The organism is Micromonospora sp. II (genome assembly GCF_001709195.1).
Taxonomy (GTDB): Bacteria; Actinomycetota; Actinomycetes; order Mycobacteriales; family Micromonosporaceae; genus Micromonospora; species Micromonospora chalcea.
The window spans coordinates 1-54010 of sequence record NZ_LYXF01000078.1 but is presented as its reverse complement, the minus strand read 5'-3'; the positions used below and the strand labels follow the sequence as shown (position 1 = coordinate 54010).

Here is a 54010-nt window from a genome sequence, read left to right as displayed (position 1 = left end):
TGCCGCTGCGCGCCGGCGAGCGCGCGTACCACGAATGAGGGGAGGGCCGCCCGGCCCTCCCCTCATCGCCCTGCCGGTCAGCGGGCGGTGGCGCCCGTCGGTGTCAGGTGCATCCGGCTGAGCAGCTGCTGGGCCTGCCCGGCCATCTCCGCGTCCACCGTCACCGCGTACTGGGCGGCCCGCAGCGAACTGGCCGACGTGAAGTCACGCTGACCGCCGCTCATCGCGTGCGCGACAGCGCCGAACACGGCACCCCAGATCGCGCCGATCACCAGGCCGACCAGGATCACCGCGAGCCAGTTGCCGGCGGTGAAGATGCCGAAGAGCAACCCGATGAACAAACCGAACCAGGCGCCGGTGCCGGCCCCGAGCAGGGCCGCGCGGCCCGTGGTGAGCCGTCCCATCACGGTCTCCACGAGCGTGAGGTCCGTACCGACGATCGAGGTACGTTCCACCGGGAACCGGTTGTCGGCCAGATAGTCCACCACCCGCTGGGCGGACGGATAGTCCGGGTACGAGCCGATTGTGACGGTCGCCGAACCGGCCTGCGGTCCGTGCCCGTCCCCGCTCGGCGGCGTCGGGCGACCGCCCGGGCCGGACGGGAGGTTGTCGCTGCCCGGCATGCCGGGTTGCCAGGCCGTGGTCGGAGTCGAGGGTCTGGTCATGAGCATCCTCCTTCGTCAACCCGCCGCGTTCCCGTCGCCGGGCAGCGGTAACGCACCGGCCCGGACCGATGTGGCGAGGCATGCCGACGCCCCGCGCCGGGTAGCCACACCCGTGCCGACCCGACACATCAGCGAGCACGGCTTCCTCGCCGACGGGCGCAGCGCGGCCCTGGTCGACCGCGACGGCTCGGTCGACTGGTGGTGCCCGCCCCGGTTCGACGCGCCGTCGGTGTTCGGCCGCCTGCTCGACGAGGACGCGGGACACTGGAGCATCCGCCCGGAGGGGGAGTCGACGAGCACGCGCTCCTACCTGGACGACGCGCTCGTGCTGCGTACCGTCTTCGCCACCGCGACCGGCACGGTGGCCGTCACCGACGCGCTGGCGCTGGAGCCCGGCGCGCGCGGTCACGACATCGGGATGCGCTCGCCGCGGGTGCTGGCCCGGCTGGTGGAAGGGCTCACCGGCGAGGTGGCGATGCGCGTCGACTACGCGCCCCGCTTCGAGTACGGCCGCGTCGGCGCCTACCTGACCGAACGCGACGGCGTGATCCGCGCCACCGCCGGCGCCTGCCGCCTGGAGTTGCGCGCCGACGTCCCGCTCACCATCGCCGGGGGAGCCGCCACCGGGCGGTTCACCGCCCGCGCCGGCAGCACGCACCGCTTCACCCTCGGGTACGCCCCGACGTACGCCGGCGCCGAACCGGCGCTGCCCGACGCCGCCGAAGTGATCGCCGAGACGGTGGCCGGGTGGCGGTCCTGGTCGGCGCTGCACGACTACCAGGGCGAGTACCGCGACGAGGTGCGGCGCAGCGCGCTCGCGGTGCAGGGCATGACGTACGCGCCCAGCGGCGCCGTCGTCGCGGCGGCCACCACCTCGGTGCCGGAGCGGCTCGGCGGCGACCGCAACTACGACTACCGCTACGTCTGGCTGCGCGACTTCAGCCTCACCCTCCAGGCGCTCTGGCGGGCCGCCTGCCCGGACGAGGCGGACCGGCAGTTCACCTGGGTGGCCCGGGCGATGGGCCGGATCGGTGACGAGCCGGTGCCGATCATGTACGGCGTCGAGGGGGAGCGGGACCTGACCGAGCACGACCTCGACCACCTCGCCGGGTACGCCGGCAGCCGGCCGGTGCTCGTCGGCAACGACGCCTGGCGGCAGCGGCAGAACGACGTGCTGGGCGAGGTGCTGGATGCGGCCTGGCTGATGCGCTACTACCTCGACCCCATGTCACCGGAGGTGCGTGACCTGCTGCGTACGCTCGCCGACCAGGCCGAGCGCGGCTGGCACCGGCCCGACGCCGGGATGTGGGAGGCGCGCGGCCCGCAGCGGCACTACGTCTCCTCCAAGGTGGAGTGCTGGACCGCGCTGGACCGGGCGGTCCGGTTCGGCTCGCGCATCGGCGAGCCGGCCGACGTGGCCCGCTGGGCCGCCGCGCGCGACGAGGTGCGGGCGGCGGTGCTCGCCCGGGGCTGGAACGAGCGGGTCGGCGCGTACACCGGTGCGTTCGGCTCCGACGACCTGGACGCCTCGGTGCTGGTCATGCCGCTGGTCGGCTTCCTGCCGGCGGGCGACCGGCGGATGCGCGCCACGATGGACCTGCTGGAGCGGCGGCTGTCGCGCGACGGGCTGCTGCGCCGCTTCGACGGCGACCCGGCCGGGTTCGTGATCTGCTCGTTCTGGCTGGCCGCCGGCCTGGCCGAGGCGGGGGAACTGAACCGGGCGAGGCGGCTGTTCGAACGGCTCGCCGCCCGCGCGAACGACCTCGGCCTGTACGCCGAGCAGATCGACCCGGACACCGGCGAGCAGATGGGCAACTTCCCGCAGGCGTACTCGCACATCGGCCTGATCACCGCCGCCGGCCGCATCACCGACGCCGCCGCCCGCGCCGCCTCTTCGCGTTGATCATGAAGTTGACGGCGTAGTCGATCTCCCCGAGTGCCGCCAACCTCATGATCGGCGCGGGAAAGAGAGGGGTGGGGGAGGATGAGGGGGTGGAGCTGGTGATCATGGCGGACACGCACGTGCCCAAGCGGGCGCGGGATCTTCCGGGGCCGCTGTGGGCGGCCGTGGAGGCCGCGGATGTCGTGGTGCACGCCGGGGACTGGGTGGACGTGGCGCTGCTGGACGCGCTGGAGGCGCGGTCGCGCCGGCTGGTCGCCGTGTACGGCAACAACGACGGGCCGGAGCTGCGCGCCCGGCTGCCCGAGGTGGCCCGGGTCGAGCTGGACGGCCTGCGCGTCGCCGTGGTGCACGAGACCGGCCCGAAGACCCGCCGCGAGGAGCGCTGCGCCGCCGCGTACGGCGACTGCGACCTGCTCGTCTTCGGGCACTCGCACATCCCCTGGGACAGCGTCGCCCCGGGCGGCCTGCGGCTGCTCAACCCCGGCTCGCCGACCGACCGGCGGGCGCAGCCGCACGCCACGTACCTGACCGCGCGGGTGGCGGCGGGGCGGCTCGACCGGGTCGAGCTGCACCGCCTGCCCCCGCGCTGACCGCTCAGCGGCCCCGGCCGGTCTCCGCCTGCAACTGGTCGATCCGCCGGGACGCCTCGGCCTTGGTCAGGCCCTCCGGCACCGGCTCGCCCGCCTCCTGCGCCAGCGTGTGCAGGTACGACTCCTGGGCGGCGGTGGGCGGCTCGTCGCCGGTGACCCAGTCGTCCGGGTCCTTGACGGCGGCGTCCGGGTTCACGTTCCTGCCGTTGGTGTTGGCGCGGTCGGCCATGCTCATCACCTCTCCTCGAACAGGTGTTCCACTACCCCCGGGCCGCCGGGTTCATGCCGGCCGCCGCCTACGATCACCTGGTGACGACGGACCGGGCGGGCGTGGTGGTGGTCGGCGCGGGCATCGCCGGAGTGGCGTGCGCGACCGAGTTGGCGCGGGCCGGGATCCCGGTACGGCTGCGCGAGCGCGCTCGGGTCACCGGCGGGCGGATGGCCAGCAAGCGTTTCGACGGCCGCCCGGCCGACCTGGGCGCCGCGTACTTCACCGTCGACGACCCGGACTTCGCCGCCGTGGTGGACCGGTGGCGGGCGGCCGGGCTGGCGCGGGAGTGGACCGACACGCTCGCCGCGTACGGGCCGGGCGGACGCGAGCAGGTCACCGGCCCCATGCGGTGGGCCGCCCCACGCGGGCTGCGCTCGCTCGTCGAACACCTGGCCGGCGACCTTCCGGTGACCCACAACCGGCTGGTGATGACAGTCGAGCCGGGCCCCCGGGCCGACGGCGCCGAGGCCGAGGCGGTGGTGCTCGCCATGCCCGGCCCGCAGGCCGCGCTGCTGCTGGACCCGGCGCTGGCCGAGGCGACCCGGGCGGTGGCCGCGCAGCGGTGGTCGTCCGCGTTGACCGGGGTGCTGCACTTCCCGGCCCGCCGCTGGGCGGACTTCCGGGGCGCGTTCGTCAACGACCACCCGGTGCTCAGCCTGGTCTGCGACGACGGCGACCGGCGCGGCGACGGCGCGCCGGTGCTCGTAGCGCACACCACCGCCGGGTTCGCCGCCCGGCACCTGCTCCAGCCCACCGCCGCCCGCGAGGCGATCGAGCAGGCGGTCCGCGACCTGCTCGGGCTGCCCGAGCCGGCGCTGTCGACCCACGTGCACCGCTGGACGTACGCGACCCCGGCCGCGCACGCCGGGGATGCCACGTTCCACCTGGACGACGACGGCATCGGCCTGGCCGGCGACGCGTTCGGCCGCCCGCGCGTGCAGACCGCCTGGCGCTCCGGCCGGGACCTCGGCCGCGCGCTCGCCGCCCGGCTGGGCTGAACCGGGGCGCGCTCAGCCGGTGGCGCCCACCGGCTGCGCCGCCGACCCGGCCCGCGTGTCCTCGCCGGTGCGTTCACCCTCCCGGTCCAGCAACTGCATGACCGGTGTCGCGGCGATCCCGTGCGCCACCACCGAGACCACCACCACGAGACCGACTGTGGCCCAGACCAGCTCCGCCTGCGGGAAGTCGGTCTTGCTGGTGGCGTACGCCAGGTAGTAGAACGAGCCGACGCCGCGGATGCCGAACAGCGAGATCACCCAGTGCTCGGCCGGCTTGCCGGGCGCGCCGCGCAGCGACAGCCACCCGGCCAGCGGCCGGATCACCAGCACCAGGGCCAACCCGGCCAGCGCGGCCGGCCAGGTCAGCGGCGCGAGCAGCCCGCCGATCACCGCGCCGCCGAACAGCAGCAGCAACAGCACGGTGAGCAGCCGCTCCACCTGCTCGGCGAAGTCGTGCAGCACGGAGTGGAACTCGTGGGTGCGCTCGGCGGCCCGGATCGCCCGGGCGGCCACGAACACGGCCAGGAAGCCGTACCCGCCGATCACCTCGACCAGCCCGTACGCGAGGAACGTCGCGGCCAGCGCGAGGAACCCCTCGGAGTGCCGGGCCAGCCGCAGCTTGCTCGGGGCGCGGAAGAACAGCTTGCCGAGCAGCCAGCCGACGAGCAACCCGCCGCCCACCCCGGCGGCGAGCTTGTAGAGCACGTCCACCGCGAACCACTCGCCGAGCCAGCCGGACGGCGCGAGCCCGGTGGTGGCGATCGCGATGGCCGCGTACACGAACGGGAAGGCCAGCCCGTCGTTCAGGCCCGCCTCCGAGGTGAGCGCGAAGCGCACCTCGTCCTCGGAGTCCTCCACGTCGGTCGGTTCGCCCACCTGCACGTCGGAGGCGAGCACCGGGTCGGTGGGCGCGAGCGCCGCGCCGAGCAGCAGCGCCGCGGCCGGCACCAGCCCGGCCCACCACCAGCCGAGCAGCGCCACCGCGGCGATGCACAGCGGCATGGCGATCGCCAGCAGCCGCCACGTCGACGACCAGCGGGCCCAGCTCAACGGACGGTCGATCTTCAGGCCGGCGCCCATCAGCGCGACGATCACGCCGACCTCGGTGAGGTGGGTGGTCAGCTCCGGCCAGCGCAGCGGATCCGGTGTGGGCAGACCGGTGGGCAGCACGAAGACGAGCATGCCGAGCCCGAGGAACGCGATCGGCATCGACAGCGGCCGTCGCTCCAGCACCCGGGGCAGCACCCCGGCCAGCAGCGCACCGACGCCCAGCAGAGCGAACGCGACATCGACCGGTTCCACGGCACCACCCTTCCGACGCCCGGCGGCCGGGCGGTGGAGTCCAGCAGTGCCCCGAAGCGGACCCGGCTAAGCCTGCGCGCGCCCGCCGGTTGACCGCCGCTCAGCCGAGCGAGGCGATGGCGCTGTCGGACAGGGCGTCCAGCAGCGCGGCCGGGTCGTCGTACACCGCGACCGCGCCCGCGCCGGCCAGCTCCGCGCGGCCGGTGCCGCCGCAGGTCAGCCCGATGCAGGGGATGTCGAGCTTGCCGGCGGCGGCGACGTCCCAGACCGAGTCGCCGACGAACACCACCCGCTCGGCGGCCAGCCCCGACTGCTCCAGCGCGGCGACCAGGATGTCCGGCGCCGGCTTGCTCTCCCGCGCGTCGGCCGACGAGGTGACCGAGTCGATCACGTCGTCGGCGTCCAGCGCGGCCCGTAGCGCGGTCACCTCGTGTTCGGCGGCCGAGGTCGCGAGCACCACCCGCAGCCCGCGCTCCGCGCAGGCGCGCAGCAGCTCCCGCGCCCCGGGCAGTGGCGTGAGGCGCTCCCAGTACTCGCCGTAGAGCGCGTCGTGCGCGTCGCGCAGCCGGCCGTCGGCGTCCCGGTCGCGCTCCGCGCCGAGCAGGTGGTCGAGGAGCTTGTCCGAGCCCATGCCGATGGACCTGTGGATCCGCGCCATCGGCACCCGGTGGTCGGCCTGGCGCAGCGCCTCCCACCAGCTCACCGTGTGCAGGTACGTGGTGTCGACCAGGGTGCCGTCCACGTCGAAGAGGACACCGCGGCGCTTGTCGTCGGTCATGTCCGGCTCCTACCCGGCCGGGGCGTCGCCGACGCGCGGTCCGTCCGCCGGGATGAGGATCTCGAACCACACAGTCGATCCGCGTACGGTCGGGTCGGTCCCCCAGGCGTCGCTCAGCTCCTCGATCAGGCCGAGCCCACGGCCCCGGCTGCTGAGCGTGTCGGTCTGGGCGCGGGTCACCTGACCCCGGGTGCCCGAGTCGGCCACCGACACCAGCAGCCGCTCCGCGGACAGGTCGACCTCGACCCGGGCGGCGGTGCCGGCGTGCAGCAGCGCGTTCGTGGTCAGCTCGCTCGTGCACAGCACCGCCGCGCCGATCACCGCCTCGGGCACCTGCCACTCGGTGAGCTGCGCGGTCATCCAGTGCCGGACCCGGCTCGGCGCGGTCGGCTCGGCCGGCACCTCCATGCTCGCCGACCGGCTCGGCCGGACCGCGTACTCCACCGCGAGCACCGCCACGTCGTCCTCGGTGGCGCCCGGCACCGCGGCGGTCGCGACAGCGCACAGCGCGCGCGGGTCCCCGCCGGCCGCTCCGGTCACCGCCGCGCCCAGCCCCGCCATTCCGGCGGCCACGTCCTGCCAGCGGCGCTCCACCACGCCGTCGCTGTAGAGCAGCAGGGTGTCACCGGGGCGGAACGGCACGGTGGCGGTACGCGCCCGCCCGCCCAGGCCCAGCGGAGGAGCGGGCGGCACGTCGACGAACTCGGCCACCGCCGCGTCGGGTCCGGCGCGCCGGATCAGCGGCGCGGGATGTCCGGCGCTGGCCAGCGTGACCAGTTCCCGGTCCGCGTCGATCACGCCGAACACCACTGTGACGAACAGCTCCTGGGTGCCGCCCTCGACGCCGAGGCTGGCGACCAGCCGGTCCAGGCCGTCGAGCACCGCGTCCGGGCGAGGGTCGACCAGGGCGAGCGCGCGCAGCGCGGCGCGCACCTGGCCCATCCGGGCGGCGGCCTGCACGTCGTGCCCCGCCACGTCGCCCAGCACCACCCCGAGCGCGCCGGTGGGCAGCAGGAACGCGTCGTAGAAGTCGCCGCCGGCGGCGTTGCCGTCCACGCCCGGGTCGTACCGGGCGGCGATACGCAGCCGGGGCAGGTCCGGCAGCCGCTCCGGCAGCATGCTGCGTTGCAGCATCTGGGCGGTGCCGTGCTGGGTCTCGAAGCGGCGGGCCCGCTCGGCGGCCTGGCCGACCAGCTCCGCCGACGCGGCGAGCAGCGCCCGTTCCGCGGGGGACCACGGACGCGGCTCCCGGTAACCGATGGTGAGCGAGCCACGGACCACCCTCGTGCGCAGCGGCAGCGCCGCCAGCGCGCGGATCTTCTCGTCGTGCCGGTCCGCCGCGACGCCGCGCAGCGGCTGGCCGTCGGCGGTGAACGAGGCCACGCCGCTGCGCGCGGACACCACCGCCGGCAGCGCCGACTCGGCGGACATCCGCCGCCACAGCGGGGGCAGCCGCTCGTCGGCCTCGTCGAGCAGTTCGCCGCGGATGCGGCGGACCAACCGCCAGGCGCTGCCCTCGTCCACCGCGAACGACACCCGGTCCGCGTCGAAGGAGTGCAGGCAGTAGCGCAGCGTCACCCGGGCCACGTCGTCCAGGGTGAGCGTGCCGGACAGCGCCGCCGCGAAGTCGCTCAGGCTCTGCAACTGCTGGGTCAGCTGGGTGGTCTGCGCCGAGACGGTGAGCACGCCGACGATCCGGCCGGTGGAGTCGCGTACCGCGCAGTGCCCGCGGGTGAACACGGCCGGCTCGGCCGGACCCTGCCGGTCGGCGGGCAGCACCGCCTCCCGCTGCAGGAACGGTTCACCGTGCCGGTAGACGCGCTCCAGCGCCTCGCCGGCGCCGGGATCACGCCACACCTCGGCGAACGCCTCGGCCGCCGGCCGGCCCAGCGCGTGCGGGTGCCGGTCGCCGATCAGCTCGGCGTACCCGTCGTTGTAGAAGACGACGAGGTCGTCGCCGAGGAGCAGCGCCATCGGCACCGGGGAGGCGAGCACCACGTCCATCACGGCGCGTACCGCCGGATCCCAGCCCTGCGGTGCGCCCAGCGGCGTGCCGGCCCACGGATGACCGGTCTGCGCGGGCGGCCCGTGGACGACGGGATCGGCGGGCGCTCCCGGTGCGGGGGCGGGCGGTGTGGGAACCCGACCGACGGTGCCTGGCATGACCGCAGCCTAACCGGAGCGTGGCGGGCTGGTTCCGATCATGCGTTCGTGGCGGGTCCCGGCTTCCGGCGGCGCGGACGTTCGGGCAGGTCACGGCCGGTTCGATCACCCATGTCGGGAAATTGGCCCGGTCCGGCTCGGAGTGCTGCCCAGGTCACCGGGTATGCGGGCGGCGCAGTTCACGCGACAGGAGGGACATCATGCCGAAAACCCTCGCGGTCGGGCAGGTCGACATCGGTGCGGCCTGGACCGACTTCTGGAGGTCGGTGCTGCTCTTCGTACCGCGGGCGATCGCGTTCATCGCGATTCTCGTCGTGGGTTGGCTCATCGCTAGAGCCGTACTCAAAATCGTGGACGCGGCACTGGAACGGGTCGGGTTCGACCGCGCCGTGGAACGGGGCGGTATCAAACGGGCCCTGGAACGCACCAAGTACGACGCCAGCGACATCCTGGCCAAACTGGCCTACTACGCGGTCCTGCTGTTCACCCTGCAGTTCGCCTTCGGGGTGTGGGGGCCGAACGCGATCAGCGACCTGATCCGCGGGGTGGTGTCCTGGCTGCCGAGAGCCTTCGTGGCGATCGTGATCGTGGTGATCGCCGCCGCCATCGCCAACGCCGTCCGGGACCTGGTCTCCGGCGCGCTCGGCGGGCTCTCGTACGGCCGGGTGCTGGCCGACGTGACAGCGATCTTCATCCTGGCGCTCGGCATCATCGCCGCGCTGAACCAGGTGGGTATCGCCACCACGGTGACCACACCGGTGCTCGTGGCCTTCCTCGCCACCGTGGCCGGCATCCTGATCGTCGGTGTCGGTGGTGGTCTGGTCAAGCCGATGCAGGACCGCTGGGACGGCTGGCTGCACCGGGCCGCCGAGGAGTCCCGGGCGATCCGGCAGCAGCGGCAGGCGCAGCAGGCCGGCCGGGGCGACTACGAACGCAAGATGGCCGACCGGGGCGGGCAGCCGACGCCGGCCGCGCCGCAGTCGTCGATGTCGGGCGCGGGTACGTACCGCTCCGGCGAGATGGGCGACGAGACGCAGCAGTTCCGCCGGCCGGGAGGCTGACGGCAACGGGTGACGGGGTGTCCGCGGGATGGTGGCGGGCGCCCCGAAACCGTGTCCGGGTCCGGCCGGCTGCCGGTCAGGCCAGGTGACGCGGGTCGAGTCCGCGGGCCAGCAGGCAGACCGCCAGCAGGCGGGTGAGCACCCAGTCCGGCGCGGACCAGTCCATCGGCTCGGCCGGCGGCGCCCAGCCGTGCTCCGCCGCGGCGTCGCGCAGCCCCTCGGCGTATCCGGCGAGCGCCGCCACGGTGAGCGGGTGGCGGTCGCCGCCGAGGCTGTCGCGTACCCCCGCGGCGTGCTGGTCGACCTCGGCGAGCAGCCCGGGGTTCGCGTGGGCCGCGGCGAGGCCGGCGGTGCCGACGGCGGCGGTCAGCGTGGTGAGGGTCGACCGCGCGGCCACTGCCGCGGAGCGGGTCGCGACCCGGTTGTTCGGCACGCGCATGGTGTCCGAGGCTATCGCCGCCCGGTGCGGGCCGACCTCGGCCGACCGGCGGATTGCGGGGTCGTCCGGGGGAGCGGCCACGTCGTCCGCGGGGATTGAGTCGCCCGTGCGGGGGCAGAAGTCCGGCACGAGGACCACGCAGCAGCCCCACGGAGGGACATCATGGGACACCAGGCCGACGGACCGGACCGGGCGCACCGCCGCCCGGACGGGGTGAGCGACGCCACGGTCGAGGCGCTGGGCAAGCTCAGCGAGGCCCTGGAGTGCGTCGAGCGGGCACGCGGGCACCTCTACGAGCTGCACCAGCTGATCGGCCACGCCGACCTGATGCTCGACGACGCCGTGGAGATGTTCCGCCGCGCCGGGCACCCGGGCCTGGCCGAGCGGATCGACCGGGAGCTGCTCGGGCGCAACGTCATCGCCGGGCGGTGGACGTTCCAGATCGTCGAGGACTTCGACGACGGGTACTACGCGCTCTTCCGGGAGCTGGACCGGCAGGCCCGCGACGAGCTGGTCGAGGGTCGGCGGCACCTCTACGAGGCCGAGATGAAGGAACGCCGCCGCAGCCGGGGGATGCCGGGGCACGAGGCGCGCCCCGGCACACGCTGACTCAGTCGGAGGAGCGGGCGTCGGCCGGACGGCGGCGCGCGCCGTCGTCGGCGATGATCACGGTCGCGACCATCAGCGCCACCACCAGGCTGAACAGCCAGGAGCTGTCCTCGGTGAACCGGGCGGAGACCGGAGCCTGGATCGCGGCGAGCAGGAAGCCCAGCCAGGCGAGCTTGCGCTGACGGTTGGAGAGGAAACCGGAGCCCTGTTGCATTCCGAAAGTCTTGCGCGCGACAGGGGGAGTGCCGTCAGCCGTTCGGCCGATTCTGGATGGGCTGTCCGTTTTCCTGGCTGTCCGTACCGCACTTTTTGTCGTATCGGCCGAGCATGAATCCGGCGGCCACGGGCATCGGCGCGGGTGCCCGCAGCCGTCCGGGGATCACATGCTGTCCGGGCCGGTCCGCCCGATCGTCGACGGCCGGTAGGCCCGGTCCGCATCGGTCATCTCGCGCCGCTCGGCCTCCGGGCCGGCGCCCCGGTCCACCGCCTCCGGGCCGTGCCCGAACGCGGCCTCCTCGCCGGCGTCGTTGGCGGTGACGTCGTCGCCCTGGCCGTCCGTGGCCGACCGGGCGATGGCCTGGTCCAGCTCGTGCAGGGGAGTGCGGTCCTCGTCGCGCCACACGTGGCGGTCGTTGTCGGTCATTCCCCTGCGGTACCCGGACCGGATGATCGCAAACGGCCGGGCACGGCGACAGCCGCGGTCCCGGCTCGTTTCGATCCCGATGCCCGGTGGCCCGGAACGCTTCCCGGGCCACCGGGCATCGGCGATGGCGCTACTTGGCGCCGGTGAGGGCCACCAGGGCGTTGGCGGTGCGGAAGTACGGGTTGCGGCCGAGGTCGCCGACGGTGGTGATGTTGAAGGCGTCCTTGAGCAGCTTGGCGTCGCCGTCGCTGACCCCGGCGAGGGCGGACACCGGGGCGTCGACGATCTCGGTAAGGGTCTTGTCCTGGTAGGCCTTGTCGACCAGCTTGGTGAGGTCGGCGGTGACGGGCATGCACACTCCTTCGACTTCCGGTCGGGCAATCCGACCGGTTGCGGACAAACCTGACGGAATTAGATCATGAAGCGGTACCAGAGATCCACTGTGGATCCCCGGGCTCACTCCTCCTCGTCGCCGCCCTCGTCGTCGCCGAAGGAGTCGAACACCTCGTCGGCGAGCATCCCGCCGGCGAAGCCGAGCGCGGCGCCGCCGACCACGCCCGCGGCGACGGCACCCATGCCCGGGCCGCCGTGCCGCTCGTGGTGCTCCTCCTTGTGGTGGCCGTACGCGGCGTGCCCGTAGCCGGGCGCGCCGTAGGCGGGCTGCCCGTAGCCGTGGCCGGCGTGCATGCTCTGGTAGCCGTCGAGGGCCTGGCGGACCCACGCGTCGACCTGAGCGGCCCAGTCGACCTGGTCGGCGTCGGTGTGCGCGACGTGGTAGCGGCCGAAGGAGTCATGGCCGCCGGAGAACAGGCCACCGCGCTTGTCGAACTCCAGCACCACGTCGACGCCGTACTCGTTCGCGACGAAGGTCAGCTCGACCTCGTTGACGGCGTGGGCGTACTGCGGGGCGGCGTAGTACTCGATCTCCTGGTAGAACGGCAGGCTCTGGCGCAGGCCCGAGATGTGCCCGCGTTCCAGGTCGGCGCCCTTGAACTGGAATCCGAGCCGGCCGAAGCCCTCCAGGATGCGTTCCTGCACCGGCAGCGGGTGCACGTACACCGGGTCGAGGTCGCCCTTGTCCACGGCGCCGCGGATCGCCACCTCGGTGCGCAGTCCCATCGTCATGCCGTGCAGGCGCTGCCCGTACAGGTCGGTCACCGGCGTCTCCCACGGCACGGCCACCTGGAACGGCAGCGACATCTGCTGCCCCTCGGACAGGCGCAGACCGCCGGCGACCTGGACCCGGTGGAACTCCACGAGGGCGTCGTACTCCTGCTCGGCGCCCTCCATCTCCACCCGGGTGACCAGCCCGACGGTGATGTGGTCGATCTCCACGTCGTGGCTGCCGCCGGTCAGGTTCACCTGCCCGCCCAGCATCAGCCCCGGGCGGGTACTCGGATTGGCCAGGACCGTGTCGACAGCGGGGCCGCCCACCCCGAACGCGCCCAGCATCCTCTTGAACACCACGAACATCTCCCTTGACGGCCACCGGACGTGCGGCACCCGGGATCCGGGGAGAGATTCACCTGGAACCCTTGTGCCGCAACGAGATCAACGGCGTCCATAATGGATCACGCCGCGCCGGGAGACTACCAACGCCACCTGAGAGGTAGCTGAAAGCATTCGCTTCGTCACTGTGGGCCATTGGCCGGCGTGGGGCGCCGGAACAGCCGCAGCAGGCGGGCCGCGACCTCGCCGTCGCCCCGGACGACGACGTCGGCGGCATGCAACGGCACGCCACCGAAGATGAGCGAGCGGAAGGTCCCGGCGCCGGCCCGGATCACCAGGTCGGGATCGGCGGCGTCGGCGCGTACCACGTCGACGCGTCCGTCCTCGACGGTGACGAGCAGGCTGTCGCCGTCGAGAAGAAGCTGACACCGTACGGCGAAGTCGCGCGCCGCGGCCGGGTCGAAGGTGGTCTTCATGGCGAGGGCCAGCGCGTCGACGCTCAGCTGCGCCGACGAGGTCAGCGGACCCCGGCTGCCCCACCTGGCCAGCCCCAGCAGGGCGGGTTCGAGGTCCCGCCCCCATTCGGTCAGCTCGTACGCCCGGACGCCCGCCGGTGGCCCGAGACGCCGCCGGCGCACCACTCCCGCCTCCTCCAACTCGGCGAGCCGGGCGGTGAGCATGCTCTGACTGGCGCCGGGCAGGCCGCGCCGCAGGTCGGTGAAGCGCTTCGGTCCGAGCAGCAACTCACGGACGATCAGCAACGCCCATCTGTCGCCGACCAGGTTGAGCGCCCGGGCCAGACCGCAGGGATCGTCGTATGCGCGCGCCATCCGCTGATGGTATCGCTACAGCACTCTCTGGTGCTAAATTCGCACCGTGACGACGTGCATCCTGATCCCGGGAGCCGGCGGCGACGCCTGGTACTGGCACCGCCTGGTTCCCCTGCTGGAGCAGCGCGGCCACGAGGCGATCGCCGTCGACCTGCCGGCCGCGGACGACAGCGCGGGACTGCCGGAGTACGCGGACACAGTGGTCGAGGCGGCCGGTGACCGCGGGGACCTGGTGGTGGTGGCCCAGTCGATGGGCGGCCTGACCGCGCCACTGGTCTGCAGTCGGCTGCCGGTCTCGCGGTTGGTCCTGGTCAACGCGATGATCCCGGCGCCCGGTGAGACCGGCGGCGACTGGTGGACCAACACCGGGCAGGACCAGGCCCGCCGGGAGTGCGACAGGCGCGAGGGCCGCTCTCCCGACGGGCCGTTCGATCCGCTGGTGTACTTCTTCCACGACGTGCCGCAGGACATCACCGACCAGGCCATGGCGGGTGGGTCACCGCAGTCGGGCACGCCGTTCGCGCAGCCCTGGCCGCTTGATGCGTGGCCCGACGTGCCGACCGAGGTCCTGAGCGGCGGCGCGGACAGGTTCTTCCCGGCCGAGTTCCAGACCCGGGTGGCCCAGCAGCGGCTCGGCGTCACGCCCGAGCGCCTGCCCGGCGGGCATCTGCTGGCCCTCAGCCGGCCCGAGGCGCTGGCTGCCGCGTTGGACCGCTGAGGGCGGGGGAGGTTGCCTCAGGGGATGGGCCGGTCGACCGCACCGCGCCAGGCGCCCGTCTCCTGACCGCGTCGCTCGATGAACTGCTTGAACCGCTCCAGGTCGCCCTTGGCGCGCCGGTCGACCACGCCGAGCTTGTCGCCGGCCTGCTCGACCGCGCCGTGCGGCTCGAACTCCATCTGCAGCGTGACCCGGGTGTGGCCCTCGTCGAGGCGGTGGAAGGTCACCACGCCCGCCTGCTGGGTGCCCCCGGTGGAGCGCCAGGCCACCCGCTCGTCCGGCAGCTGCTCGGTGATCTCGGCGTCGAACTCGCGCTTCACGCCCGCGATCTCGACGGTCCAGTGGGTCATCGTGTCGGAGAGCTGCCGCACCTCCTGCACGCCGTCCATGAAGTGGGGGAACTCCTCGAACTGGGTCCACTGGTCGTACGCGGTCCGGATCGGGACGTCCACGTCCACGTGCTCGGTAACGCCACTCATGTCGGGGTTCCTCCTGTTCCGCCGGTGTGTGTCTCGTACGGGCCGTGGGCCGGCCCGCTCACCAGCGCGTCGTCTCGTTCCTGTGCCCGAGTGCGGCCCACACCTCGGAGATCGTCTGGTAGTGGGCGTCCGCGGGCAGGGTCTCCAGGGCGGCGACGATGTCCGTCGGCGCCTCGTTCTCCCGCGCGTTCGCCAGCAGCGCCTCCCGGTCGCCGGGCAGGGCGGTCATCGTGATGAACCGCCCCAGACGGCTGCGCGCCTCGACGTCCTCGGAGCTCATGCCCTGCGGCGTGCCGCTGCGCAGCTCCCCGGCCGGCGCCGTGGTGGCCTCCGGCTGGTCCTCGCCGGCGGGCTCCGGGATCCGGAACTCCTCGGCCCGCGAACCGCCGGTGCCGGCGCTCTGGACGAGACCGCTGACCTCGCTGCTCATCTGGTCGTCGACCCTGGGCGAGTGCTTGCTGCTGCCACGTTCCATGCCTTGGGAGATGCCCCGGGGGACCGCCGGTAAACCGGCGCCGGCCGGGAGAGCCGGTCATCCGGGCGGCAACCGGTCGGCCGGCCGCTGCCCGTCCGCCTTCTCGTCGTCGGCCGGGGCGCGCGGCGGCAGCACCGGGTCGTCCGGCTCCTCGACCCCGGCCTGCATCGCCCGCCCGCGCTGCAGCTCGGCGTTGACCTGCACGCCGAGCATCAACGCGCAGTTGGACAGGTAGAGCCACACCAGGAACGCGATGACCGCGCCGAGACTGCCGTAGGTGACGTCGTACGAGCCGAAGTTGGCCACGTACAGGCCGAAGCCGAAGGACGCGAGCACCCAGGCCACGAGCGCCAGCGCGCCGCCCGGGGTGAGCCAGCGGAACCGCGGCTGCTGCACGTTCGGCGCGATCCAGAACAGCAGCGACAGCAGCGTCATGGCGACCACGGCGAGCAGCGGCCACTTCGCCACCGACCACGTGGTGCGGGCCACCGCGCCGGCGTGCAGCAGGTCACCCACCGCGTCGGTGACCGGGCCGCTGACGATCAACCCGGTGGCCACCACCGCGAGCAGCACGATCGTCACCGCGGCCATGCCGATCTGCAACGGGCGCAGGCGGTAGAACGGCCGGCCCTCCCGCACCCCGTAGATCGCGTTGGAGGCGCGGGTGAACGCGCCGATGAACCCGGACGCGGACCAGAGCGCGCCGAGCAGACCGAAGCTGAGCAGCACCTTCGCCGAGCCCTGCTGCTCGACCACGTTGCGTACCACACCCACGAACGCGTCGTTGCCGACCACCGAGCCGGCGCCGATCTCCCCGGCCAGGTCGATCACGGTGTCGACGGTGCGCGGGCCGTCGGAGACCAGGCCGACCAGCGCCACCACCACGATCGTGGACGGGAACAGCGCCAGCACCCCGTAGTAGGTGAGCGCCGCCGCCCAGTCGGCGCAGTTGTCGGTGACGAAACCCTTGCCGCTGCGCACCAGCACGCCGCGCCAGGTACGCCAGTTGAGCTGGCGGATCCGGCGGGGGAGACGGGACCGCGTCCGGCCGCCGACCGTCTGTGGTGTCGTCACGGTCATGTCCGCCTCCTCCAGGCTCCGCCACCGGGCGTGGCGGGGCGGTACCCCCGGGGGGAAATCGACAAACCGGGGCGCCGGTTTGCCCGCCGGACGGGAGGGAACCACACCAGGCAGCCGATCGAGACTCCAGGAGGAGGACGAGATGCCCGGGCGCGAGGTACTGCCCAGCACGCTGCGGCGCTCCCCGGCGAAGGCGCAGCGGACCTGGGAGAAGACGCACGACTCGGCGGTCGAGACGTACGGCGAGGGGGAGCGGGCGCACCGCACCGCCTTCGCCGCGGTCAAGCACGAGTTCGAGAAGGTGGGCGACCACTGGGAGCCCAAGGGCCGCAAGGGGCCCAGCGACGAGCAGGCCGAAGGCGGCGGCCCGGCCCGGCGCGCGCCGACGGCCGGCGGGGTGGACGCGAACGCCAGCAAGGACCACCTCATGGAGGTGGCGAAGAAACTGGACGTGCGCGGCCGGTCCCGGATGACCAAGCCGGAACTGGTCAAGGCGATCGAGAAGGCCAACAACAACGCGACCCGCAAGGCCCGCGGGGGTCGCTGACCCCTGGGGGTACGCGTCGAGCCCGGGACCGCCTCGGTCCCGGGCTCGTGTCGTGCCGTCTCACCAGTGGCCGCCGCCCGGCGCCTGAAGGTGCACCGCCTTGACGGTGCTGAACTCGTCCAGCAGTTCCGGGCCGTACCCGAAGCCCTGACCGCTGCCCCGGCGCGGCTGGGCCGCGCCCCCCGGTGCCCCGCCGAACACCGAATTGATCTTCACGGTGCCGACCGGCAGTTCCCGCCAGGCGCGCTGGGCGTGGCTCATCGAGCCGGTCAGCACGGTGGCGGCCAGGCCGTACGGGGAGTCGGCCGCGCAGCGCAGCCCCTCGCTGAACGAGTCGACCACCACCACCGCGGCGACCGGCCCGAACGTCTCCTCGCGGACCAGCGCCATGTCGTGCCGGCACCCCTCGACCACTGTCGCCGGGTAGAACGCGCCCGGCCCCTCCGGCAGCACACCGCCGGCGCGTACCCGGGCGCCGTCGGCGAGCGCGGCCGTCACCTGCCCGTGTACGTGGTCCCGGTGCCGCCGGTCCACCAGCGGGCCGAGCTGCGTTTCCGGGTCACGGCCGGGGCCCACGGTGAGCGCCTCGGCGCGCGCCACGAGCGCGTCCAGGAAGCCCTCGGCGACGTCCCGGTGCACGTAGACGCGTTCCACCGCCACGCAGATCTGACCGGCGTTGGCGAAGCACCCGAGCGCCGCCTGCTCGGCCGCCCAGACCGGGTCGACGTCCGCGTCCACCACCAGCGGGTCGCTGCCGCCGTTCTCCAGCAGCACCTTCGCGCCGGTACGGGCGCCCGCGGCGGCGATTGCCCGGCCGGTCGCAGTGGAACCGACGTGGGCGATGACGTCGACGTCCTGCCCGGACAGCGCGGCCCCCACCTCGCCGCCGCCGCTGAGCAGCGACAGCACCCCGGCCGGCAACGCCGAGTCCAGCGCGCGGGCGAGCAGCCAGCCGGTGGCCGGGGTGCGCTCGCTCGGCTTGTGGACCACCACGTTGCCGGTGACCAGGGCCGCGCCGAGCAGGCCGCAGGACACCGCCACCGGGTCGTTCCACGGGGTGATCGCGGCGACCACGCCGCGTGGCTCGGGGGCCATGAAGTCCAGCGCGTCGTGCGCGCCGTGCAGCGTCCGGCCGCCCCGGACCGGCGCCAGTTCGGCGTACTGTCGCAGCGTGCCGATGCCCGCCGCCACCCCGCCCCGCGCGTCCTCCAGGGGCTTGCCCATCTCCGCGGTGGTCGCCTCGGCCAGCTCTCCGGCCGCCGCCTCGACCGCGTCCGCGGCCCGGTGCAGCGCCGCGGCCCGCTCCGCGGTCGGGGTCGCGGCCCATTCCGCCGCCACGCCCCGGGCCGCCTCCACCGCCTTGGCCACCTCGTCGGCGGTCGCCACCGGCGTCCGGGTCACCGGCGACCCGTCCGCCGGATCGTGGACGACAAGCTCGCCGCCCTCGCCGCCGGCACCCCACACTCCACCTATGAGCTGCGCAACCGTGTACATGCGGCCCTGCTTGCCCCGGCCTGGGCTGGGCAAACGCGTTTCGCCCGGTGACCGGCCGGGTAGGCGGATCCGATGACCTCGACCGCCGACGCCGTCGTCATCGGAGCCGGGCACAACGGGCTGGTGGCCGCGAACCTGCTGGTGGACGCCGGCTGGGACGTCACCGTCCTGGAGGCCACCGAGGCGCCCGGTGGGGCCGTCCGCTCCGCGTACGTGACAGCGCCCGGTTACCTCAGCGACCTCTACAGCTCCTTCTACCCGCTCGGGTACGCATCTCCGGTCCTGGACGGGCTGAGCCTGGAACGGCACGGCCTGTCCTGGACGCACGCCCCGGACGTGCTGGCGCACCTGCTTCCGGACGGCCGGGCCGCCGTGGTCAACCGCGACCTGGACACCACAGCGGCCTCGCTGGAGGCGTTCGCGCCCGGCGACGGGGAGCGCTGGCGGCACGCGTACGCCGACTGGCGCCAGGTGGCCGAGCCGATGCTGCAGACCATTACCACCCCGTTCCCGCCGGTACGCGGCGGGCTGGGCCTGCTGCGGCAACTCCGGGTCGGCGGCGCGCTCCGCCTGGCCCGCCGCCTCCTGCTGCCCGTCCGCAAGCTCGGCGCGGAACTGTTTGAGGGCGAGGGCGGCACGGTCCTGCTGGCCGGCTGCGCCCTGCACACCGACCTGTCCCCGGAGGACGCCGGCTCCGGCGTGTACGGCTGGCTGCTCGCCATGCTCGGCCAGCAGGTGGGCTGGCCGGTGCCGGTCGGCGGCGCCCAGCGGATCACCGACGCGCTGGTGGCCCGGCTGGTCGAGCGGGGCGGGCGGATCGAGTACGGCGCCCGGGTCGAGCGGGTGCTCACCGCCCGGGGCCGCGCGATGGGCGTCCGTACCGCCGGGGGAACCGCCTGGCGGGCCCGCCGCGCGGTGCTCGCCGACGTGCCCGCGCCGGCGCTCTTCCTCGACCTGGTCGGCGCCGCGGCGCTGCCGCCCCGGATGGTCGAGGACCTGGCGCACTTCAAGTGGGACGGCTCCACGCTCAAGGTCGACTGGGCGCTGTCCGCGCCGGTGCCGTGGAAGAACCGGGAACTGGCCGGCGCCGGCACCGTGCACCTGGGCGCGGACCTCGACGGGCTCACCACGTACGCGGCCGAACTGGCCCGCGGAGAACTGCCCCGGGACCCGTTCCTGCTGGTCGGGCAGATGTCGGTGGCCGACCCGAGCCACTCGCCGCCGGGCACCGAGTCGCTCTGGTCCTACACACACCTGCCGTTTCGCCGGGACTGGCGGGCCGAGGACGTCGCGGGGCACGTGGAGCGGATGGAGGGGGTTCTCGAGGCGGCGGCGCCCGGCTTCCGGGCGTCGATCGTCGGGCGGCACGTGGCCGGCCCGGCCGACCTGGAGGCCGCCGAGCCGAGCCTGGTGGGCGGCGCGCTCGGCGGTGGCACTGCCGCCGCGTACCAGCAGTTGTTCCTGCGGCCGATCCCCGGCCTGGGCCGCGCCGACACCCCGGTGGACCGGCTCTACCTGGCCAGCGCCTCCGCCCACCCCGGCGGCGGTGTGCACGGCGCGCCGGGGGCGAACGCGGCGCGGGCCGCGCTGGCCCGCGACCGGGCCGTCACCGGCGCGGTGTACGCCCGCACGATCGCCGCCGCCCACCGCGCCGTCTACCGCTGACCGCGTCTGCGCGGCACCACCCTCGCCGCTGCCGTCCTCCGCGCCCTCGCGGGAGTGGGGTCCGGCCCGCGTCAGCGCACCCGCTGCGGCTGACCTCCGCCGACGTCCGCTCGCCCTGGCTGACCTCCGGTCGCACCCATTGCGGCTGACCGCCCGACCCCGCCAACCGCAGGACGCCTGGCACCGGAAGCTCGCCCACCGACAGACGGAGTACCGCTTCCAGCCCTCGTCTCGCCAAGTGAAATCAGCAACCCGCATCCCGGGAACTGGTGTAGATCTTGGTACGAAATGGCCCTCATGGGGGCCCTTTCGTACCAAGATCTGCGGGCCGCGCCTGGCGTGGCCGCGGTCTCGTGCCCGCTGACGTACTGACTGCGGTTGGTGCCTGATCGTCGCGCGGGTGTGTCACGGGAGTGTTCGGCCAGCCCGCTCCTCGCCAGCCGCCACGCCGCACGCCCACGTCCCGCGTGATCTTGCAGTTGGCGCCCGAGGGGTGCCGGTTTTGCCAGGCTTTGCCGGGCACCAAACTGCAAGATCGCGCCTGTGGCGGGGTGGCGGGGTGGCGGGGTGGAGCGGTGAGGCATGCGGGGTTGGTTACGCAGCGTGCTTGATTGCGCCTGGGGTGGGGCCGTGGCGCCGGGAGAGCGCCCCAGGTCAACGCGGTGCTGCGCCGGTGGCGGCAGAGCAAAGGCGCGGGGTGCGGGACATGACGGGGCGAGCGCGCCCTCACGCGCCGTGACAGCGGCGTGAGGGCGCGTTGCGGGCGCGCGGCAGGGCAGGGCGGATCAGGAGTCGAGGTTGCGGTGCCGGCTGCGCAGCTTGAACGGCATCAACGCGCTCTCGATCTTGGTGGCGGTGGTCATCTTCGAGTCGCCGTCGCGGCGCTCCTCGAAGCGGATCGGCACCTCCAGGATGGTGTGGCCCAGCTTGGTGGCGAGGTAGTGCATCTCCACCTGGAAGCTGTAGCCGTTCGACTGGACCCGGTCCAGCCCGATCGCGCGCAGCGCCTCGGCCTGCCAGATCTTGAAGCCGGCGGTCAGGTCACGGATGCGCACGCGCAGCAGCGTGTGCACGTACAGGTTGGCCCAGCCGCTGAGCGCGCGCCGGTACAGCGGCCAGTTCTCGTCCAGCTCACCGCCGGGCACGTACCGCGAGCCGATGACCACCGAAGCCTGCGTGGACAGCAGCGCGCCGAGCATGCCGGGCAGCGCCTCCGGCGGGTGCGACAGGTCGGCGTCCATCTGGGCGACGAAGTCCGCGCCGTCGTCGAGCGCCCGGCCGATGCCGTCCACGTACGCCCGGCCGAGACCCTCCTTGCCCGGGCGGTGCACCACCGTCACCCGGTCCGGGTGCTCGATGGCCAGCTTGTCGGCGACCTCACCGGTGCCGTCCGGGGAGTTGTCGTCCGCGACCAGCACCTTCAGCCCCGGCAGAGGCAGCGCGAGCAGGCGCTCGACCAGCACCGGGAGGTTGCCCGCCTCGTTGTAGGTCGGAACGACGACGGTCAGGCGCGCATCCCCCCACGGGGAGGGTAACTGCACGGGTTCGATCATCACGGACATCCTCGGTCAGCGGACAGGTTCATCTGAGAGGGTATCCAGTGGGCCGTGCGGCGGCCGCACAGACGCCCCGCCGAGGGATCGATCCCGCTCCGGCTTCTGCCGGGTCGCGATGTCGGACAGCCGGGCCAGCGTCTCCCGGTTGCGAAGATGCAGCACCAGGTCGTTGAGCTTGGTCCGGACCCACCGCAGCGGCCCGGCGGCGAAGTCCTCGCCGATGGTCACCCGGGTCCGGCCGTCCTCCAGCGGTTCCAGAGCGAACGCCACTGTCGCCTCGCCGGCCGGCCACAACCCGGCGCGCAGCACGAGCCGGTGCGGCGCCTGGCACTCCAGCACGGTGGACTTGTCCTGCAGCGAGAACGGCCAGGGCCCGGCCCGGTGGTGCAGGTTGCTGCCGACCCGGGGCCACGTGTCGTCCACGTCCCGCACGTGCACGGTGCCCACCACCCAGTCGCTGTACGTCCACCCGTCCGCGAGCACCTCGAAGACCTGCTCCGGAGGCGCGTCGATCACTTTCTCCACAACCGCCATCACCAACCGGTACCCCGCCCCGGGCCGCCGCTAACGGCGATGCGGGTTAGCTTCTCGGGGGCGGCGGGTATCGCCGGACCGGAACGGTCGTGGCAACGTGTGCGCCGGCACCGGCGGGGCGCGCCTGGCGCCGACGTCGACGTTTACTCCTCGGGGGCTCGGGAACCCGCCGCCCGTGCGACGGGACCAGGAGCGGGATCAGTGCAGGTCAGCCCGGGTTGACCCGGGTGCTGACCGGTTCCCGTCCGGCCTCTACGACGCGGTGCTGCTGGACCGGGACGGCACGCTGATCGAGGACGTGCCGTACAACGGCGACCCGGAGAAGGTACGGCCGGTGCCGGGCGCCCGGGAGGCGCTGGACCGGTTGCGGGCGGCCGGGTTGCGGCTCGCCGTGGTGACGAACCAGTCCGGCCTGGCCCGCGGCTGCTTCACCGCGGACGAGCTGAGGCTGGTCAACGCCCGGGTGGAGGAACTGCTCGGGCCCTTCGACCACTGGGCGATCTGCCCGCACGCGGAAGCCGACGGGTGCGCCTGCCGCAAGCCGGCGCCCGGGCTCGTACACGAGGCAGCCCGCGCGCTCGGCACCACGCCGACCCGGTGCGTGCTGATCGGCGACATCGGCGCGGACACGGCCGCCGCCGCGGCGGCCGGCGCTGCCACGATCATGGTGCCCACGCCGGCCACCCGGGCCGCCGAGGTGGCCGCCGCGCCGACCGTCGCCGCCGACCTGCCGGACGCGGTGAGCACAGTGCTGGCCCGGATGCGCCTCACTGCCGCGCCGCAACGCGCGGGCCGTAACCGCCGGGGCACGGTCCTCGTGGTCCGCAGCGACGCCGCCGGTGACGTGCTGGTGACCGGTCCCGGCATCCGCGCGGTGGCGGCCGGCGCGCAGCGGGTGGTGCTGCTGTGCGGGCCACGCGGCCGGGCGGCGGCCGAACTGCTGCCCGGCGTGGACGAGATCATCGAAGCGCCGCTGCCGTGGATCGACGCGCCCGCCCCACCCGTCGACCCGGGCGACATGCGCGCGCTCACCGACCGGCTCGCGGCCGTACGCGCCGACGAAGCCGTCGTCTTCACCTCCTTCCACCAGTCCGCGCTGCCGCTGGCGCTGCTGCTGCGCCTGGCCGGGGTGCCCCGGATCAGCGCGATCAGCGACGACTACCCGGGCAGCCTGCTCGACGTGCGCCACCGCGTCCCGGCCGGCGTACCCGAACCGGAACGTGCCCTGTCCCTCGCCGCCGCCGCCGGATTCGCGCTGCCCGGCCACGACGAACCCGCCCTGCGCATCCGCTCCGACCGGCTTCCGCCGCCCGCGGCCGAGGCCGGGGCGCCCGGCTACGTGGTGCTGCATCCCGGGTCCTCGGTGGAGACCCGCGCCTGCCCGGAGGAACTGGCCACGCGAGTGGTCCGGGTGCTCGGCGCGGCCGGTCACCGGGTGGTGGTCACCGGCGGGCCGGACGAGCGGGAGCTGACCGCCCGGGTCGCGGCGGCGGGCGGCGTCGACCTCGGCGGGCGTACCGGGCTGGCGGAGCTGGCCGCTGTGGTCGCCGGCGCCGGCGCGCTGGTGGTCGGCAACACCGGCCCCGCGCACCTGGCCGCCGCGCTCGGCGTGCCGGTGGTGAGCCTGTTCGCGCCCACTGTGCCGTTCGGGCAGTGGGGGCCCTACCGGGTGCCGACAGTGCGCCTCGGCGACGCGGCGGCGCCCTGCCGGGACACCCGCGCCACCGTCTGCCCGGTCCCCGGGCACCCGTGCCTGTCGGCGGTCGAGCCGGGCCGGGTGCTGGAGGCGTTGCGGCTGCTCGGCGTGCCGGCGCCGGTGGCGGACGGGGTGGTCGGATGAACATCCTGCTGTGGCACGTCCACGGGTCGTGGACGACGTCCTTCGTGCACGGCAAGCACCGCTACCTGGTGCCGGTGACGCCGGACCGGGGCCCGTACGGGCTGGGCCGGGCGCGCACCTACCCGTGGCCGGACAGCGCGGTCGAGGTCACGCCGGAAGACCTGCGCGGCGCCGACGTGGACCTGGTGATCCTGCAGCGCCCGGAGGAACTCGACCTGGCCGCCGAGTGGCTCGGCCGCCGCCCCGGACGCGACGTCCCGGCGATCTACGTCGAGCACAACACGCCGAAAGGCGACGTGCCGAACACCCGCCATCCCATGGCCGACCGCGACGACCTGCTGCTCACCCACGTCACCGCGTTCAACGAGCTGTTCTGGGACAACGGCGGCACCCGCACCACGGTGGTCGACCACGGCGTCGTACCGCCCGCCGTCGAGTGGACCGGCGAACTCGACCGCCTCGCCGTGGTCATCAACGAGCCGGTACGCCGCTGGCGCGTCACCGGCACCGACCTGCTCGCCCGGTTCGCCGCGCTCGCCCCGCTCGACGTCTACGGCATGAAGGTGGCCGGTCTCGCCGCTCACCTCGGACTGCCCGAGGACCGGCTGACCAGCCACGACGACGTACCCCAGCACGCCATGCACGCCGAACTCGCCAAACGGCGCGCCTACCTGCACCTGTGCCGCTGGACCTCACTGGGCCTCAGCCTCGTCGAGGCCATGACCATGGGCATGCCGGTGGTGGCGCTGGCCACCACCGAAGCGGTGGAAGCCGTCCCGCCGGAGGCGGGCGCGCTGTCCACCCGGGTCGACACGCTCGTCGAGGCCGCCCGTGGCCTGCTGGACGACAGGGAGTCCGCCCGCCGGGCGGGCGCCGCGGCGCGGGCCGCCGCCCGGGGCCGCTACGGCCTGGAGCGTTTCCTCGCCGACTGGGACCGGCTGCTGGAGGAGGAAGTATGCGCATCGCGATGATCTCGGAGCACGCCAGCCCGCTCGCCGTCCTCGGCGGGGAGGACGCCGGTGGCCAGAACACGCATGTCGCGGAGCTCTCCGCCGCGCTCGCGGCCGCCGGTCACGACGTACGGGTCTACACCCGGCTCGACGCGGTGGACCTGCCGGTGAGCGTGCGGGCCCCGGACGGGTACGAGGTGGTGCACGTACCGGCCGGGCCGGCCGAGCCGGTGGCCAAGGACGACCTGCTGCCGTACATGCCGGCGTTCGGCAACTGGCTGGCCGACCGGTGGCGCACCGGCGACTGGCAGCCCGAGGTGGTGCACGCGCACTTCTGGATGAGCGGGCTGGCCGGGCTCGCCGCGGCCCGCCGCGCGGGCGTGCCGGTGGTGCAGACCTACCACGCGCTCGGCACCGTCAAGCGCCGCCACCAGGGCGCGCAGGACACCAGCCCGCCGGGCCGGGTCGAGCACGAGCGGAAGCTGGGCCGCTCGGTGGACCGGGTGGTCGCCCAGTGCCAGGACGAGGTCGCCGAGCTGGTCCGGATGGGTGTGCCCCGCTCCCGGATGACAGTCGTGCCGTCGGGGGTGAACCTGTCCACGTTCGCCCCGCTCGGCCCGGTCGCCGACCGTGACGGCGGCCGGGCCCGCATCCTCACCGTCGGCCGGCTGGTCGAGCGCAAGGGCTTCCAGGACGTCATCCGGGCCGTCGCCGAGGTGCCGGACGCCGAGTGCGTGGTGGTCGGCGGCCCGCCGGCCGGACTGCTGGAGACCGACCCGTACGCGCTGCGCCTGCGGACGCTGGCCCGCTCGCTCGGCGTCGCCGACCGGGTGCGGCTGGTCGGCGCGGTCCCCCGGGAGGAGATGGGCCGCTGGTACCGGTCCGCCGACGTGCTCGTCGCCGCACCCTGGTACGAGCCGTTCGGGCTCACCCCGCTGGAGGCGATGGCGTGCGGCGTGCCGGTGGTCGGCACCGCGGTCGGCGGGCTCATCGACACGGTGGTGCCCGGCCGCACCGGCGACCTGGTGCCGGCCCGCGATCCGGCGGCGCTCGGCGCGGCGATCCGGGGCCTGCTCGGTGACCGGATCCGCCGGTTCGCCTACGCCACCGCGGCGCTGGAGCGGGCGCGCACCCGCTACTCGTGGGCCACCACCGCCGACCGCCTCACCGAGTTGTACGGCGAGGTGGCCAGCGTCGGCCGTCCCACCCGGGTGGTCGCCTGATGACGGCGACCCCGCCGGCCGCCGGCGGCACGCTGCTGGAGGACCATCTGGCGCTGCTGGCCGCCGCGCTGCTGCCGCTGCGGGAGTCGGAGCGGATGCTGGCCCGCTGGGGTGAGGAACTGGCGCAGCGGCTCGCCGCCGGCGGGAGGCTGCTGGTGGCCGGCAACGGCGGCAGCGCCGCCGAAGCCCAGCACCTCACCGCCGAACTCGTCGGCAAACTCCGCCACGACCGCCAACCCCTGTCCGCCATCGCCCTCCACGCCGAAACCAGCGCCCTCACCGCCATCGCCAACGACTACGGCTACGACGAAACCTTCGCCCGACAGGTACGCGCCCACGGCCGACCCCACGACATCCTCCTGCTTCTCACCACCAGCGGCACCAGCACCAACCTCCTCACCGCCGCCCACGCCGCCCACCAGACCGGCCTGCGCACCTGGGCCTTCACCGGCCCCGCGCCCAACCCCCTCGCCGACCTCTGCCACGAGCACCTGGCGATCGACTCGCCGGACGGGCAGGTGGTGCAGGAGCTGCATCTGGTGGCCTCGCACGTGCTCTGCGAGTACGTCGAACGGGCGCTGCCGGCGGCGCTCGCCGCCCCGGCGCCGGCCGAACCGGTGCGTACCGGCGTCGAGGTGGTGCTCGGCGACCCGGACCCGGCGGCGCCCGCCGGACCGGGAGGCCGGGCATGAGGGGGCCGGTGGTGGTGCTCGGGGACACGCTGCTGGACCGCGACGTCGAGGGTCTGGTGAACCGGCTCTGCCCGGACTCCCCGGTGCCGGTGCTGGACGAGACCTCCTCCGTCGACCGTCCCGGCGGCGCCGGCCTGGCCGCGGTGTTCGCGGCCGCCCAGGGCGCCGAGGTCGCGCTGGTCACAGCGGTCGCCGACGACGCCGGCGGGGCCCGGCTCGGCACGCTGCTCGCCGCCGCGGGGGTGCGGTTGTACGCGCTGCCGCTGGCCGGCGCCACCCCGGAGAAGGTCCGGCTGCGGGTACGCGGCCGGGTGCTGCTGCGCCACGACCGGGGCGGCGCGGCCGGTGTGCCCGGTCAGCCCAGCGACGCCGTGCTGCGGCTGATCGCCGACGCGTCCGCCGTGCTGGTGAGCGACTACGGCCGGGGCGTGGCCGGGCATCCCGCGCTGCGCGCCGCGCTGGCCGCCACCCGGGCGCCGGTGGTCTGGGACCCGCATCCGCGCGGACCGGCCGCCGTACCCGGGGTGCACCTGGCGACTCCGAACGAGCCGGAGGCCCGCGACCTGGCCAAGACGCCGCCGGGCGGGTCCCGCCTCGCGGCCGCGTCCCGCAGCGCGCAGGCGCTGCGCCGGCGCTGGCAGGCGCGCGCGGTCGCGGTGACGCTCGGCGGGGACGGCGCGTTGCTCTGTCACGCCGGATCCACGCCCCTGGTGGTGCCGGCGCCACCGGCCGAGGGGGACACCTGCGGGGCGGGGGACCGCTTCGCGTCCACCGCGACGCTCGCGCTGGCCCGTGGGGCGCTGGTCTCCGAGGCGGTGCAGGAGGCGGTCGCGCAGGCGTCCGCGTACGTGGCCGGGGGTGGCGTGGCCGCCGCGCTGCCGGCCCCGGTACGGGCGGTGGCCCCGGCGGTGGTCACCGGCGGCGGCGACCGGGTCGGCGCCGGGGCGGCCGGTGAGGTGGTGGCCCGGGTACGCGCGGCCGGCGGCACCGTGGTCGCCACCGGCGGCTGCTTCGACCTGCTGCACGCCGGGCACGTGGCGACGCTCCAGGCGGCCCGGCAACTCGGCGACTGCCTGGTGGTCTGCCTCAACTCCGACGCCAGTGTGGCCGGGCTCAAGGGACCGGAGCGCCCGGTCGTGCCGCAGGGCGACCGGGGCCGGCTGCTCGCCGCGCTCGGCTGCGTCGACGCGGTGCTGATCTTCGACGAGCCGACCCCGGAGGCGGCGCTGTCCTGGCTGCGTCCGGACATCTGGGTCAAGGGCGGCGACTACGCCAGCGGCGGCGGCGCCGAGACGTTGCCCGAGTCGGAGATCCTGGCCCGCTGGGGCGGGCACACGGTGGTGGTGCCGTACCTCGACGGGCGCTCGACCACCGACATGATCGCTGCCGCGCGGGCGGGACGGGGCAGCGGCGGATGGCCGGCCCCGACGCTCGACCCGGCGGAGGCCGTCGCGCAGACGGTGGTCCGGTCCACGGCGAAGGGAGCACGATGAACGAGCGACGCATCCGATCCGGCGCGGTCGCGCGGGCGGCGGCATGAACGCCCCCGCTCCCGGCGCCGGGCCCGCGGTCCTGGTCACCGGCGGGTCGAGCGGGCTCGGCGCGGCGGTGGTCGCCGCGGTGGCCCGCTCCGGTGGACGCCCGCTGGTGCTGGACCGGCAGCGTCCCGCCGACGGTGTGCCCTGGGCCGAGTGCGACCTGGCCGACACCCGAGCCGCCGAGGCCGCCACGCGCGATCTCGCGGAACGCTCCGGCGGGCTGGACGCCGTGGTCACCGCCGCCGGCATGGACGTGCCGGGGAAGCTGGCCGACATCCCGGCGGAGACCTGGGAACGGATCGTCACTGTGGACCTGCTCGCCACGGCCGCGGTGATCCGGGCCGCGCTGCCCTGGCTGGAGGCGTCCCGCGGCAACATCGTCACGGTGGCCTCGACGCTGGGCGTGAAGGCGGTGAGCGACGCGACGGCGTACTGCGCGGCGAAGTTCGGGGTGGTGGGCTTCACCCGGGCGCTCGCCGCCGAGCTGGCCGGCACTGTGGGCGTGACGCTGCTGATCCCGGGCGGGATGCGGACCGCGTTCTTCGACGAGCGGGACGCGCAGTACCGCCCCGGCCCGGACGCGGTGCTCAACGAGCCGTCCGACACCGCCGCCGCGGTCATGTTCGCACTCTCCCAGCCGGCCGGCTGCGCGGTACGCGAGATGGTGGTGTGCGCCGCGCAGGAGTCCTCGTACCCGTGATCCTGGTGCTGCGGGCGCTCGGCGTCGGCGACCTGGTCACCGCCGTGCCGGCGTTGCGTGGCCTGCGCGCCGGCCTGCCGGGCCGGGAACTGGTGCTCGCCGCGCCGGACTGGCTGGCGCCGCTGGCGGAGCTGACCGGGGCGGTCGACCGGGTACTGCCCACCACCGGACCGGACCGGATCGCGTGGACCGGACCGCCGCCGGAGGTGGCGGTCAACCTGCACGGCCGGGGGCCGCAGTCGCACCGGGCGCTGGCCGCCGTACGCCCCGGCCGGCTGCTCGCCCACCGCAACCCGGACGCCGGGCACCCGGACGGCCCGGCCTGGGACGACGACGAGCACGAGGTGCGCCGCTGGTGCCGCCTGCTGCACGCGTACGGCCTGCCGGCCGACCCGGGAGACCTCGCGCTGCGCCGTCCGGCGGCGGGCGGCGTACCGGCCGGGTTGACGCTGCTGCACCCGGGCAGCAAGATCCCGGCGAAGCGCTGGCCGGCGCGGCGGTTCGCCGGGCTGGCCCGGGAGCTGACCGCGCGCGGTCACCGGGTGGCGGTGACCGGATCTGCCGGCGAGCGGGCGCTGGCCGAGCGGGTCGCCCGCGACGGGGGGCTGCCGCCGGAGGCGGTGCTGGCCGGCCGGACCGGGCTGGCCGAGCTGGCCGCGCTCGTCGCGGGCGCGCGGCTGGTGGTCAGCGGGGACACCGGCGTGGCGCACCTGGCCACCGGCTACGGCACCGCCTCGGTGGTGCTGTTCGGGCCGGTGCCGGCGGCGCACTGGGGGCCACCGGCGGACCGGCCTCGCCACCGCGCCCTCGGTGCGATCGAGCCCACGCACGTCAACCCGGATTCGACCGGGTCACGCGGGGTAGGAAGCCACCCGACATTGAATGCCATCGGGATCGACGAGGTGGTGGCCGCGGTGGCCGACGTGGAACGGGTATCCGGTGCGGTTGCGGCGTAGCGATCCGGGCCGGCCGGGGTACGCGCGCCGGCGACGCGGCAAGGGCTGGCTGTTCCTCGACCCGGCCGGCGAGCCGGTGCGCGACGCCGGGGAGCTGGCCCGGCTGCGCGAGCTGGTCATCCCGCCCGCCTGGCAGGACGTGTGGATCTCGCCGTACCCGAACGGTCACATCCAGGCCACCGGCATCGACGCGGCGGGCCGCAAGCAGTACCTCTACCACCCGGGCTGGCGGCGCAAGCGCGACGAGGCGAAGTTCGACCACGTGCTGGAGGTGGCCCACCGGCTGCCCGCGCTACGGGACCGGGTCACGCAGGACCTGGCGCTGCGCGGCCTGCGCCGGGAGCGGGTGCTCGCCACCGTCGCCCGGCTGCTCGACATGGGCGCCTTCCGGGTCGGCAGCGACCAGTACGCCACCGGCGACGACCCGACCTTCGGGGTGGCCACGCTGCGCCCCGAGCACACCCGCTCCCGGGGCGGGTGCGTGGTCTTCGAGTTCCCCGCCAAGGGCGGCATCGAGCAGGTCCGCCGGATCGAAGACGCGGAGCTGTGCCGGGTGCTGCTCAACCTGCGCCGGCGGCGGCGGGCCCAGGAGCGGCTGTTCGGCTACTGGGACGGCCGGTCCTGGCGCGACGTGCGCAGCGACGAGGTGAACGACTACCTGCGCGACGCCAGCGGCGGGGAGATGACCGCGAAGGACTTCCGTACCTGGCACGCCACCGTGCTGGCGGCGGCCGAGCTGGCGACAGTGGGTCCGCAGCGCTCCGCCACCGCCCGCAGGCGGGCGGTGGCCGGGGTGATGCGGTCGGTGGCCGAGTTGCTCGGCAACACCCCGACGGTGGCGCGGGCCTCCTACGTGGACCCGCGGGTGGTCGACCTCTACCACGACGGGGTGCTGGCGCCGGTGCAGCCGGAGATGCCGCGCGAGGCGGTGGAGAAGTCGGTGCTGGCGCTGCTGGAGGAGGAGGCCGGCTGACCGGCCCCGTCGGTCCTGGGGGGAAGCGCGACGGGGCCGGAAACCTCGTCCGGCGCGGATGCGGGGAGACCGCCACCGGGGCGGCCGCCCGCGGCCGGGCCGCCGCGGACGCCACGCCACGGCCCCCCGATACCAGTGGGCCGCCGCTGGGAGCGGTCTCAGCCCTGCGTTCAGTATGTCCGCGCCGAGTTGACTGCGGATGCCGTGGTGTTGACGATCCGTGCCGGTTCCAGATGACGGGCCCGGAATGCCTGCGGTGTCTCCGCGTGCGCGGCCCGGAAGGCGCGGCTGAAGTGTGCCTTGTCCCGGAAGCCCCAGCGGGCGGCGATGAGCTGGATCGAGCGGTCGCTCAGCGCCGGGTCGGCGAGGTCGCGCCGGCACCGGGCCAGCCGCTCGTCCCTGATGTACGCCGCGACGGTGGTCTCCTCGTCCTCGAAGAGCCGGTGCAGCGAGCGCACCGAGATGTGGTGCGCGTCGGCGATCCGGCCCGGGTCCAGCGAGGCGTCCCCGAGGTGCTGTTCCACGTACGAGCGCACCTGGGCGAGCAGGGCGCGCCGCCGGATCTCGGTGGGGACCGCCTCCTCGGAGACCAGGTTGCGGCCGAGCAGCGTGGCGACCAGGTCCAGGCCGATCCCGCCCAGCCGCTCGGCGTCGGCGGCGTGGTACTGCTCGGGGTGCGCGGTGATCCGGACGAGGAAGTCGGCGAGCAGGCCGCCGACGCCCTCGGAGCCGGACATCCGCCCGGCGAACAGGGGAGCGAGACGGCGGCGCGGCAGCGGCAGCGCGTCGTACGGCATCAGGGCCACGATCGAGCGGGCGTACGCGGGCCCGGCCGGGTCGGCGTGGTGGCTGACCTCGTGCGGGCGGGAGCAGTCGTAGAAGGTGAGGTCGCCGGGGCGGCAGCAGGCCCGCTGCCCCGCCTGGTCGGCCTGGCTGGTCCCGGTGAGCGTGAGCGCGAGCAGGTAGTAGTCCGGGTCGGAGCGCTGGATCAGCTTCGAGGTGCGGACGCAGTCCACCGACGGGTAGCGGTAGCGGATGAGCCGCATCCGGCCCAGCTCGACGAACTCGGCCCGCGCGACGAAGTCGTCGGCGTGCGCGGTGTGCACCCGCAGTGGCGTCGGGGTGCTGGCCATCATGTCCAGCCACATGCCGAAGCGCTCGCGTGGTGGCAGATCCTCCGTGTCGAGCACCTGCCGGCGCAGCTTCCCGTCCATCAACCGACCCCCGTGGTTCGTCACACCTGCTAGAACCAGGACGCCCCACGGGGCCGAAAAGCGACACCCGTGGGGCCGTGACGTCCGTCATTGACGGACCGGGGAGCCTTCTGTTAGCAGTCCGTTCAGTCGTTCAGCACCTGGGCCAGCCGGTCCCGGAACCGCCGCTCCGAGTCGGTCACCGTGTCGCCGCCGAGGCCCAGGATGCCGCCGGTGGAGGCCGCGCCCACCACCTGCTCGGCGATGTCCACCAGCCAGTGCCGGTACGCCCCGGCCTGACCCTCGTCCACCCGGGCGGCGAGCAGGGCGGCGGCCTGGCCGGCCCGGGCCAGCACGTCCTCGATCATCGCCTTCGGGTCCTCCGGCGTGAGCACCGGAAGCTCCGCGCCGGTCTCCGGGTCGCCGACCCGGTCGACGATCTCGCCGGCCACCGCCGCGACGAGCGGGCTCGCCGACTCGCGGCCGGCGGCGATGGTCTGCAGCCCGGCGGCGTTCTCGGCCATGGTGCGGCGGGTGCCGTCGGACTCGGCGGCGGCCGCCGCGGTGAGCACCGACTGCGGCAGCCCCACCAGCAGCCCCCACTCCTCGTCGGAGACGCCGAACCGGGTGTACGCCGGCTGCTCGATCACGATCAGGCCCCTTTCGCCGTGGTCGTCGTTCGTCGACGGGCGCCGCCGCGGCGCCCGGGTCAGGCTAGTCGAGTTCCAGCAGTCCCTGTTCGGACACCACGGGCACGGAGAGCGTCTTGTAACCGACCTCGTCGAAGAGCACAGTCATCCGGTCCTCCTCGTAGCTGAGCACCAGGCCGGCGCCCCACTCCGGGTGGCGCACCTGGCTGTGCACGGGGAACGGCCCGACCGCGCCGTCTCCGGCCACGCTGGTGCCGGCGTGGCAGTTGTCGCAGTGCCCGCAGACCTCGTGCATCTGCTCGCCGAAGTACGCCAGCAGGGCCTGGCCCCGGCACCCGGTGGTCTCGGCGAACGCGCGTATCATGTCGGTACGCGACCGGGTCACCGTCTGCTGCCGTTCCGCCTCGGCCAGCGCGGCCCGGCCGGACTCGGCGGCCGCCGGGGCGTACCGGGGCGCGCCGATGCGCTGCCGGGCGCGTGGCTCGGCGGCGCCGACCTGCTCCAGCAGGGACAGGTACTGGCCCAGTTTGCGCGGGCCGAGCCCGGTCAGCTCGCGCAGCTCCTTGCGGTTGCGGGCCTTGCCGCGCAGCACCGCGGCCAGCTCGGTCAGCTCCTTTTCGTCCGGCAGCCCGCCGCTGAAGTAGCGCTGCAGGCCGACGTCCTCGGCGCGCCACAGCAGCAGCACCCGGGCCGGTGAGCCGTCGCGCCCGGCGCGGCCGATCTCCTGGAAGTAGCTGTCCGGCGAGTCGGGCAGCGCCATGTGCACCACCCAGGCGATGTTCGGCTTGTCGATGCCCATGCCGAACGCCGACGTGGCCACCATGATCGGCACCCGGTCGGCGAGGAACGCCTCGTGCAGCTCGTGCCGGGCCGCGGTGGGCATGCCGCCGTGGTAGAACTCGGCCGGGAAACCGGCGCCGGTGAGCCGCTCGGCCAGCTCCTCGGCCGCGCGCCGGGTCGGCACGTAGATGATGCCGGGCCGCTCGTCGTCGCGCAGCAGCGCGATCAGCCGCCGCCACCGGTAGTCGTCGGTGGGGCAGTGGGCCACCTCGAGGAAGAGGTTGGGCCGGTCCAGCCCGGAGACCACCACCTCGGGCTCGCGCAGCCGCAGCCGGGCGATGATGTCGTCGCGTACCGGCGGGGAGGCGGTGGCGGTGAGCGCCACCACCGGCGGGCGGCCCAGGCCGTCGATCAGGTGGCCCAGCGCCAGGTAGTCCGGGCGGAAGTCGTGGCCCCACGCCGAGATGCAGTGCGCCTCGTCGATCGCCACCAGCGCCGGCTTCAGCTCCCGGACCTCGGCGAGCCGGTCCGGGTTGCTCAGCGCCTCCGGCGTGATGAACAGGAACTCCGCCCGCCCGGCCCGGATGTCCTCGATCGCCTCGGCCTGCTGGGCGGCGCTCTCGTCCGAACTGATCCGCACCGCGCGCAGCTCCGGACGCTGCCGTTCGTTGAGCGCGGCGATCTGGTCCTGCTGCAACGCCAGCAGCGGGGAGATCACCACCGTGGGGCCGGGGATCAGGCTGGCCGGGATCTGGTAGATCGCCGACTTGCCGGCGCCGGTGGGCAGCACCACCAGCGCGTCGCGGCGCTTCATCACGGCGCGCATGGCGGCGAGCTGGTTGGGCCGCAGCGCGGTCCAGCCGAACAGGTTCCGTGCCGCCCGGCGCAGGCTGGAGGAGTGAGTGGTCAGTTTCATCAAGCGCCTCAGCTACCCCCGGCGATCCCGCGCGAAACCGCCTGCGCCGCTCACCCGCCCGGTGCGGATCAGCGGCGGAACATGGCGCGGATGGCGATCAGCAGGAACAGGCCGCCGACGATCAGGCCGAGCAGCCGTACGCCGGGGATGTCGGCGGCGCTGGTGGCGTCGGCGAGCGGCAGGGCGGACATGTGGGAACTCTCCCACGGGAGGTCGCGGGACGCCACCGCCTAACAGTAAGGATTGTTGACTATTTAGCTGCGCGGTGTGACCATGTCAGCACCCGCCGGCCCCGGCGGGTCCGTGGGGGAGACGGGGGTACGACAGCACATGAGCGAGCGGACCGAGGGATCGACCGGAGATCTGGCGGCGCTCGCCGCCGCCGTCCTGCAACCGGGGTTCGTCGGCACCACGCCGCCGCCGTGGGTGTGCCGCTGGCTCGGCGAAGGGCTCGGCTCGGTCGTCCTGTTCGCCCGCAACGTCGTCGACCACGAGCAGGTCGCCACGCTCACCGCGAACCTGCGGGCCGAGCGGCCGGACGTCATCGTGGCGATCGACGAGGAGGCCGGCGACGTCACCCGGATCGAGTCCGCCCGGGGCAGCTCCCGGCCCGGCAACTACGCGCTCGGCGCGATCGACGACCCGGCGCTGACCGAGGAGGTCGCCCGCGACCTCGGCGCCGAACTGGCAGCCGTCGGCGTCACTCTGGACTACGCCCCGGACGCCGACGTCAACTCCAACCCGGCCAACCCGGTGATCGGGGTGCGCGCGTTCGGCGCCGACCCGGACCTGGTCGCCCGGCACACCGCCGCCTGGGTACGCGGCCTGCAGTCCGGCGGCGTCGCCGCCTGCGCCAAGCACTTCCCCGGACACGGCGACACCCGGGTCGACTCGCACCACGACCTGCCCCGCATCGGCGGCGACCGGGCCCGCCTCGACGCGGTCGAGCTGGCCCCGTTCCGGGCCGCCGTGGCCGCCGGGGCGCAGGCGGTGATGACCGGCCACCTGCTGGTGCCGGCGCTGGACCCGGAGCTGCCCGCCACGCTCAGCCCGCGCGTGCTGGGCGGGCTGCTGCGCGAGGAGATGGGCTTCGGCGGCGTGGTGGTCACCGACGCGGTGGAGATGCGGGCGGTGGCCGACCGGTACGGCTTCACCGGCGCCGCGGTACGCGCGCTCGTGGCCGGCGCGGACGCGATCTGCGTGGGCGGGGAACGGGCCACCGAGGCCGACGCCCGCGAGCTGCGCGACGCGATCGTCGCCGCGGTGATCAGCGGCCAGCTGCCCGAGGAGCGGCTCGCCGAGGCGGCCAAGCGCGTCGGTCAGCTCGCCGCCTGGAGCGTCGCCGCCCGCGCCCGCCGGGTCGCCGGCACGCCACCGGCCGACGGCTCACCGATCGGGCTGGCCGCCGCCCGCCGGGCGGTCCGGGTCAGCGGCGATGCCGCGCTGCTGCCGCTGGCCGGGCCGGCGCACGTGGTGGAGTTCGCGCCGCCGCGCAACATCGCCATCGGCGAGGAGACGCCGTGGGGGATCGCCGCGCCCCTGGCCAGCCTGGCGCCGGGCACCACGACCGCCCGCTACGCCGCCGACGCCGTACCGGCCGACCCGGGCGACCTGCCGGCCGGACGGCCGCTCGTGCTGGTGGTGCGGGACCTGCACCGGCACGACTGGATGCGGGACGCGGTGCGCCGGGCGCTCGCCGCGCGCCCGGACGCGGTGGTGGTCGAACTGGGCGTGCCCGAGCTGGTCACCGGCGCGGTGCACCTGGCCACCCACGGCGCCACCGCCGCCGCGGCCCGCGCCGCCGCCGAGGTGCTCAGCGGCGCCCGCTGACTCCCGGGCCGGCCGGGCGGGGAGGTCCCCCGGCCGGCCCGGGCCTCACGCCGGGTCGGCCACCAGGTCGGCGTACTCGGGGTGACGCTTGACGAACGCGGCCACGAACGGGCAGCTCGGCACGATCCGGCCGCCCCGGGCGCGGACCTCGTCCAGCGCGCCCCGGACCAGCGCCGCGCCGACGCCCTGACCCTGGAACCGGTCGTCGACCTCGGTGTGCGTGAAGACCAGCACCCCGTCGCCGGGGGTGTACGCGGCGAACCCGGCCAGCGCGTCGTCCACCAGGATCTCGAAGCGACGCTTGGCGGGGTTGTCCTCGACCTGAAAGCTCACCGGGCCATTCTCCCTCCGGGGCCGGCCAGCCGGTCCAGTTCGGTCAGCAGCCGGTCCACCTCCTCGACCGTGTTGTAGTGGTAGACGCTGGCCCGGACCGCGCCGCCGTCGGCGCGCAGGCCCATCGTGCGGAAGTACTCGTAGGCGTAGTAGTCGCCGTGCGACAGGCACAGCCCCGCCTCGCCCAGCGCCGCCGCCGTCTGCTCCGGGGCCAGGCCGGCCACCCGGAACGACACCGTCGGGCAGCGCCGGGCCGGTGCGCCGTAGACGGTCACGAACGACCGGCCGGTCAGCCCGGCGAGCAGCCGCTCGAAGACCGCCTCCTCGTGCGCCTGCGCGGCGGCCAGCCCGGCGCGTACCCGCTCCCGCCGGTCGCCGGTCGCGGCCGGATCCAGGCCGGCCAGGTGGTCCACCGCGGCGGTGACCCCGGCCAGCAGCGGGAAGCTCGGCGTGCCGTACTCGAACCGGTCCGGCACCGAATCGGCGGAGGGAAGCAGCTTCGCCGGGCGCAGCGCCTCCCAGCGCGCCGGGTCGGCCACCATCGCCGCGAGGTGCGGCCCGGACCACTTGTACGCGCTGGTCACCAGGAAGTCCGCGCCGAGCGAGGCCAGATCGGTCGGGCCGTGCGGCACCGAGTGCACGCCGTCCACGCACACCAGCGCGCCGGCCGCGTGCGCGGTCTTGGCGATCGCCGCCACGTCCGGCACGGTGCCGATCGCGTTGCTGCCGGCGGTCACCGCGACCAGCCGGGTCCGCTCGGTGACCAGGTCGGCGTACTGGCCGGCGGGCAGCTCGCCGCTCACCGGGTCGAACTCGGTCCAGCGCACGGTGGCGCCGGCCGCCTGCGCGGCCTGCACCCAGGGCCGGACGTTCGCGTCGTGGTCCAGCCGGGACACCACCACCTCGTCGCCCGGCCGCCAGCCGGCGCCGAGCGTGCGGGCCAGGGTGTACGTCAGCGCGGTCGCGCTCGGACCGAGCACCACGCCCGACGGCTGCGCGCCGAGCAGGTCGGCGACCGCCGCCCGCGCCCCGGCGACCAGCTCCAGCGCCCGGCGGCCGGGTACGAAAGCGGCGCTGCGGTTGCCGGTGGCGGCGCGCATGGCGCCGGTCACCGCCTCGATCACGCCGGCCGCGGTCTGGGTGCCCCCGGCGCCGTCGAAGTGGGCGAATCCCTCGGCCAGGGCGGGGTAGGCGGCCCGGACCCGGGCGACGTCGAAAGCCATTCCGGCACCCTAGCGCGCACCCCGGACGCCCCGCCCGGCGTGCCGTCGCGGGCCCCGGGCGCGACGGCGCGCTGGCGCAGTCCGCCTATCCTTGGGCGGGTGACGATCCGACGCGCCACCTCCGCCCCCGCCCGCCGTGCCGCCGGTCTGCTCGCCGGTCTCGCCCTCGGCGCCGCGCTGCTCGCCGGATGCAGCTCCGAAGGCGCCGAGACCGACTGCGGCCTCGACGCCTGCACGATCACCTTCGACCGCGGCGTGGAGGCCAGCGCCCGGATCCTCGGCGTCGAGGCGAAGCTGGTCGGCGCCCAGGGCGACCAGGTCACCGTCGAGGTGGCCGGGGAACAGCTCTCCCTGACCGTGGGCCAGCAGGCCACCGAGGTCGCCGGCTTCCAGGTCAGCCTGGACAGCGTCACCGAGCAGCAGGTGGTGCTGCGGGTCGCCCGCGACCTCGCCGGCTGATCCGTTTCGGCCGCTCCCGGCGGGCGCGGACGTTTGGAAAATCGCCCGCCGGGAGATTGAGGGCTCATGTCTCTCACCCGGAATGCCGGAGCCACCGCCGCCCAGGCTCGAAACAGCCGGTGGCTCGAACTGTTGACCCGTGGCGGCTTCATCGGATACGGAATCGTGCACCTTCTCCTCGCCTGGCTGGCGCTGCAGATCGCCTTCGGCAAGTCCGGCGAGGAGGGGAACCAGAACGGCGCGCTGCGCACCCTCGGTGAACAGCCGCTCGGGAAGTTCCTCCTGATCGCGATGGCGGTCGGCCTGTTCGCCATGGCGATCTGGCAGGCCTTCGAGGCGATCTCCGGCCACGTCTCCCGGACCGGCAAGGAACGCACGTTCGAACGGATCGCCTCGGCGGTCCGGGTCGTCGTGTTCGTCTGGCTGGGCTGGACCGCGATCAAGGTCTTCCAGGACGCCAGCGCCAACGCCTCGGACCAGCAGCAGCAGTTCTCCGAGAAGCTGATGGCCTCCGACGGCGGCCGGTGGCTGGTCGGGCTGGCCGGACTTGCGCTCGCCGCGCTCGGCGTCGGCATGGTGATCTACGGCCTGAAGAAGAAGTTCGAGCGCAACCTCAAGACCGGCGAGATGAGCCCGAAGACCCGCCAGCTCACCCGCCGTCTCGGCATGGCCGGGTACGCCTCCCGGGGCACCGTGTTCGCCATCGCCGGCGTGCTGGTCGTGGTCGCCGCGGTCAACTACGACCCGGAGAAGGCGCGTGGCCTGGACGCCGCGCTGCGGACGCTGCGCGACCAGTCGTACGGGCCGTGGCTGCTGGCGCTCATGGCGCTGGGCATCGCCGCGTTCGGCGTCTACTGCTTCTTCCAGTCCCGGTACCGCAAGGTCTGATCCTGGTCGATACCCGGGCCGCCGGGCACCATTGGGCCTTTGCGCCCGATTCCGCCCGGTCGGAGGGAGAGAGAGTTCGTGCAGAGTTACGTCGTGACCATCGCCGCCGCGCTCGCCGCGGCGGCGATCGCGTTGGTGCTGGCCCAGGTGGTGCACCGGGTCACCCGCCGGCTGGGCCGCCGCTCGCTGCTGATGACCGAGCTGACCGAGCACGCGCACCGCGCGTTCCAGGTGGCCGCCACAGTGGTCGCGGTGCAGATCGCGGTGCGGTTCACCACCCTGTACGCGGTCGGCAGCCCGTGGCGGCAGTTCGTCCTGCACACGCTCGTGCTGGCGATGATCGCCGCCACCGCCTGGCTGGTGGCCTCGCTGCTGGTGGTGGCGGAGGACACCGCGCTGGCCCGGTTCCGGGTGGACGTGCCGAACAACCGGCACGCCCGCCGGGTGCGTACCCAGGTGGTGCTGCTGCGCCGGCTGACCATCGCGGTGATCGTGATCCTCACCGTCGGCGTCATGCTGATGACGTTCCCGGCCGTACGCGGCGTCGGCGCGGGTGTGCTGACCTCCGCCGGTGTGATCGCCGCGGTCGCCGCGCTGGCCGCGCAGAGCCTGCTCGGCAACGTCTTCGCCGGTCTCCAGCTCGCGTTCAGCGACGCGGTGCGGCTCGACGACGTGGTGGTGGTCGAGGGCGAGTGGGGCCGGATCGAGGAGCTGACGCTCAGCTACGTGGTGGTGCAGGTCTGGGACGACCGCCGCCTGATCCTGCCCACCTCGTACTTCACCAGCCGGCCGTTCCAGAACTGGACCCGGACCGAGGCGGCGGTGCTCGGCACCGCCGAGTTCGACCTGGACTGGGCCATCCCGGTGCAGGCGATGCGGGAGGAGCTGCGCCGCCTGTGCGAGGGCACCGAGCTGTGGGACGGGCGGGTCTGCGTGCTCCAGGTGACCGACGCGACCGGCGGCATGGTCAAGGTCCGCGCGCTGGTCAGCGCCGCCGACGCGGGCAGCCTGTGGGACCTGCGCTGCCTGGTCCGTGAGCACCTGGTGACCTGGGTACGCGACCAGCGCCCCACCGCCCTGCCCCGGCTGCGCGCCGAGGTGGGCGACGCCACCGGCCCCCTGCCCTGGCAGGCGGCGCAGCCGCGCCGCCCGGTCCGCCGCCCGGCCGGCACCGAGGCGCCCGACGACGCGCGGGTCTTCGGCGGCAGCGACGACGGCGAGGCGCGCAGCGAGGTGTTCGTGGGCCGCGAGGACCACGCCGAGGCGCGTCGCTGACCCCGTACCCCCGATCGGGGACCCCGGCTGCCCACGGCGCCGGGGGTTCCCGCGTTCGGGCGGCTTTCCGGCCGGACGGGTTTGGCCGGACGGTTGCGGGGGACGTGGTGCGCACGCCCCGGATCCGGCGCTCACGGCGCCGGGTTCCGGCGGCGCGCGGCCGGGCGGACCGGCCGCGCCGCGCAGGATTGACGGGCGGCGACTCCGGGCATACAGCGCGGTGATGACGAAAGGAGGACAGCATGGCTGACGTCGCGAGTCGCAGCACGTCCCGGACCGGGAACGAGCCGTCCACCGCGGAACTGGTCCAGCGCGCCACCGAGCAGGTCACCCGTCTGGTACGGGACGAGCTGGCGCTGGCCCGGGCGGAACTGACCCAGAAGGGCAAGCACGCCGGGATCGGGATCGGTCTGTTCGGCGGCGGCGGGGTGATGGCGCTCTACGGCGCCGGCGCCCTGGTCGCCACCGTGATCCTGCTGCTGGCGCTGGTCATGCCGGCGTGGCTGGCGGCCCTGATCGTGGCGGTGGCGTTGTTCCTGCTCGCCGGGATCCTGGCGCTCGTGGGCAAGAAGCAGGTCAGCCGTGCCGTCCCGCCGGTGCCCGAGGCGGCCGTCCGTAGCGTGCGGGCGGACGTCGACACGGTCACCGCCGCGGTGAAGGACGGGAGACGGGCATGACCGGCAACGGAACCGGGGACGTGGCGGCGCTCCGGGAGGAGATCCGCCGGACCCGGGTGGAACTCGGTGAGACGATGGAGCTGCTCGCGGCCAGGGCCGACCCGAAGGCGTTGGTGCGGCACTCCGCCGAGGCGGCGAAGGCGCGGATGCGCGAGCAGGCGTCGCTGACCGCGGCCCGGGTGCGCGGGCGGGCGGCGGAGCGGGCCCGGCTGGTCCGGGCGCAGGCGTACGAGAAGGGTGAGGCGGTCGGGCGTAACCCGTTGCCGTGGGCGGCCGTCGCGGCCGGGGCCCTGGTGACGGTGGTGGTGCTGGCGATCGTCCGAGGGAGGCGCAGGTGAGCGGGAAGATCGGCAAGGCGGCGTACAAACCGGTGGGGGTGCTGCTCGGCCTGGCCGCCGGTACCGTCGCCGGCGTGATCTTCCGCCAGGTCTGGAAGTTGACAGCGGGCGACGGCGAGGCGCCGAGCGCCACCGACGAGGACCGCCGCTGGGGCGAGGTGCTCGCCGCCGCGGCGCTGCAGGGCGCCATCTTCTCGGTGGTGCGGGCCGCCGTCGACCGAGGTGGAGCGGTGGGCGTGCGCCGGTTGACCGGTCGCTGGCCGGACTGACGAAAGGCCGGAAAGGCCCCTTTCCCGAGCGCGGGAAAGGGGCCTTTCGCATGGCTCCGGCGGGGCCGCGCAGCGGCGTCGGCGCGACCTTCAGGTCACATGTCGGAGAATTTCGTCCGCTAGGCTGTGCGAAGTTTTTGCGTACGTGGTTTGCTGTCTCACGCTGTTGAGAGACGCGTGGGTTGAGAGAAGTCTCCGGTACTGGGGGCCGCCTCAGGCGCCGCTGCTCGAAAACGGCCAATCGGCCGCACGGCGTGCTCGGCCGCCAGTTTTAGAAGGAGATACACATGGCGCAGGGAACCGTGAAGTGGTTCAACGCTGACAAGGGCTTCGGCTTCATCACCGTCGACGGCGGGGGTGCTGACGTGTTCGTCCACTTCTCGGCCATCCAGACCAGCGGCTACCGCACGCTGGAGGAGAACCAGCGGGTGGAGTTCGAGATCGCCCAGGGTCAGAAGGGTCCGCAGGCCGAGCAGGTCCGCCCCATCTGAGCTGACCGCACCGGCCGCGCCGGCCGGTGCCGGAAGCCCCGCATCCCGTACGGGAGGCGGGGCTTCGCCTTGCCCGGCGCCTCAGCGGCGGGCACGCATGCCCCACCACAGCCCGACGAGTCCGATCAGGATCAGCACCGCGCCCACGTACGCCCAGAGCCGCTCGTCGCTCAGCGCGCTGCCCTCGACATACCCGAGCCCGAGCACCGTCCACAGCGCACCCAGCACCACGGCGAGCAGCCCCACTGTGAGCCGGAACCAGCCCCTCATCGTTCCCCCTCCGACGACGACAGTTCCGCTCCAGCATGCCCGGCGGCGCGGGCGGCCGGCGACGCCGCGCCGACCGGCCGGCTCACCACCGGTCGTGCACCTGCGGGCGGATCAGCTCGTCGTAGGCGGCCCGCACCGCGGCCAGCTCCACGTCGGTCAGTGCCGGCTGGCCGGCTGCCTCCGCGTTGCGCCGCGCCTGCTCGGGGGAGCGGGCGCCGGGGATCACCACCGTCACGCCCGGCTGGTCGAGGATCCAGCGCAGCGCGAACTGCGCCATCGTGCGGTCGTCGCCGACCAGCGGGGCGAGCCGGCGCACCGCGGCCAGGCCCAGGTCGTAGTCGACGCCGGAGAACGTCTCGCCGACGTCGAACGACTCACCGTGCCGGTTGAACGTGCGGTGGTCGTCCGCCGGGAACGTGGTGTTCTCGTCGTAGCGGCCGGAGAGCAGGCCGCTGGCCAGCGGCACCCGGGCGATGATCCCGACCCCGGCGGCAGCGGCGGCGGGCAGCACCTGCTCCAGCGGCTTGTGCCGGACCGCGTTGAGGATGATCTGCACGCTCGCCACCCCGGGCCGGGCGATGGCGGTGAGCGCCTGGTCGCAGGTCTCCACGCTGACGCCGTACCCGGCCACGCGCCCCTCGGCGACGAGCGTGTCGAGGGCGTCGAAGACCCGGTCGTCGGCGAAGACGGCGGTGGGCGGGCAGTGCAACTGCACCAGGTCGAGCGTGTCGACGCCGAGGTTGGCGCGGGACCTGTCGGTCCAGGCCCGGAAGTTGTCGAGTGTGTACGCCTCCGGCGTCTGCTCCACCCGTCGGCCCATCTTGGTGGCCACGGTGAGCCCGTGTCCGGGGCGGGAGCGCAGGAACCGGCCGATCAGCGCCTCGCTGCGGCCGTCGCCGTACACGTCGGCGGTGTCCAGGAAGGTGACGCCCGCGTCGACGGCCGCGGCGAGCACGGCGAGCGCCGCGTCCTCGCTGACCTCGCCCCAGTCCGCGCCGAGCTGCCACGCGCCGAGTCCGATGATGCCGACGTGCCGGCCGAGCCGGTCGAAGCTGCGCTGTTCCACCCGGTCGAGCCTAGTGAGCCGCTTGCCGTGGCGCGCGGCGGGCCGTACGGTCTAACAAGACGTACGTACGGTTTGGAGGCTGTCATGTGGGATCCGCGCACCTACCTGCGCTACGGCGACGAGCGCTCCCGGCCGTTCCACGACCTGCTGGCCCGGGTCGGCGCCGAGTACCCGCGTGCCGTGGTCGACCTCGGCTGCGGCCCCGGCACGCTCACCGCCACGCTCGCCGGCCGCTGGCCCGGCAGCCGGGTCACCGGCCTGGACTCCTCCCCGGAGATGATCGCCCGGGCGAGCGCCGAGAGTGGACCGGTCGGCTACGCCGTCGGCGACGTCCGCGACTGGCGGCCCGAGCCCGACGTCGACGTGCTGGTCGGCAACGCCGTGCTCCAGTGGGTGCCGGAGCACCGCGACCTGCTCCGCCGCTGGGCGCACGCACTGCCGGCGGGCGCCTGGATGGCGTTCCAGGTGCCGGGCAACTTCGACGCGCCGTCGCACCGGCTGCTGCGCTCCGTCGCCGCGCGGGAACCGTGGCGCGACGCGCTCGCCGGCAAGCTGCGCGAGGCGCCGGTCGACGAACCCGTCGGCTACGCCACGCTGCTGACCGGCGCGGGCTGCGCGGTCGACGCCTGGGAGACTACGTACGTGCATCTGCTGCCCGCCACCGGCGCCGACCACCCGGTGCTGGCCTGGATGGAGGGCACGGCGCTGCGCCCGGTCCGCGCCGCGCTGGACGCCGCCGGCTGGGCCGCCTTCCGCGCCGAGCTGGGGGTACGGCTCGCGCAGGCGTACCCGGTGCGGCAGGGTCAGGTGTACTTCCCGTTCCGCCGGATCTTCATGGTGGCCCGCACCGGCGCCCGCGCAGAGGAGAACTCGTGACCGACCTGCCCACCTTCATCGCCGGACTACCAAAGGTGGAGCTGCACGTGCACCACGTCGGCTCCGCCTCGCCCCGGATCGTCGCCGAGCTGGCCGCCCGGCACGAGGGGCGCAGCCCGGTGCCGGCCGACCCGGAGGCGCTCGCCGACTACTTCGCGTTCCGCGACTTCGCCCACTTCATCGAGGTCTACCTCAGCGTGGTGGACCTGATCCGCGACGCCGACGACGTCTGGCTGCTCACCCACGAGGTCGCCCGGGAACTGGCCCGCCAGCAGGTCCGGTACGCCGAGCTGACCGTCACGCCGTACTCGCACGTGAACCGGGGCATCCCGGCGCCGGCGTTCTGCGAGGCCATCGAGGACGCCCGCAAACGCGCCGAGGCCGACTTCGGCATCGCGCTGCGCTGGTGCTTCGACATCCCCGGCGAGGCCGGCCTGCCCGCCGCCGAGCAGACGCTGCGGATCGCGCTCGACGAACGACCCGACGGGCTGATCAGCTTCGGCCTCGGCGGCCCCGAGATCGGCGTGCCCCGGCCGCAGTTCAAGCCGTACTTCGACCAGGCGCGGGCGGCGGGGCTGCGCTCGGTGCCGCACGCCGGCGAGACCACCGGCCCGGAGACGATCTGGGACGCGCTGCGCGAACTGGGCGCCGAGCGGATCGGCCACGGCATCTCCGCCGTGCAGGACCCGGCGCTGCTGACCTACCTGGCCGAGCGGCGGATCTCGCTGGAGATCTCCCCGACCTCCAACGTGCGTACCCGGGCCGTGCCGAGCATCGACGCGCACCCGCTGCCCCGGATCGTCGAGGCCGGCGTGCCGGTCAGCATCAACTCCGACGACCCGCCGATGTTCGGCACCACGCTCAACGACGAGTACGCGGTGGCCGCCCGGCTGCTGCGACTCGGTCCGGACGGCGTCGCCGCGCTGGCCCGCGACGCGGTCGCCGCTGCGTTCCTGCCCCCGGCCGAGCAGGCCCGGATCAGCGCCGAGATCGACGCGTACCGGGCGAGCGCGGCACGCTGAGCGGCCGTACCGGCGTCGGCCGCCGCGAACCCCGGGGTGGCCGGCGCCGCGCGGTCAGCATCACCCCGGCCAGGGCCAGCGCGGACAGCGCGGCGGCCGGACCTGACGCGACAGCCGCCGGCCGGACCGGGCCGTGGGCGAGCACCGGGTCCTGCCAGAAGGCGAGCGTGAGGGCGATGCCCAGGCCGATCACGGCGGCCCAGCGGAGCAGACGGCCGACGGTCGGCGTCATGACGGTCACCTCGCCCGGAACGACGGGAGAGCGCGCGACGGGAGCGAGGTGTGGGGGGACCGAACTCCCGCCGCGCGCACCGATCCGTCGGCCGAAAGGTGTTACGGGGCGTCCCGGCCGACGGAACTGATGGGTTCTGTCGGTAATCCTGGCAGTTCACGGCGGTTTCCCGGCCGTCGTTAAACCACCTTTAAGGAGAACTTGCGCCGGCCCACAGTCAAGGCGTCAGCGCGGACGCGGCCAGCGCCGCCCGGCACGCGGCTCGCGGGCGTCCCGGGCCATCCGTCCGACCAGCCCGAACCGGTTCACCGGCCGGGGCGCCGCGTCCGGGTCGGCCAGCAACATGACCACGCTGGCCCCGCCCAGCCGGGCCCGGTCGATGCTCACCGAACCGTTGGCCTGCAACGCGACCCGCTTGGCGATGTCCAGCCCGAGCCCGGTGGAGCCCTGGTCGCTCTCGCCCCGGCGCAGCGCCCGGTCCGGGTTCGGGATGCCCGGCCCGGCGTCGTCGATCCGGATCGCCACCCAGCCGTCCCGGCGGCTCACCGCCACCTCGAACGCGGTGCCCTGCGGCGTGTACCGGAACACGTTGCCGATCACCGCGTCCAGCGCGGCGGCCAGCTCGGCGCGCGGCACCGGCGCCGGGATGCGCAACTGCGCTCCGACCACCCGGTGCGGGCGGTTCTGGTCTCCGGCCAGCGCCGACCAGAACACCATCCGGTCCCGCACCACCTCGCTGACGTCGCACGACGCCGGCGCCGACTCCTGGCTCACCGCCTTGCGGGTCGTCTTGATCAGCTGGTCGACCTCGCCCTCCAGCGTGACGATCGCCTGCCGGATACGCCGGATGCCACGCCGCCGGTCCAGCTCCGCCTCACTGAACGTGCCGATGCTCGTGTCGTCGGACTCCAGCGCCTCGGCGTCCAGCCGCAGCGCGGTCAACGGCGTCCGCAGCCGGTGCGACAGGTCGGCGACCAGCTCGTGCTCGTCGGCACGCAACGCGACCAGCCGTTCCGTCATCCGGTTGAACGCGTGCCCGGCCTCGGCCAGCTCGCGCGGTCCGGTCGGCTCGACCCGTACCCCCAGCTCGCCGTCACCCACCGCGAGCGCCGCCTTGACCAGGTCGCCGGTGGCGTCCACGGCCCGGGCCGCCACCCGGTCGACCACCACCACCGCCGCGCCGACCAGCGCCAGCGCAATCCCGAGCAGCAGCAGCCAGCGGCCCCCGCCCTCGTCGAGCGCCTCGTCGGGGACGAAGACCTCCACCACGGCGACCCGCTCGCCGAGCACCACCGGGTCCAGCCGCAGCACCCCGCCGTCCACCTCGGTCACCACCGAACGCCGCTGCGCGGCGGCGTCGGCGAGAGCTGCCGCGTCGGCCCGGCCGGCGGACTCGTCCGCCCCGATGCCGTGCACCACCGGGCGCAGCGCCGGGTCGTCGCCGGCCGCGGCGGCCACCGCCCGCTCGACAGCAGCGGTGTCGGTGCTCACCGCCAGGGCGCCGGTCACCAGCGCGGCGCGACGCGCGGCGTCGGCCAGTTCCGCCTCCCGGGCCCGGTCGGCGAGGGTGAGCCCGAGCGGGACGAGGAAGGCGAGCGCGATCAGGCCGCACATGCCGGCGGTGAGCCCGGCCAGCGTCAGCCTCAGTCCGGCGCCACCAGCCGGAAGCCGACCCCCCGCACGGTGCGCAGGTAGCGCGGCTTCGCCGCGGACTCGCCCATTTTGCGGCGGAGCCAGTACAGGTGCACGTCGATGGTCTGGTCCTCGCCGACCGATGGCTGCCGCCATACCTCCTCCAAGAGTTCCCGCCGGGACACTACCCGGCCGGGACGCGCCGCGAGATACGCCAGCAGGTCGAATTCCTTGCGGGTCAGCGCCAGCGGCTCCCCGTCCAGCACCGCGCTGCGCTCACCCACGTCGACCCGCAGGCCGCCGACCGTGTGCACGGCCGGCGCGACGGTACGGCTGGCCCGCCCGGCCCGCCGCAGCACAGTGGTGATCCGGGCGTCCAGGTGCGCGCCGGTGAACGGCTTGACCATGTAGTCGTCCGCCCCGGCGCGCAGCAGACGCACCACGGACTGCTCGTCGTCGCGGGCGGTGGCGATGATGATCGGCACGTCGGTGATGCCACGCAGCATGCGCAGCGCGTCCGAGCCGTCCAGGTCGGGCAGACCGAGATCGAGCACCACCAAATCCGGTGTCTCGGCGGCGACCCGGCGCAGCGCGTCGAGCGCGGTGCCGACGGCGTGCACCGCGTGCCCCCGGTCGGTGAGCGACCGCAGCATGGCGCCGCGCACGACGTGGTCGTCTTCGACCAGCAGGACGGTTGCCACGTCAGCACCGTACTCGTCGTGGCAAGCCGGTCGCGTTGCGGCGGTCCGGCGAAGCGGGCAAGCTGTGACGGCGATGACGTTCACGCTCTTCCCCGACACCCGCCTCACGCTCGCCCGCGACGCGCTGGCCGGCCTGTCGGTGGGCGACGCCCTCGGCTCCCAGTTCTTCGTTCCCGGCCGGCGCCCGGACGACCTCGCCGCCGGCCGGCTGCCCGCGCCGCCGTGGGAGTGGACCGACGACACCGAGATGGCCTGCTCGGTGGTGGCCGAACTGGCTGCCGGGGCACGGATCGACAGGGACCGGCTGGCGTTGGCGTTCGCGCAGCGCTGCGAGCCCTACCGGGGGTACGGGCCGGGCGCGGTGAGGGTGCTGCGGCTGATCCGTACCGGCACGCCGTGGCCGGTGGCCGCCGCGTCCGCGTTCGACGGGCAGGGCTCCTGCGGCAACGGCGCGGCCATGCGGGTCGCGCCCCTCGGCGCCTGGCACGCCGACTCCACCCGGCGCGCCGCCGAGCAGGCCCGGGCATCGGCCGAGGTGACCCACGCCCACCCGGAGGGCGTCGCCGGCGCGGTGGCGGTCGCTGTCGCCGCCTCGCTCGCCGCCCGCGCCCGCCTCGACGGCGGCCGGCCCGAGCCGGCCCGGCTGCTCAGCGCCGTCGCCGGGGCGCTCGACCCGGCCGGGGAGGTGCACCAGGGGGTACGCCGGGCCGCCACGCTGCTCGGTCGTCCCGCCGCCGAGGCGGCCGACGCGCTCGGCAACGGATCCCGGGTCACCGCGCAGGACACCGTGCCGTTCACGCTCTGGGTGGCGGCCACGCTGCTGCACGACTATCCCGCCGCGATCCGCGTCTGCGTGGAGGCGGGCGGCGACGTGGACACCACAGCCGCGATCGTGGGCGGGATCGTTGCCGCGTACACCGGGGTCGGCGGGCGCGGCGGCGTGCCGCAGGACTGGCTGACCGCGCGCGAGCCCCTTCCCGGCTGGGTCACCACCCCCGCCTGACCCGTCCCACCCGCACCCGCGCTCGCGGTCCGCCGCCGTAGGAGTCCGAGATCTTGGTACGGAACGGCCCTCCTGGGGCCGTTCCGTACCAAGATCTACTGTGGTCTCGCATCGGTGCTCCCGCTTGCTGGGCGGGCGGCGGTCAGGGGCGCGTGGAGGCGGTGCCGGCGGTGACGGGTTCGCCGGCTTCGGAGGTCGCGCTCTCGAGGGCCGCGTTGCCGACGCGGGGCACGCTGTCTTGGGTCGCGGTGGCGTCGGGAGGTGTGCGGCTGTCGGGGGCCGCGGTGGTGTCGTCGAGCGGCAGGGTCATGGCGTCGCGCCGGCGGCGGCTGAGCAGCCAGCCGATCGCCGCCCCGCCGGCCAGCCCGGCGAGCAGGCCGCCGCCGAGCAGCAGGTCCGCGCTCGGCCCGTCGTCGGCCGTGCCGGCCGTCGGCGCGCCGTTCGGGGCACCGTTCTGAGCACCGCCCTGCACCCCGCCCTGGGCTCCGCCCGCCGCGCCGTGACCGCCGTGCGCGCCGCCGTTCGCGCCGGGGTCGCCGTTGTGCGTCATGGTGCCCGGCAGCGGCGGCAGCAGGTCGACGGTCGGCGCCGGGTGCTTGCCGCCCGCCGGGTCGGCCCACTGCACGACGGTGCCGTCGGCGTACGTCTGGGTCACTGTGAACGTGAGCCGGTCGGTGGCGGGCATCGGACCCATGCCGAGCGGCAGCCGGGCCGCTCCGGCGCCGGTGCCGGGCACCCGCAGCCAGGTCACCGAATGGGTCACCTGGTTCAGTTCGGCCGCGTGCATGCCGGGGACCGGCTGGTCCAGGGTGCGGGTGGTGATGGTCGGCGCCCAGTCCGGCACCGACAGCGGGTACACCTCGCCGATCGGGGCGTCCGGGGGCATGGTCAGTTCGATCTTCGTGGTGCGGGTGCCGGGGCGGTCCGCCGGCACCACCACAGACAGCTGGATCGCGTCGCCCTGGCGTACCTCGGCGGGTGAGGTCGTGACCGTCACCCCGGCCGCGCTCGCCGCGCCCGGCCAGCTCACCGCTCCGGCGAGCGCGGCGGCCAGCAGCGCCGCCGCCCACCGGCCCTGACGAATCATCCTCATCGTGGCCCCCATCCATCTCGACCGGGGCCGGTCCGGCTCCGGCCCCACCTGGTAGTTCGGGCGGCGGGGCGAAAAGGTTCAACGCGGGCCGAACTCGTTGCCGGCGGGCAGCGGCGTCGGCGACGGCACGCCTCGGGGCGACCGATAGCATCGCAGGGGCCGGTCACCGGCCCGATCCGTACCGTCGACGACTAGGAGTCACCGTGTCCGCACCCCGTACCCCCGTCGTGGCCGACCCCGTCGTCGTCGCCGCCGGGACCACGGCGGCCGACGCGGTGGCCGCGGCCGGCCTGCCGATGAGCGGGCCGAAGGCGATCGTGGTGGTCCGCGATCCGCAGGGCCAGCTGCGCGACCTGGACTGGCGTCCGGCCGAGGAGGTCGCGGTCGAGCCGGTCGCGCTGGACAGCCCGGACGGGCTGAACGTGCTGCGCCACTCCACCGCGCACGTGCTGGCCCAGGCGGTGCAGGACGTCTTCCCGGAGGCGAAGCTCGGCATCGGCCCGCCGATCGAGAACGGCTTCTACTACGACTTCGGCGTCGACAAGCCGTTCCAGCCGGACGACCTGGCCAAGCTCGAGAAGCGCATGCAGGAGATCGTCAAGTCCGGCCAGCGGTTCCGCCGCCGCCGGTTCGCCGACCTGGACGAGGCGCGGTCCGAGCTGGCCGCCGAGCCGTTCAAGCTGGAGCTGATCGAGGTCAAGGGGGAGGGGCTGGACTCCTCCGAGGTGATGGAGGTGGGCGGCGGCGAGCTGACCATCTACGACAACCTCGCTGCGAACGAGGACAAGGTCTGCTGGTCGGACCTGTGCCGCGGCCCGCACCTGCCGAACACCCGGCTGATCGGCGCGTTCAAGCTGATGCGCTCGGCCGCCGCGTACTGGCGCGGGTCGGAGAAGAACCCGCAGCTGCAGCGCGTGTACGGCACCGCGTGGCCGACCCGCGACGAGCTCAAGGCGTACCTGAAGCTCCTGGAGGAGGCCGCCCGCCGCGACCACCGCAAGCTCGGGGCGGACCTCGACCTGTTCAGCTTCCCCGACGAGATCGGCTCCGGCCTGCCGGTCTTCCACCCCAAGGGCGGCGTGCTCAAGCGGGTGATGGAGGACTACGTCCGGGCGCGGCACGTCGAGGAGGGCTTCGACTACGTCGGGACGCCGCACATCTCCAAGGAAGGGCTCTTCCACACGTCGGGACACCTGCCCTACTACAAGGACACGATGTTCCCGCCGATGGAGATGGAGGGCAGCGACTACTACCTCAAGGCCATGAACTGCCCGATGCACAACCTGATCTACCGGTCGCGCGGGCGGTCCTACCGGCAGCTGCCGCTGCGGCTGTTCGAGTTCGGCACGGTCTACCGGTACGAGAAGTCGGGCGTCATCCACGGCCTGACCCGGGTGCGCGGATTCACCCAGGACGACTCGCACTCCTACTGCACGAAGGAGCAGGCGCCGGCCGAGATCAAGCACCTGCTCGGCTTCGTGCTCAGCCTGCTGCGCGACTTCGGCATCGACGACTTCTACCTGGAGCTGTCGACCCGCGACGACTCGAAGCCGGACAAGTTCGTCGGGTCCGACGAGGACTGGGCGACCGCCACCGCCGTGCTGGAGCAGTGCGCGCTGGAGACCGGGCTGGAGCTGGTGCCGGACCCGGGCGGCGCGGCGTTCTACGGCCCGAAGATCTCCGTGCAGGCCAAGGACGCCATCGGCCGGACCTGGCAGATGTCGACGATTCAGTACGACTTCAACCAGCCGAAGGGCTTCGGGCTGGAGTACCAGGCGGCCGACGGCACCCGGCAGCAGCCGGTGATGATCCACTGCGCCAAGTTCGGGTCGATCGAGCGGTTCATCGGCGTGCTCACCGAGCACTACGCGGGCGCGTTCCCGGCCTGGCTGGCGCCGGTGCAGGTGGTCGGCATCCCGATCCGCGAGGAGCACGGCGACTACCTGGTCGACTTCGCCGCGACGCTGCGCCGGCATGGCGTCCGGGCCGAGGTGGACCTGGGCGACGACCGGATGCAGAAGAAGATCCGCAACGCGCAGCAGCAGAAGATCCCGTTCATGGTGATCGCCGGGGACGACGACGTGGCCGCGGGCACCGTCTCGTTCCGCTACCGGGACGGCTCGCAGCGCAACGGCGTGCCGATCGACGAGGCGGTCGCGCACGTGCGCGAGGTGGTGGAGTCGCGCACCAACGCCGGTCCTGCCGCCGAGCGGGCCGGATCGTAGGATCGCCGGTGTGACAGGGGCGGAGCGGGACACCGGGTACGGCGGCGACAACGGTCTGGCGGACGGGCTGGACCGGCTCTGGACGCCGCACCGGATGACCTACATCTCCGGCGAGGACCGGCCCGAGGGCGGGTACGAGAAGCCGGCCGGCTGCCCGTTCTGCCTCGCGCCCGGGCTGCCGGCCGAGGAGTCCCTGGTGGTGGCCCGGGGCGAGCACGTCTTCGCGGTGCTCAACCTCTACCCGTACAACCCCGGGCACCTGCTGGTCTGCCCCTACCGGCACGTGGCCGACTACACCGAGCTGGACGAGCCGGAGACGGTCGAGCTGGCCGCGTTCACCAAGGCCGCCATGCGGGTGGTCCGGCACGTCTCCAGCGCGCACGGCTTCAACCTGGGCATGAACCAGGGTGGCGTGGCGGGCGCGGGCATCGCCGCGCACCTGCACCAGCACGTGGTGCCGCGCTGGGGCGGCGACGCCAACTTCATGCCGGTGATCGGCCGGACGAAGGTGCTGCCGCAACTGCTCGCCGACACCCGGGAGCTGCTCGCCAAGGCGTGGGCGGCGGCCTGACGCCGGCCCGTTCCGACAGTACGATCTTGCGCATGGCTCTCCTGCACCGCGCGGAACTGCGCCCCTCGAAACTGGAGCTGCTCGTACCCTGGCTGCCCGGCCGGTCCTGGTTCGCCGGGGAGGCGGGCGCGGAGGTCAGCCGCGTCGCGGCGTACCGGTTCGACGATCCGGCCGGTGAGGTGGGCGTCGAGACGCTTCTCGTGCGCGCCGGTGACGGCCCGGTGCTCCAGGTGCCGCTGACCTACCGGGGCGCGCCGCTGGCCGGGGCGGACGACTTCTTCGTGGGTCTCGTCGAGCACTCGGTGCTCGGCCGCCGCTGGGTGTACGACGCCTGCGGCGACCCGGTGTACCCGCCGCTGCTTGCTGCCGCAGTGCTCGCCGACGCCGGCCAGGCCGAGGAGTATTTCGAGGTCGACGGCAAGCGTGAGATGCGGCCGGCGAGCATGACGCTGACCGGGAGCCGGACCGGCCGCCCGGTGCCGACCGGTCCGGCTTCGACTGGTTCGGTGTCGGCTGGTTCGGTTTCGACCGGTTCGGTTTCGACCGGCTCGGGTGACGGCGGCGTGACGGTGGTCCGGGTGGGGGACGTCGAGCTTGCGGTGGTCCGGCGGCCCGTACCGGCCGAGGTGCCGGGCTCCGGTGGGCTCACCGGCTCCTGGCCGGGCCAGGACGAGCCGGTGCTGCTGGTCTACGCGCGCTGACGGCTCGCCGGGCGGCGGCGTTCCTCCGCAGAGCCGGATCGGGAGGGATGACCTCGAACCGATATACCTCAGAGGCATATTTATGGGTCTTGTGACGTGTCTGTGGGTGGTTGGGCGCGTCGTTGATGGCGCACGCCGTTGTCCTGCCTAGGTTCTGGCTTGTCGAAGGTCAGAA

At 74.3% G+C, this 54010-nt stretch carries 60 protein-coding genes (1 of these 60 cut by a window edge); 31 read left to right on the top strand and 29 right to left on the bottom strand.

What is annotated here, in order from left to right; all coding sequences use genetic code 11:
- On the top strand, positions 1–38 hold the final stretch of the coding sequence (locus A8711_RS28705) for a DUF1684 domain-containing protein (protein ID WP_069089909.1). It extends 550 nt beyond the left edge of the window; the window shows 38 of its 588 coding nt (coding positions 551–588); its start codon lies beyond the left edge, outside the window; it ends in the stop codon at positions 36–38.
- 39 nt (positions 39–77) lie between these two features.
- Here A8711_RS28705 and A8711_RS28700 read toward each other — a convergent pair whose 3' ends face one another.
- Positions 78–665, bottom strand: a complete 588-nt coding sequence (locus A8711_RS28700; protein ID WP_043325043.1) for a general stress protein — start codon at positions 663–665, stop codon at positions 78–80.
- 112 nt (positions 666–777) lie between these two features.
- Between A8711_RS28700 and A8711_RS28695 the strand changes: the two genes are divergently transcribed.
- Positions 778–2568 (top strand): glycoside hydrolase family 15 protein, encoded by a 1791-nt coding sequence (locus A8711_RS28695; RefSeq protein ID WP_069089908.1) that lies wholly within the window; start codon positions 778–780, stop codon positions 2566–2568.
- An 89-nt stretch (positions 2569–2657) separates the two neighbouring features.
- The gene (locus A8711_RS28690; protein ID WP_069089907.1) at positions 2658–3158 is read left to right on the top strand and encodes a metallophosphoesterase; all 501 of its coding nucleotides are present in this window, start codon (positions 2658–2660) and stop codon (positions 3156–3158) included.
- A 4-nt stretch (positions 3159–3162) separates the two neighbouring features.
- Here the strand turns inward: A8711_RS28690 and A8711_RS28685 are convergent, their stop codons facing one another.
- Positions 3163–3387: a DUF3072 domain-containing protein gene (locus A8711_RS28685; protein WP_069090028.1), complete on the bottom strand. Its 225-nt coding sequence runs from the start codon at positions 3385–3387 to the stop codon at positions 3163–3165.
- A gap of 101 nt (positions 3388–3488) precedes the next feature.
- Between A8711_RS28685 and A8711_RS28680 the strand changes: the two genes are divergently transcribed.
- Positions 3489–4427: an NAD(P)/FAD-dependent oxidoreductase gene (locus A8711_RS28680; RefSeq protein WP_043330356.1), complete on the top strand. Its 939-nt coding sequence runs from the start codon at positions 3489–3491 to the stop codon at positions 4425–4427.
- Between the two features lie 12 nt (positions 4428–4439).
- Here the strand turns inward: A8711_RS28680 and A8711_RS28675 are convergent, their stop codons facing one another.
- From A8711_RS28675 to A8711_RS28665, 3 genes are all read right to left on the bottom strand, one after another.
- On the bottom strand, positions 4440–5729 hold the full coding sequence (locus tag A8711_RS28675; protein ID WP_043325040.1) for a sodium:proton antiporter: 1290 nt from the start codon (positions 5727–5729) through the stop codon (positions 4440–4442).
- A gap of 100 nt (positions 5730–5829) precedes the next feature.
- Positions 5830–6507 (bottom strand): HAD family hydrolase, encoded by a 678-nt coding sequence (locus A8711_RS28670; RefSeq protein WP_043325039.1) that lies wholly within the window; start codon positions 6505–6507, stop codon positions 5830–5832.
- A gap of 9 nt (positions 6508–6516) precedes the next feature.
- Positions 6517–8670, bottom strand: coding sequence for a SpoIIE family protein phosphatase (locus A8711_RS28665; protein ID WP_069089906.1), 2154 nt, complete (start codon positions 8668–8670; stop codon positions 6517–6519).
- Positions 8671–8870: 200 nt separating this feature from the next.
- Here A8711_RS28665 and A8711_RS28660 point away from each other — a divergent pair, with 200 nt between their 5' ends.
- The gene (locus A8711_RS28660) at positions 8871–9731 is read left to right on the top strand and encodes a hypothetical protein (RefSeq protein WP_043325037.1); all 861 of its coding nucleotides are present in this window, start codon (positions 8871–8873) and stop codon (positions 9729–9731) included.
- Between the two features lie 76 nt (positions 9732–9807).
- Here A8711_RS28660 and A8711_RS28655 read toward each other — a convergent pair whose 3' ends face one another.
- Entirely contained in the window at positions 9808–10170 is a 363-nt protein-coding gene (locus A8711_RS28655) for a DUF6401 family natural product biosynthesis protein (RefSeq protein ID WP_069090027.1), read from the bottom strand.
- 162 nt (positions 10171–10332) lie between these two features.
- Here A8711_RS28655 and A8711_RS28650 point away from each other — a divergent pair, with 162 nt between their 5' ends.
- The gene (locus tag A8711_RS28650) at positions 10333–10779 is read left to right on the top strand and encodes a hypothetical protein (protein ID WP_069089905.1); all 447 of its coding nucleotides are present in this window, start codon (positions 10333–10335) and stop codon (positions 10777–10779) included.
- 1 nt (position 10780) lies between these two features.
- Here A8711_RS28650 and A8711_RS28645 read toward each other — a convergent pair whose 3' ends face one another.
- From A8711_RS28645 to A8711_RS28625, 5 genes are all read right to left on the bottom strand, one after another.
- The gene (locus A8711_RS28645) at positions 10781–10993 is read right to left on the bottom strand and encodes a hypothetical protein (RefSeq protein ID WP_030499856.1); all 213 of its coding nucleotides are present in this window, start codon (positions 10991–10993) and stop codon (positions 10781–10783) included.
- A 165-nt stretch (positions 10994–11158) separates the two neighbouring features.
- Complete coding sequence (locus A8711_RS28640; RefSeq protein ID WP_030270328.1) at positions 11159–11422, bottom strand: hypothetical protein; 264 nt, start codon at positions 11420–11422, stop codon at positions 11159–11161.
- Between the two features lie 130 nt (positions 11423–11552).
- Positions 11553–11774: a hypothetical protein gene (locus tag A8711_RS28635; protein ID WP_018788305.1), complete on the bottom strand. Its 222-nt coding sequence runs from the start codon at positions 11772–11774 to the stop codon at positions 11553–11555.
- Positions 11775–11878: 104 nt separating this feature from the next.
- Complete coding sequence (locus tag A8711_RS28630; protein WP_069090026.1) at positions 11879–12889, bottom strand: sporulation protein; 1011 nt, start codon at positions 12887–12889, stop codon at positions 11879–11881.
- Positions 12890–13053: 164 nt separating this feature from the next.
- Positions 13054–13701 (bottom strand): helix-turn-helix domain-containing protein, encoded by a 648-nt coding sequence (locus A8711_RS28625; protein WP_176722906.1) that lies wholly within the window; start codon positions 13699–13701, stop codon positions 13054–13056.
- A gap of 46 nt (positions 13702–13747) precedes the next feature.
- Here A8711_RS28625 and A8711_RS28620 point away from each other — a divergent pair, with 46 nt between their 5' ends.
- Positions 13748–14419 (top strand): alpha/beta fold hydrolase, encoded by a 672-nt coding sequence (locus A8711_RS28620; RefSeq protein WP_069089904.1) that lies wholly within the window; start codon positions 13748–13750, stop codon positions 14417–14419.
- 17 nt (positions 14420–14436) lie between these two features.
- Here A8711_RS28620 and A8711_RS28615 read toward each other — a convergent pair whose 3' ends face one another.
- Genes A8711_RS28615 through A8711_RS28605 form a run of 3 tightly spaced genes read right to left on the bottom strand, consistent with a single transcriptional unit; the run spans position 14437 to position 16453 of the window.
- Positions 14437–14898: an SRPBCC family protein gene (locus A8711_RS28615; protein ID WP_030499861.1), complete on the bottom strand. Its 462-nt coding sequence runs from the start codon at positions 14896–14898 to the stop codon at positions 14437–14439.
- A gap of 58 nt (positions 14899–14956) precedes the next feature.
- On the bottom strand, positions 14957–15373 hold the full coding sequence (locus A8711_RS28610; protein WP_043325035.1) for a DUF2795 domain-containing protein: 417 nt from the start codon (positions 15371–15373) through the stop codon (positions 14957–14959).
- A gap of 57 nt (positions 15374–15430) precedes the next feature.
- Positions 15431–16453: a YihY/virulence factor BrkB family protein gene (locus tag A8711_RS28605; RefSeq protein ID WP_064448758.1), complete on the bottom strand. Its 1023-nt coding sequence runs from the start codon at positions 16451–16453 to the stop codon at positions 15431–15433.
- A 142-nt stretch (positions 16454–16595) separates the two neighbouring features.
- Here A8711_RS28605 and A8711_RS28600 point away from each other — a divergent pair, with 142 nt between their 5' ends.
- A complete protein-coding gene (locus A8711_RS28600; RefSeq protein WP_043325033.1) occupies positions 16596–17000 on the top strand; it encodes a ChaB family protein in 405 nt (134 codons plus the stop codon).
- Between the two features lie 60 nt (positions 17001–17060).
- On the opposite strand, the gene A8711_RS28595 is transcribed toward A8711_RS28600, so the two are convergent.
- Positions 17061–18494 carry an aldehyde dehydrogenase gene (locus A8711_RS28595; RefSeq protein WP_069089903.1) on the bottom strand — a complete coding sequence of 478 codons (1434 nt, stop codon included), beginning with the start codon at positions 18492–18494 and terminating at the stop codon, positions 17061–17063.
- A 72-nt stretch (positions 18495–18566) separates the two neighbouring features.
- Between A8711_RS28595 and A8711_RS28590 the strand changes: the two genes are divergently transcribed.
- Positions 18567–20159 (top strand): NAD(P)/FAD-dependent oxidoreductase, encoded by a 1593-nt coding sequence (locus A8711_RS28590; RefSeq protein ID WP_069089902.1) that lies wholly within the window; start codon positions 18567–18569, stop codon positions 20157–20159.
- Positions 20160–20944: 785 nt separating this feature from the next.
- Here the strand turns inward: A8711_RS28590 and A8711_RS28585 are convergent.
- Together A8711_RS28585 and A8711_RS28580 are read right to left on the bottom strand one after the other, a co-directional pair.
- A complete protein-coding gene (locus tag A8711_RS28585; protein WP_043325031.1) occupies positions 20945–21712 on the bottom strand; it encodes a polyprenol monophosphomannose synthase in 768 nt (255 codons plus the stop codon).
- A gap of 15 nt (positions 21713–21727) precedes the next feature.
- Positions 21728–22249, bottom strand: a complete 522-nt coding sequence (locus tag A8711_RS28580; RefSeq protein ID WP_307189071.1) for an SRPBCC family protein — start codon at positions 22247–22249, stop codon at positions 21728–21730.
- 175 nt (positions 22250–22424) lie between these two features.
- Here A8711_RS28580 and A8711_RS28575 point away from each other — a divergent pair, with 175 nt between their 5' ends.
- From A8711_RS28575 to A8711_RS28540, 8 genes are read left to right on the top strand one after another with little or no spacing between them, the layout of a single operon-like run.
- Positions 22425–24089, top strand: coding sequence for an HAD-IIIA family hydrolase (locus A8711_RS28575; protein WP_069089901.1), 1665 nt, complete (start codon positions 22425–22427; stop codon positions 24087–24089).
- The gene (locus A8711_RS28570) at positions 24086–25060 is read left to right on the top strand and encodes a glycosyltransferase (protein ID WP_064448753.1); all 975 of its coding nucleotides are present in this window, start codon (positions 24086–24088) and stop codon (positions 25058–25060) included. The genes A8711_RS28575 and A8711_RS28570 overlap by 4 nt, the downstream gene beginning before the upstream one ends.
- Positions 25045–26262, top strand: coding sequence for a glycosyltransferase (locus A8711_RS28565; protein WP_043325028.1), 1218 nt, complete (start codon positions 25045–25047; stop codon positions 26260–26262). The genes A8711_RS28570 and A8711_RS28565 overlap by 16 nt, the downstream gene beginning before the upstream one ends.
- Positions 26262–26954, top strand: a complete 693-nt coding sequence (locus tag A8711_RS28560; protein ID WP_064448752.1) for an SIS domain-containing protein — start codon at positions 26262–26264, stop codon at positions 26952–26954. Before A8711_RS28565 ends, A8711_RS28560 begins: the two co-directional genes overlap by 1 nt.
- Positions 26951–28447, top strand: coding sequence for a PfkB family carbohydrate kinase (locus A8711_RS28555; protein ID WP_069089900.1), 1497 nt, complete (start codon positions 26951–26953; stop codon positions 28445–28447). The genes A8711_RS28560 and A8711_RS28555 overlap by 4 nt, the downstream gene beginning before the upstream one ends.
- Before the next feature lie 43 nt (positions 28448–28490).
- Positions 28491–29192 (top strand): SDR family oxidoreductase, encoded by a 702-nt coding sequence (locus A8711_RS28550; protein WP_043325024.1) that lies wholly within the window; start codon positions 28491–28493, stop codon positions 29190–29192.
- Positions 29189–30148 carry a glycosyltransferase family 9 protein gene (locus A8711_RS28545; RefSeq protein WP_069089899.1) on the top strand — a complete coding sequence of 320 codons (960 nt, stop codon included), beginning with the start codon at positions 29189–29191 and terminating at the stop codon, positions 30146–30148. The genes A8711_RS28550 and A8711_RS28545 overlap by 4 nt, the downstream gene beginning before the upstream one ends.
- Positions 30132–31121, top strand: a complete 990-nt coding sequence (locus tag A8711_RS28540; RefSeq protein ID WP_069089898.1) for a DNA topoisomerase IB — start codon at positions 30132–30134, stop codon at positions 31119–31121. Before A8711_RS28545 ends, A8711_RS28540 begins: the two co-directional genes overlap by 17 nt.
- Positions 31122–31291: 170 nt before the next feature.
- Here the strand turns inward: A8711_RS28540 and A8711_RS28535 are convergent, their stop codons facing one another.
- The 4 genes from A8711_RS28535 to A8711_RS33000 all read right to left on the bottom strand — a co-directional run bounded on the left by A8711_RS28535 (position 31292) and on the right by A8711_RS33000 (position 34851).
- On the bottom strand, positions 31292–32335 hold the full coding sequence (locus A8711_RS28535; RefSeq protein WP_043325022.1) for a helix-turn-helix domain-containing protein: 1044 nt from the start codon (positions 32333–32335) through the stop codon (positions 31292–31294).
- 125 nt (positions 32336–32460) lie between these two features.
- Positions 32461–32964 carry a hypothetical protein gene (locus A8711_RS28530; RefSeq protein ID WP_064448748.1) on the bottom strand — a complete coding sequence of 168 codons (504 nt, stop codon included), beginning with the start codon at positions 32962–32964 and terminating at the stop codon, positions 32461–32463.
- Positions 32965–33028: 64 nt separating this feature from the next.
- Positions 33029–34660 carry an ATP-dependent DNA helicase RecQ gene (locus A8711_RS28525; protein ID WP_069089897.1) on the bottom strand — a complete coding sequence of 544 codons (1632 nt, stop codon included), beginning with the start codon at positions 34658–34660 and terminating at the stop codon, positions 33029–33031.
- Between the two features lie 68 nt (positions 34661–34728).
- Positions 34729–34851 (bottom strand): hypothetical protein, encoded by a 123-nt coding sequence (locus A8711_RS33000; protein WP_255358596.1) that lies wholly within the window; start codon positions 34849–34851, stop codon positions 34729–34731.
- A gap of 139 nt (positions 34852–34990) precedes the next feature.
- On the opposite strand from A8711_RS33000, the gene A8711_RS28520 reads away from it, so the two are divergent.
- Entirely contained in the window at positions 34991–36490 is a 1500-nt protein-coding gene (locus A8711_RS28520) for a glycoside hydrolase family 3 protein (protein ID WP_069089896.1), read from the top strand.
- 45 nt (positions 36491–36535) lie between these two features.
- On the opposite strand, the gene A8711_RS28515 is transcribed toward A8711_RS28520, so the two are convergent.
- A complete protein-coding gene (locus A8711_RS28515) occupies positions 36536–36823 on the bottom strand; it encodes a GNAT family N-acetyltransferase (protein WP_064448745.1) in 288 nt (95 codons plus the stop codon).
- On the bottom strand, positions 36820–38046 hold the full coding sequence (locus A8711_RS28510; protein WP_069089895.1) for a cysteine desulfurase-like protein: 1227 nt from the start codon (positions 38044–38046) through the stop codon (positions 36820–36822). Before A8711_RS28510 ends, A8711_RS28515 begins: the two co-directional genes overlap by 4 nt.
- Positions 38047–38145: 99 nt before the next feature.
- On the opposite strand from A8711_RS28510, the gene A8711_RS28505 reads away from it, so the two are divergent.
- From A8711_RS28505 to A8711_RS28475, 7 genes are all read left to right on the top strand, one after another.
- Positions 38146–38505 (top strand): hypothetical protein, encoded by a 360-nt coding sequence (locus A8711_RS28505; RefSeq protein ID WP_043325017.1) that lies wholly within the window; start codon positions 38146–38148, stop codon positions 38503–38505.
- A gap of 66 nt (positions 38506–38571) precedes the next feature.
- The gene (locus A8711_RS28500) at positions 38572–39393 is read left to right on the top strand and encodes a DUF1206 domain-containing protein (protein ID WP_043325016.1); all 822 of its coding nucleotides are present in this window, start codon (positions 38572–38574) and stop codon (positions 39391–39393) included.
- A gap of 78 nt (positions 39394–39471) precedes the next feature.
- Entirely contained in the window at positions 39472–40668 is a 1197-nt protein-coding gene (locus A8711_RS28495) for a mechanosensitive ion channel family protein (protein WP_043325015.1), read from the top strand.
- Positions 40669–40910: 242 nt separating this feature from the next.
- A complete protein-coding gene (locus A8711_RS28490) occupies positions 40911–41345 on the top strand; it encodes a phage holin family protein (protein ID WP_043325014.1) in 435 nt (144 codons plus the stop codon).
- Complete coding sequence (locus tag A8711_RS28485) at positions 41342–41683, top strand: DUF3618 domain-containing protein (protein ID WP_043325013.1); 342 nt, start codon at positions 41342–41344, stop codon at positions 41681–41683. Before A8711_RS28490 ends, A8711_RS28485 begins: the two co-directional genes overlap by 4 nt.
- Positions 41680–41952, top strand: a complete 273-nt coding sequence (locus A8711_RS28480) for a DUF4235 domain-containing protein (protein ID WP_043325012.1) — start codon at positions 41680–41682, stop codon at positions 41950–41952. The genes A8711_RS28485 and A8711_RS28480 overlap by 4 nt, the downstream gene beginning before the upstream one ends.
- 287 nt (positions 41953–42239) lie before the next feature.
- Positions 42240–42443, top strand: coding sequence for a cold-shock protein (locus tag A8711_RS28475; protein WP_007075740.1), 204 nt, complete (start codon positions 42240–42242; stop codon positions 42441–42443).
- 81 nt (positions 42444–42524) lie between these two features.
- Here A8711_RS28475 and A8711_RS28470 read toward each other — a convergent pair whose 3' ends face one another.
- Both A8711_RS28470 and A8711_RS28465 read right to left on the bottom strand, forming a co-directional pair.
- Positions 42525–42713, bottom strand: coding sequence for a hypothetical protein (locus A8711_RS28470; protein WP_043325011.1), 189 nt, complete (start codon positions 42711–42713; stop codon positions 42525–42527).
- 82 nt (positions 42714–42795) lie between these two features.
- Entirely contained in the window at positions 42796–43779 is a 984-nt protein-coding gene (locus tag A8711_RS28465) for an aldo/keto reductase (RefSeq protein WP_064448742.1), read from the bottom strand.
- Between the two features lie 84 nt (positions 43780–43863).
- Here A8711_RS28465 and A8711_RS28460 point away from each other — a divergent pair, with 84 nt between their 5' ends.
- Positions 43864–44655, top strand: a complete 792-nt coding sequence (locus A8711_RS28460) for a trans-aconitate 2-methyltransferase (RefSeq protein WP_069089894.1) — start codon at positions 43864–43866, stop codon at positions 44653–44655.
- Positions 44652–45677 carry an adenosine deaminase gene (locus A8711_RS28455; protein ID WP_069089893.1) on the top strand — a complete coding sequence of 342 codons (1026 nt, stop codon included), beginning with the start codon at positions 44652–44654 and terminating at the stop codon, positions 45675–45677. The genes A8711_RS28460 and A8711_RS28455 overlap by 4 nt, the downstream gene beginning before the upstream one ends.
- Here A8711_RS28455 and A8711_RS28450 read toward each other — a convergent pair.
- From A8711_RS28450 to A8711_RS28440, 3 genes are all read right to left on the bottom strand, one after another.
- Positions 45634–45909, bottom strand: coding sequence for a hypothetical protein (locus A8711_RS28450; protein WP_113973165.1), 276 nt, complete (start codon positions 45907–45909; stop codon positions 45634–45636). The genes A8711_RS28455 and A8711_RS28450 overlap by 44 nt on opposite strands.
- Positions 45910–46134: 225 nt before the next feature.
- The gene (locus tag A8711_RS28445; RefSeq protein ID WP_176722905.1) at positions 46135–47523 is read right to left on the bottom strand and encodes a HAMP domain-containing sensor histidine kinase; all 1389 of its coding nucleotides are present in this window, start codon (positions 47521–47523) and stop codon (positions 46135–46137) included.
- 29 nt (positions 47524–47552) lie between these two features.
- Entirely contained in the window at positions 47553–48242 is a 690-nt protein-coding gene (locus A8711_RS28440) for a response regulator transcription factor (protein WP_064448739.1), read from the bottom strand.
- A 73-nt stretch (positions 48243–48315) separates the two neighbouring features.
- Between A8711_RS28440 and A8711_RS28435 the strand changes: the two genes are divergently transcribed.
- Positions 48316–49245, top strand: coding sequence for an ADP-ribosylglycohydrolase family protein (locus tag A8711_RS28435; RefSeq protein WP_069090024.1), 930 nt, complete (start codon positions 48316–48318; stop codon positions 49243–49245).
- Positions 49246–49387: 142 nt separating this feature from the next.
- Here the strand turns inward: A8711_RS28435 and A8711_RS28430 are convergent, their stop codons facing one another.
- A complete protein-coding gene (locus A8711_RS28430; RefSeq protein ID WP_069089892.1) occupies positions 49388–50338 on the bottom strand; it encodes a DUF1775 domain-containing protein in 951 nt (316 codons plus the stop codon).
- A 203-nt stretch (positions 50339–50541) separates the two neighbouring features.
- On the opposite strand from A8711_RS28430, the gene thrS reads away from it, so the two are divergent.
- Genes thrS through A8711_RS28415 form a run of 3 tightly spaced genes read left to right on the top strand, consistent with a single transcriptional unit; the run spans position 50542 to position 53835 of the window.
- Entirely contained in the window at positions 50542–52563 is a 2022-nt protein-coding gene (gene thrS / locus A8711_RS28425; protein ID WP_043325007.1) for a threonine--tRNA ligase, read from the top strand.
- Positions 52564–52573: 10 nt separating this feature from the next.
- Complete coding sequence (locus A8711_RS28420) at positions 52574–53134, top strand: HIT domain-containing protein (protein ID WP_043325006.1); 561 nt, start codon at positions 52574–52576, stop codon at positions 53132–53134.
- Positions 53135–53166: 32 nt separating this feature from the next.
- A complete protein-coding gene (locus A8711_RS28415) occupies positions 53167–53835 on the top strand; it encodes a hypothetical protein (RefSeq protein ID WP_069090023.1) in 669 nt (222 codons plus the stop codon).
- Positions 53836–54010 lie beyond the last annotated feature (175 nt).

Bases quoted from the DNA above. Each gene is read 5' to 3' on its own strand.
- A8711_RS28535 (WP_043325022.1), bottom strand. From the start codon at position 32,335: ATGGACGGGAAGCTGCGCCGGCAGGTGCTCGACACGGAGGATCTGCCA.
- A8711_RS28475 (WP_007075740.1), top strand. From the start codon at position 42,240: ATGGCGCAGGGAACCGTGAAGTGGTTCAACGCTGACAAGGGCTTCGGC.
- A8711_RS28565 (WP_043325028.1), top strand. From the start codon at position 25,045: ATGCGCATCGCGATGATCTCGGAGCACGCCAGCCCGCTCGCCGTCCTC.
- A8711_RS28550 (WP_043325024.1), top strand. From the start codon at position 28,491: ATGAACGCCCCCGCTCCCGGCGCCGGGCCCGCGGTCCTGGTCACCGGC.
- A8711_RS33000 (WP_255358596.1), bottom strand. From the start codon at position 34,851: ATGTCCGCCCTGCCGCTCGCCGACGCCACCAGCGCCGCCGACATCCCC.
- A8711_RS28670 (WP_043325039.1), bottom strand. From the start codon at position 6,507: ATGACCGACGACAAGCGCCGCGGTGTCCTCTTCGACGTGGACGGCACC.
- A8711_RS28635 (WP_018788305.1), bottom strand. From the start codon at position 11,774: ATGCCCGTCACCGCCGACCTCACCAAGCTGGTCGACAAGGCCTACCAG.
- A8711_RS28460 (WP_069089894.1), top strand. From the start codon at position 43,864: ATGTGGGATCCGCGCACCTACCTGCGCTACGGCGACGAGCGCTCCCGG.
- A8711_RS28585 (WP_043325031.1), bottom strand. From the start codon at position 21,712: ATGATCGAACCCGTGCAGTTACCCTCCCCGTGGGGGGATGCGCGCCTG.
- A8711_RS28430 (WP_069089892.1), bottom strand. From the start codon at position 50,338: ATGAGGATGATTCGTCAGGGCCGGTGGGCGGCGGCGCTGCTGGCCGCC.
- A8711_RS28700 (WP_043325043.1), bottom strand. From the start codon at position 665: ATGACCAGACCCTCGACTCCGACCACGGCCTGGCAACCCGGCATGCCG.
- A8711_RS28490 (WP_043325014.1), top strand. From the start codon at position 40,911: ATGGCTGACGTCGCGAGTCGCAGCACGTCCCGGACCGGGAACGAGCCG.
- A8711_RS28600 (WP_043325033.1), top strand. From the start codon at position 16,596: ATGCCCGGGCGCGAGGTACTGCCCAGCACGCTGCGGCGCTCCCCGGCG.
- A8711_RS28450 (WP_113973165.1), bottom strand. From the start codon at position 45,909: ATGACGCCGACCGTCGGCCGTCTGCTCCGCTGGGCCGCCGTGATCGGC.
- A8711_RS28645 (WP_030499856.1), bottom strand. From the start codon at position 10,993: ATGCAACAGGGCTCCGGTTTCCTCTCCAACCGTCAGCGCAAGCTCGCC.
- A8711_RS28665 (WP_069089906.1), bottom strand. From the start codon at position 8,670: ATGCCAGGCACCGTCGGTCGGGTTCCCACACCGCCCGCCCCCGCACCG.
- A8711_RS28555 (WP_069089900.1), top strand. From the start codon at position 26,951: ATGAGGGGGCCGGTGGTGGTGCTCGGGGACACGCTGCTGGACCGCGAC.
- A8711_RS28655 (WP_069090027.1), bottom strand. From the start codon at position 10,170: ATGCGCGTGCCGAACAACCGGGTCGCGACCCGCTCCGCGGCAGTGGCC.
- A8711_RS28470 (WP_043325011.1), bottom strand. From the start codon at position 42,713: ATGAGGGGCTGGTTCCGGCTCACAGTGGGGCTGCTCGCCGTGGTGCTG.
- A8711_RS28415 (WP_069090023.1), top strand. From the start codon at position 53,167: ATGGCTCTCCTGCACCGCGCGGAACTGCGCCCCTCGAAACTGGAGCTG.
- A8711_RS28500 (WP_043325016.1), top strand. From the start codon at position 38,572: ATGTCTCTCACCCGGAATGCCGGAGCCACCGCCGCCCAGGCTCGAAAC.
- A8711_RS28435 (WP_069090024.1), top strand. From the start codon at position 48,316: ATGACGTTCACGCTCTTCCCCGACACCCGCCTCACGCTCGCCCGCGAC.
- A8711_RS28560 (WP_064448752.1), top strand. From the start codon at position 26,262: ATGACGGCGACCCCGCCGGCCGCCGGCGGCACGCTGCTGGAGGACCAT.
- A8711_RS28640 (WP_030270328.1), bottom strand. From the start codon at position 11,422: ATGACCGACAACGACCGCCACGTGTGGCGCGACGAGGACCGCACTCCC.
- A8711_RS28590 (WP_069089902.1), top strand. From the start codon at position 18,567: ATGACCTCGACCGCCGACGCCGTCGTCATCGGAGCCGGGCACAACGGG.
- A8711_RS28650 (WP_069089905.1), top strand. From the start codon at position 10,333: ATGGGACACCAGGCCGACGGACCGGACCGGGCGCACCGCCGCCCGGAC.
- A8711_RS28445 (WP_176722905.1), bottom strand. From the start codon at position 47,523: ATGTGCGGCCTGATCGCGCTCGCCTTCCTCGTCCCGCTCGGGCTCACC.
- A8711_RS28610 (WP_043325035.1), bottom strand. From the start codon at position 15,373: ATGGAACGTGGCAGCAGCAAGCACTCGCCCAGGGTCGACGACCAGATG.
- A8711_RS28520 (WP_069089896.1), top strand. From the start codon at position 34,991: ATGAGCGAGCGGACCGAGGGATCGACCGGAGATCTGGCGGCGCTCGCC.
- A8711_RS28615 (WP_030499861.1), bottom strand. From the start codon at position 14,898: ATGAGTGGCGTTACCGAGCACGTGGACGTGGACGTCCCGATCCGGACC.
- A8711_RS28605 (WP_064448758.1), bottom strand. From the start codon at position 16,453: ATGACCGTGACGACACCACAGACGGTCGGCGGCCGGACGCGGTCCCGT.
- A8711_RS28625 (WP_176722906.1), bottom strand. From the start codon at position 13,701: ATGGCGCGCGCATACGACGATCCCTGCGGTCTGGCCCGGGCGCTCAAC.
- A8711_RS28595 (WP_069089903.1), bottom strand. From the start codon at position 18,494: ATGTACACGGTTGCGCAGCTCATAGGTGGAGTGTGGGGTGCCGGCGGC.
- A8711_RS28580 (WP_307189071.1), bottom strand. From the start codon at position 22,249: ATGGCGGTTGTGGAGAAAGTGATCGACGCGCCTCCGGAGCAGGTCTTC.
- A8711_RS28660 (WP_043325037.1), top strand. From the start codon at position 8,871: ATGCCGAAAACCCTCGCGGTCGGGCAGGTCGACATCGGTGCGGCCTGG.
- A8711_RS28510 (WP_069089895.1), bottom strand. From the start codon at position 38,046: ATGGCTTTCGACGTCGCCCGGGTCCGGGCCGCCTACCCCGCCCTGGCC.
- A8711_RS28570 (WP_064448753.1), top strand. From the start codon at position 24,086: ATGAACATCCTGCTGTGGCACGTCCACGGGTCGTGGACGACGTCCTTC.
- A8711_RS28685 (WP_069090028.1), bottom strand. From the start codon at position 3,387: ATGGCCGACCGCGCCAACACCAACGGCAGGAACGTGAACCCGGACGCC.
- A8711_RS28525 (WP_069089897.1), bottom strand. From the start codon at position 34,660: ATGAAACTGACCACTCACTCCTCCAGCCTGCGCCGGGCGGCACGGAAC.
- A8711_RS28485 (WP_043325013.1), top strand. From the start codon at position 41,342: ATGACCGGCAACGGAACCGGGGACGTGGCGGCGCTCCGGGAGGAGATC.